We start from the raw sequence: 54,945 nt of genomic DNA on the forward strand, positions 1-54,945 counted from the left end.
ATTGCCAGTCCAATAGCAGTTTGAGATCGGACATCCTAGCGCTGCGAAACGTGAATTGGTTCGCGTTTTCCATTTTGGAAAATTAGCACATCTGATTTCGGATGAAATGAGCTCCAAGCGGTCGTCTGACGGTTCGGGTCGCTCGGCCTAAGCGACTGCTAGTACAGGGCCGTCCAAGAGCCGAACTAGGTCACCGAAGTAGCCACCTGATCGAGCGGGCAACGCGGGATCTGAAGTTATTGCGACGGCGAGGTTTCGTTCGAAGTGTGCCGCGATGACTTGGCCGCCATAGCCTCTCGCCAGGGCATAGCCTGAAGACGACAGGAACCATCCATATCCATATGCGAGACCTGACCAAGGGGATCGAGCGTGGGGATTTGTTGAAGCCTCAATCCAGTTTGTTGGAATGATCTGAGTCCCCCCGAATGACCCACGATCACGTAGTAGGGTTGCTATCTCCAACATCGCCGTGGGTTTTAGTACCATCTCGTTTCCGCCGAGATAGTAGCCTTGTGGGTCGCGCGTCCAGGAGGGAATCTCAATTCCCAGCGGGTCACCGAGCCGTTCCCGAGCCTGCCGAAGAAGGCTCTTCCCCGTAGCTTCCGCAAGAGCGGCCCCGAGGATGTGTGTGGAACCTGTGGAGTACAGCATGCGCGTCCCGGGTACTGCCACCATCGGACGGGTCAGAGCGTCTGCAATCCAGTTTTTTGAACTCACCCAATCACCGTAATTGGTGCCGGAAGTCCTTTCGAGACCGGCTCGCAGTGTCACCAAATCCTCCATAGTAATCTCGGCTGCTCCGGGAGTGGCATCTGGTGGAAGAATGCCGGGTGCGACCTCGCCAATAGTCGAAGTGATCGATGGGATTTCGCTGTTTTCGATCGCCGCCCCGAGAAGCAAGGAGACGATGCTCTTTGAGCAGGATTTGATGTTTGCCGGTCGGTTGAGACCGGGGCCGCGAGGCGCCTTGGCAAAGACCGTGTCGTCGCCTTTTCTTACCTGGATGGAATGTAGCTGCGGGAGCTGACCAATCGCTTCGCTTAGTGCACCAGACTGTGCCGTCGCGATGTGCGGAGCAGCAAGTGCAGCAGTCGCGACTGCAACAAATTGTCGGCGGCTGATCATACCAACACATGTGGTCACGTTTGCCGGATTTTCCAGTTGCGCTGGTCTCTAATGTTGTGAACGTCAACTGCCTTAGTCTCAGCGCAACTTCCGAGCTGATAAACGTACGCTCCGGGCTTGGTGCGGTCATTCACCGCACTCGATTTCGACGACTGCCAAGCGGACGCAAGCTGCCTTTGACCTCGACACAACGAATGGCCGCTTCGCTTTTCAACCGGACATTTCAGGTTCTTTCATCGGATGGTTTCTGCAAAGATGACTTCGCTGACTGCTTCGACGTCTGGCCCCCGTAGAACTGGAATAAAATGGACCGCAGAACCTTCACTAGTTTGTCGGCCGCATCGCTTCTCTGCGCTCCCCGCCAGATTTCCGCTCGGCGGCCACAACATGTCACGATTATTGGGGCAGGCAGTGCAGGATTGACAGCGGCTTATCACTTAACGAACGCAGGCATCCAGGTTCAAGTTCTGGAAGCAGCGAACAACTGGGGAGGTCGCATCAAACGCCTGTCCGACTTTGCAGATATACCTCTCGATCTTGGGGCGGAGTGGATACACGACGATCCAAGTGTTTTGGGGCGCATCGTAGGAAAGGGCAAAACTGATCTGGGCGTTAGAACAATCGACTACAGACCCCAGACTTTTCAATTCTGGCACAACGATCAACTGAACGATTTTAATGCGCTTCGGAATTTCTATCATGAGGTCAAGTTCTACGACACAACTTGGTACGGATTTTTTGAGAGATTCATTTTACCAACTGTCAAAGATAACATCGCATTGGGCGCTAGGGTCACGCAAGTCGCGGTGCATGGCATGCGCCTATCCGTTAGGCTCAGCGATGGTCGAAACCTTGAGACAGACAAGTTACTGGTCACGGTTCCGTTGTCAGTTCTTCAACGTGGACTAATCACATTTTCGGACCAGCTCACGCCTCCAGACATGGCTGCACTTCAGGACATCGTATACGGCTCTGGTTTCAAAGCACTCCTGAGGTTCAATCAACGGTTCTACCCTGACATATTGTTTGAAGGGTCTCGCGCTAGCGTACTGGCCGACACATGGGCGGAAAAAATCTACTACGACGCTGCCTTTGGTAAACCAACCCGCCAGAATATCCTGGGTCTATTTTCTGTCTCAGAAGGGCCAACACGTCGGTCAGCTCTTGGTGAGAAAGCATTGGTCAATGACATCCTCGCTGAGTTAACCGAGATGTTCGGAAGCGTTGTCAGGGACACGTATGTTGGAGGCGTGATCCAGAATTGGAGTGCTGAGAGCCATATTCTTGGTAGCTATTCGATGGAGAACAACAGCGACTATGATATTGATGAAATCCTCAAACCCGTGGCGGGTAAGGTGTTCTTTGCCGGAGAAGCATTGGGAGGAGACGAGCAATCTACAGTTCAAGGTGCAGCGTTTTCCGCAATCTCGGCTGCGAGCAAATTGCTTGAATAGTCGGGGCGTCGATTGGCCAGCATAATCGACTTTCAAGTACTGCGTAGCATCCGGTACTTTGGGCTCGAAATCGGACTTTTGGGTAGTTCTCCGAGCGTTGATCGGATACATCGATCAGGCTAGCGTCTAGTCACTCAGGGGAGGAGTAGTTTATGTCAGGCAAAACTCAAAATGTTGAGCGTATGCATGAGGCATGGGCGAAGTGGAACGACACGAAGGGAGCCGAGCCGTCAATGTGGAAGGACTATATGTCCGACGACGTAAAACTATTCTCTCTTTCAGACGGTGATCAACAGACCCCGTTTACTGCCGCACGGCAGGGCTTCAGCGAAGTTGAAGTCTATCTCGAAGGCCTTGTCGGGACATTCTCCATGGATCACTGGCGGATAGATGAAACGGTTGCCGAAGGCGACCGCGTCGTCGGTATCGGTTCGACAGGCTGGACGCACAAGCAGACAGGGAAATCATTTGTGACACCAATTGTCATCGTTACGCGCTGGCGAGATGGAATGATCTGCGAGTACAGCGAGTACTATGATACGGCGAGCATTGCTGCCACAACGGTTTAGGCCCACGCCAAGCCGCCCAGAACATCTTTATCTAAAGGAGCCAACTTAAACGGCCGAGGAGCGGACCGAAGCGAGCTTTCGCTGCGCTTGCACCAATATCCGCTATGACCTTGCCCACATGCTGATGCCTCAGCTTGGATGGATCAAACGCGCCCCGTCATTGTAGACCTGTTTCCATTTGATGATCGAATACGATTTTCTGAGGCCAGTCGGCCAAAACGGGTCTTCATGCACTAATTGCTCCACGTCGTCCTCTGAGTCAGCTTCCACAATCCATAGGCCGTCGCGGCCTTGACCTTCGGCGTCGGACAAAGGGCCAGCTACCTCTATTTTGTCCGCGTTCCTCTCTAAGAAATCGAGGTGCTTGGCCATTTGCGTTTTGCGGATATCTGGATCGGCGTCTGGTGCGTCTTCGAACAGGATGATGAACTTCATTTGTTTTCTCTCCTCCAGTTTTGTGAGACCAAAACTGCCACAGTAAAACTGAAGATTGAGTCAGCAATATCGGCAAGTTACTTTGCAAAAATGCAGAGACACGATTGGAACGATCTCAAGTACCTCTTGGCGCTTCACCGCGAAGGAAAGCTGACCGAAGCAGGGCGGACGGTTGGCGTTAGTGATACAACCGTAGCCCGTAGGATAAAGACGCTCGAAGAGGCACTGGCGACAACACTGTTTTTGCGTAGCGCAAATGGACGGTACGAACCAACGGACGCGGCGCTGCAGATTCTGTCACACGCCGAGAGCATCGAGGCAAGTCATGCTGCGATAAGTGCAATTTCAGGCGACAGCACCAACACGGTTTCGGGTTCCGTGCGCTTGAGCGCCGTTCCTGTTATCGTAAACCGTTTTCTTGTTCCTCAGCTCCCACTTTTGACCCGTCTGCATCCAGACCTCAGCGTCGAGCTTGTTCCGAGTTCGGACAATCTGGACTTGTCCAAGCGTGAAGCCGATCTTTCCGTGCGCTTTGCACGTCCATCTGATGGGGGTCTGCGCACCAAAGCCCAAAAGCTGGGCGAAGTGTCATTTGTTGCTTGCGCCGCAAGCTGTATCTCGCCCAAGCAATATGGGACATTGAGCTGGATCACCTATGACGAGGCACATTCTCGCCTGCCGCAGGCGCGTTGGCTTGAAAGTACGGCGAAGTCTGAAGACCTGCGTGCCGGTTTGCGGGTAACGGATGTTGAGACGGCGCTGCAGGCCGTTGTGGCGGGCATTGGAAAGACGCTACTGCCAAGAGCAGTCGTGTTGTCCGATCTACGATTGCGAGCGATCGAGCCAGAAGATTGCGCCAAGTTTCCAAGCAGGGAGGTTTGGATGTTGTCGCATGTGGATCAGACATCAAGGGTGTCAATTACGGCAGCCAAAGAGTGGCTAATGAGTTTGAGCTGGCACTGACGCGCGACCTAGTAGCGGCTATTCATACGAGGTACAGCATAGCTCAAGACGAACTTTCAGACTACCTTATCTGCGAGGCGTTCGGATGCCAGTTTCATGCGGCGTGATCTGCTATTAAACCGTCGAGTTTGACTGACTGCTCATCCAAAATCTATTGCAGCCTTAGAGTCCCCCTCAAACACAGGGCGCATAAAATATCGGACGTGGCGTTTGATGCACCCAGTCTCACGAGCAAATCTGAAGACGGCCTGGCACTCTTCGTCTGTCTCAATTTTTTGCCGGTAGCTTTCGTATTCAGCTAGGCTTTGGAAAGAAAAGGATGCTGTCGCAAAATCGCTGGGGCCCTCATGGGGCAAAAGGTATCCATGGTGCTTCCCGCCAAAGCGGTCAACAAGTGCAATCCAGGACCGGGCATATGCTTCAAACTCTGTGAGTTTTCCGGGCGTAATCTCATATTGAAGAAAGCATGTAATCATTTTTTGCCCCAGTTAAACAGCATCCGTTCCTGCCTCATGTAACAAAACAAAATAAGTTTCTTGAACCTGTTTGTTCATTGCGACGTGCAAACTATTCAGCGGTTCGGTCCGCTTTTCGACGTAATCCCATGCGTCCAGCGAGGCCTGATGGGAGTGAAGACACATCTCAAGCACGATAGCTACGTTAGGAAAACGTGTATCGTAGCCTTCGTTATGTGCACGTCGCCAGAGCCGATGCGAAATCAAGTGCCCAGCTTCGTTAAGATGGCCGCAAAAGGCATCGAATGCAGTCTTGAAGGTTGTGAGATTGTATCCCGACCTCAGGTTGAAGGCTCCAAACATCGAGCAAGTTTTTGGCGTCTGTTCCGTCATTCTTCGGTTTCCGGCTTTTTAGCTAGACCATCTTTGATCCACGAAATCAGGCATTGCTTTGGCGTTCACGGCATAGCGCTGTTGAAAACCGGTCATTCGCCGCGCCGCCAAACTTTGCACTTATGGGCTCGATGCAGTCGTTCGCCTTGCTCGGCGTGAACGACTGCTATGCGGGCTGCATATGCAGTATCCCGACCATGTGCTCAAGGTCGGGAATGGGCCGTCCGCTCAACTTTGCAAAGTCCGTCCTCTGCGATTGTCGGACATTGTCGTTGCCCTCGATGAGCGCAATTATTCAGTCAATGTGCAGGTCATGTTCCAACCCAATACAGAACTTAAGAATCGCTCTGGCCCTTCACTACACCAAACCCATCCGTCTCGGGCCTGCCAGCTGCCGCCGGCGCAATCCTCGTTCGAATGCATTCAACCGCGTCCATTGATTACAAGTTTCACAGCGGTGCTGACCCCGTCTGCGACGGCGGTGGGTTGTGGTTCATAGCGAGCCTCGTCACCAGGTTGATACTTTCCGGTTCGAACCAGCATAGCCGTGCCCAAGCCCGCCTTCAAAGCACCGGCGATATCGCTTTCGGCATCATCGCCAATCATTGCTACCTCAGCGGGCGCCAGCCTCATGCTTTGCGCTGCAGAGTGGAAAAACGCTGGCGCAGGCTTTCCGAACAAAAGAGCATTTGTTCCACTTGAATACTCGAGTGCCCGGACGAAAGCGCCAGCATCCAGGCTCAATTCGCTGTCTGTATCGCGAAATACCCTGTTCGACGCCAATGCAAGAAAGGGAGCCCCGTCTTTGATCAGGCGAAAGGCCGCGTTCAATCGTTCATAGGTGAAGAAGCAGCCGGCATCTCCAACGATGACCGCTTTGGGGCCGGACTTCGAGCACACGGCAAAATCCTCTTCCAGATCCGGATGGATCAGCAGATGTGGCGCAAGACCGTTTTCCTCTAACCAGGCACAGGCGGCCGCCGCTGGTGTGAGGATTTCGGTGGCATCTGCCTCTATTCCGAAGCCATGTAGCTTGTCCAGAATAACGCGCTTAGGTCGTCGGGTTGAATTTGTCAGAAAGCGAACCGGAAGTCCTGTGCCGCGAATGGTTGAGACCGCCTCCGCAGCACCCGCCAGTGGCTTGTCGCCCTGATACAGAACACCTGCGATATCAAACAGAACGCCTTTGCTCACACCGTCCTCGCAAACTACAGAAACCCCCTTCATTCGGGGTCAATTTGCCCAAGTGATGGTTCGCTCTTGACGCCCACTTAGCCATCACATAGGAAGGCGAAACATTGAGCGGGTATAGCTTAATGGTAAAGCCCCTGCCTTCCAAGCAGGCTATGTCGGTTCGATTCCGTCTACCCGCTCCAAAAATAATACACCGACACATTACCTGCAAAGCAATTTTCTGTGCCGCATTAATCTGTTGATAATATTAAGTAAATAGCACTTTTAGCGCTTGCCTTCCAAGCAGGCTATGTCGGTTCGATTCCGTCTACCCGCTCCACCTCAGCCCCCGAAAATCCTGCGTCAAATGGCCCTTGTCGGCCCTTGATTTGTGTCGTTCAGCTTGACCCGGCGAGTTGCTAAAGCCAAGAAGCATGCACCCGGATAGAAACTCAGCGCAAAGGCCAGACATGGCTAGAAATACAGCCGCCAGCCCAGCTACCGCACCAGCCCCCGGAGCCAGCGAAGAACGCGCGGGCTCGAAAAAGCTGGGCGTTCTGGCGTCGCTCTGGCCTTTCATGAAGCCGTACAAGCTGCTTATGGCGGGCGCGACGCTTGCGCTGATCCTGACGGCCAGCATGACACTGACCCTGCCGCTGGCTGTCCGCCGCGTGGTGGACAATTTCCGCATTCAGGACGGCGAACTGCTGGACTGGTACTTTCTGGCCGCGCTGGGCATTGCCGGGATTCTGGCGGTGGGCACTGGCATCCGCTACGCGCTTGTGACCCGGCTGGGCGAGCGTGTGGTGGCCGATATCCGCAAGGCGGTGTTCGACCGTGTCATCGGCATGAGCCCGGAATTTTACGAACGCATCATGACGGGCGAGGTGCTGAGCCGGATCACCACCGACACCACGCTGATCCAGTCGGTGATCGGGTCTTCGGTGTCCATCGCCCTGCGCAACATGCTGATGTTCATCGGTGGGCTGGTTCTGATGCTGCTGACCTCGGCCAAGCTGACGGCGATGGTGTTGCTGCTGATTCCGTTGGTCGTCGTGCCGATTCTGGTGCTGGGCAAGCGCCTGCGCGCAATCAGCCGTGAAAATCAGGACTGGATCGCGGCCTCATCCGGCAACGCGGGCGAGGCGTTGGGCGCGGTACAGACCGTGCAGGCCTTTACCCACGAACAGGCCAGCCGCAGACAGTTCGGTGAGATGACGGAAACTTCGTACAAAGTTTCTCTGCGCCGCATCCAGACCCGGGCGGTGCTGACGGTCATCGTGATCTTTCTGGTCTTTTCCGGCATTGTCGGCGTTCTGTGGATGGGCGCGAACGATGTGCGCAACGGTGTCATGACCGAGGGCGTTCTGATCCAGTTCGTGATCTATTCCATCATCATGGCCGGATCGGTCGCTGCTCTGTCTGAAATATGGAGCGAACTTCAACGTGCCGCCGGGGCCACCGAACGTCTGGTCGAACTGCTGAATGCGCAGGACACCGTGACAGACCCGGCGCGTGCCGGGGTCTTGCCCGCCCCGGTGCGCGGCGAGATCCGGTTCGAGGATGTGACCTTCCGCTACCCCTCGCGCCCCGATGTCGTGGCGCTGGATCACATGTCGCTGCATGTCAGCCCCGGTGAAACTGTGGCCTTTGTCGGCCCCTCGGGCGCCGGTAAGACAACCGTGATCCAGATGATCCAACGGTTCTACGATCCCAATACGGGCCGTGTCACGCTGGACGGTCAGGACCTGCGCGATCTGGACCGTGCCGATTTCCGCACTCATATGGCGCTGGTGCCGCAGGACCCGGTGATCTTTGCCGCCTCGGCACGGGAAAACATCCGCTTTGGCCGTCTGGACGCCACAGATGCCGAGGTCGAGGCCGCCGCCCGCGCCGCCGCCGCGCATGAATTCATGGCGAAACTGCCCGAAGGCTATGACAGCTTTGTCGGCGAACGCGGCGTGATGCTGTCGGGTGGGCAGAAACAGCGCATCGCCATCGCGCGCGCGATCCTGCGCGACGCGCCGGTGCTGCTGCTGGACGAGGCGACCTCGGCGCTGGATGCGGAAAGCGAACGTGCGGTGCAGGGCGCGGTGGATCAGATGCGCGCCGGACGTACCACGCTGATCGTGGCGCATCGGCTGGCGACGGTCAAAAAGGCCGACCGGATCGTGGTGATGGAGGCCGGGCGGATCGTGGCCCAGGGCACCCATGCCGATCTGGTGGCGCAGGATGGTCTCTATGCGCGTCTGGCCCGCCTGCAATTCACCGACGGTGTCGCGGCGGAATAAGCTGACGTAGGGACAGCGCGCGTTTCGTCGCAGCGTCATTCTACTTTTTCCGCCAAACCCTCGCTAAACCCTTGCTTGCGCAACTTCAGATGTGGTCCCATCCCATTGGACAACAGGACCACGCCTTGCGCGTGGGAGAATAATAACGGGGAGGAGCCACATGGCCTTTGTGGGTCTTGAAGACAAAACACGGATCGAGCAGGAAATGCCCTGGGAGGATCGCGACCTGCCGGTCACGTTCCATCAATTGCTGTCCCGGACGGCTGGGAAATTTCCGAACCACGAGGCGATCAGTTTTCAGCTGCTGTCAGGGCCAAATGACAAGGCCGAGACGCTGACATGGTCCGATCTGCTGGGCAAGGTCAATCAGGCGGCGAACCTGTTCCGCTCGCTGGGTGTTGGGGAAAAGGACGTGGTGGCCTATGTGCTGCCCAATTGTAACGAGACGCTGGTGACGATGATGGGCGGGGCTGTGGCGGGGATCGTGAACCCGATCAACCCGCTGCTTGAACCCGAACAGATTGCCGCCATCCTGCGGGAAACCGGCGCCAAGGTGGTGGTGACGCTGAAATCCTTCCCAAAAACGGATGTTGCGCAAAAGGTGGAAGAGGCGGTGCGCCACGCGCCCAAGGTCAACACCATTCTCGAGATCGACCTGAACCGGTATCTGACCCCTCCGAAATCCTGGCTGGTGCCGTTCCTGCGCCCAAAAATGGGTGACAAGGAAAAACTGGCCCACGCGGATTACAAGGATTTCAGTCAGGAGCTTGCCAAACAGCCGACCACGCTCAGTTTTGAGGACAGCACCGAAGATCGCGTCGCCTGTTACTTCCACACAGGCGGCACGACCGGCATGCCCAAGGTGGCGCAGCACAAATACTCGGGCCTGATCTACAATGGCTGGCTGGGCAACACACTGCTGTTTGACGAGAACGACGTGATCATGTGCCCGCTGCCCATGTTCCACGTCTTTGCCGTGCATGTGATCGTGATGGCCGCCGTATCCTCGGGCGCGCATGTGATCTTCCCGACACCTGCCGGGTATCGCGGTGATGGGGTGTTCGACAATTTCTGGAAGCTGATCGAACGCTGGAAGGTCAGCTTTATCATCACCGTGCCCACTGCGATTGCCGCCAAGATGCAACGCCCGGTCGATGCGGATATCTCCTCGGTGAAAACCGCGTTTTCGGGGTCCGCCCCGCTGCCGGTCGAGCTGTTCCGGCGGTTCGAGGAAGCCACCGGCGTGACCATCGTCGAAGGTTACGGCCTGACCGAGGCCACCTGTCTGGTATCCTGCAACCCGGTGGATGGCGAGAAAAAGATCGGCTCGATCGGGATTCCGTTCCCCTATACGGATGTCAAAATCCTTCAGGACGGGCCGGATGGGCCGGTGGAAGCGGCGGCGAATGAGATCGGCGAGATCTGTATCTCGAACCCCGGTGTCTATGCAGGCCAAACCTATACCGAGACGGATAAGAACACCAACCTCTACCACTACGACAAATACCTGCGCACCGGCGATCTGGGCCGGTTTGACGAAGACGGCTATCTGTGGATCACGGGCCGCGCCAAGGACCTGATCATCCGGGGCGGTCACAACATCGACCCCGCCGAGATCGAAGAGGCGCTGCTGGGTCACGACGCGGTTGCTTTTGCCGGCGCGATCGGTCAGCCCGACGCCTATTCGGGCGAGGTGCCCTGTGCCTTTGTCGAACTGGTCGACGGCGCATCGGTGACCGAAAAGGAACTGATGGACTACTGCCATGTCCACGTCCATGAACGCGCGGCGCAGCCCAAGCATATGACCATTCTGGACGAATTGCCCAAAACCGCTGTCGGCAAGGTGTTCAAGCCAGACCTGCGCAAACAGGCGATCACGCGCGTCTACAATGGCGCACTGGAAACGGCGGGGGTGGATGCGCGCGTTGTCTCGGTCATCGACGACAAGAAACGTGGCCTTGTCGCGCAGCTTGACGCGAACGGTTCCTCCGAGGACGATGTCAGCAAAGTGCTGGGCACATTTACCCGGCCGTGGGAGTGGGCTGCCTGACCGGGAGGGGCTATGGATTATGAACGTCTGATCGATGAAGACACCTGGGCGTTCATAAGGAGAACGGCTGAAAGCTATCCCGACGACGTGGTCGATCTGCCCATGGCGGAACAGCGCCGGGTCTACGAAAAGCTGTGTCAGGACTTTCGCCAGCCCCGCCCCAAAGGCGTGGAAACACAGGACCGGTCCGCCGATGGCGTGCCGGTCCGGGTCTATACCGCCGGAGACCCCACAAGAACCGTCGTCTATTTCCATGGCGGCGGTTTTGTTTTGGGCGGGTTGGACAGTCATGACGACATCTGCGCCGAAATCTGCGCCCAGACCGGGTATCGCGTTGTCTCGGTGGACTATCGCCTGTGTCCGGAACACATCCATCCCGCGCAGTTCGATGACAGTCTGGTGGCGGTAAACTGGGTGGCCAGCGAGTTCAGGGACCCTCTGGTTCTGGCCGGTGACAGCGCCGGGGGAAACCTTGCCGCCGCAGTCGCTCATGCGACCCGAGGCGACCTGAACCATGTTCTGGGTCAGGTCCTGATCTACCCGCTCCTAGGGGGCGATACCGACAAGGGCTCGTATCTGGATCACGCCCATGCGCCATCGCTGAGCCGCGAGGATGTTCTGTATTACGAAAAAATCCGATGCGGGGGAGAGGTGCCGGTGAACGATCCGACCTTCGCGCCGCTGCAGGATACCGATTTCACAGGCCTGCCGCCGACGGTCGCCGTAACCGCCGATTGCGACCCGCTGCGGGATGACGGCGCGAACTATTGCGCGAAGATCGTCGCCGCGGGCGGGCAGGCGCATTGGATCAACGAGCCGGGGCTCGTGCATGGCTACCTGCGCGCGCGAATGACGGTTGCACGTGCTGCTGCCAGCTTCGAAAGAATCTCGGTCGCCATTGAGGCGCTAGGGCAGGGCATCTGGTCCTACGACTAGACGCCCCGGGCGGGTTATTTCAGGAAAGGTTCGGCCTTCATCGTATCGGCAATAGGCGCGCCCATCCGCGTCAGGATCGTGGGCGCCAGTTGCAACTGGTCGATCACCGCGTCCGCGTCAGGCCCGGTCGCGTCACCGAAGTAGTACAGGGCGGTTTCCTGCTGCAACGGGCTGCGCCCGCCGTGATGGCCGCGTTCATCCTGACCGTGATCGGCGGTGACGATGACCTCGTACCCCAACTGTCGCCAGCGGGGGATGAACGGGGCCAGCATCTCATCGGCGACAAAGCAAGCGTGATCCATTTCTTCGCATTCGTGGAAGAAGCGATGGCCCATGCTGTCCAGCGTGCAGGCATGCACGATGCCGTAATCCAGCCCGAAGCGCAGGCACAGGTTGGTGAGTTGGGCGAACAGGTCCAGATCGCAAGGCGTCATCTGGTTGGCCTTGCTATAGCCGGTCATGGTGTGAAACCGGCCATGGTTGATGGTCTTGCTGTCCGGCTCGTCATATTCAATGTCGCGCACATAGTCGAAAGGGTGGCGGTTGAAGAATTGAGACCAGTAGCTGTGGGTAACGGCCCCGGTCACGCCTCCGCCCGCGCGCACCTGACTGAACACATCCTTGTGGCTTAGCCGAAAGACGTTGCCATTGCCGGTGCATCCATGTTCCTGCGGCGCGACGCCTGTGTGGATCGAGGCATAGCAACTGGCCGAGGTCGACGGCAGGACCGAGCGCAGTTTCCACACCCGCGCCTCGCCCGTATCGACCCACCCTTCAAGGTTGCCGAACAGGCGGCGGAAATTGCGCCACGGGACGCCGTCGAGGATAATCAGAAGCAGCTTGCGGTCCATGTCACGGCCCTTTGGTCAGAGGTCTTTGGGCCGACCATAGGCGGGGTCAATCCCGCGCGGTCGCCAGTTCGCGTCTGCATTTGTCCGTTTCCGACGCGATCCGATGCTTGGAAAACAGACAGTTTATTGACGTATCGCCACAACCAGATCCATGACGTTTGTACCGGTCGGACCGGTGACCAAAAGCGCGTTGGCCGTGTCCAGAAAACTGCCGCTGTCTGCCGCCTCCAACGCCCTTTCCGCACCGTCGCCCCAGGTCGATCCGTTGATGATCCCGCCGGCTGCGTTGGTCGGGCCATCGGTGCCATCAGTGCCGCCGACGATGACCGTAAGCCCCTCGGTCCCAGAGATTTCGCGGGCCAGCGCAAGGGCCAGCGCCTGATTGCGCCCGCCATTGCCGGGATTTTCCGGCAGAACTACGGTGGGTTCACCGCCAAACACCATCACACCTGCCTGCATTTCACGCACCTTAGGGCCAAGGCGCGCGGAGACCGCAAGATAGTCGTCATGCATCGCCTCTTCATCGGCCAGCACGGCCAACCCGTCCTCTTGCGCCGCTTCAGCGGCAGCCGCACGGGCATGGGCGTTCGACGCGATGATTTGCGTGGAGGCCTGAAAACCGTACGTTCCGGGCAAAGCGCCAATCCCCGATCCGATCACGCCAAGGTCATCGCCGGGCACGTCTGAAATGGCCAGAACGGTCGCCCGCGCACCTTTGAAATGCGACAGCAGCCCGCCGCCCTTGATCCGCGACAGCTTGCGGCGTTCGGCGTTCATGGCTTCGATATCCAGACCCTGCGATAGCAGCTGTTGGTTCAAAGCCTCCAGATCAGCCAGAGATTTGCCGTCGATCAGGTCCTCGGCCAGAGACGACGCGCCGCCCGAGACCAGCAGCAGCAGATGCGTGCCGGGGGCCATGTCCTCGACGGCGCGGCGCAGGGCGCGCCCACCGGCAAGGCTGCGGTCGTCCGGGACGGGGTGCGAGGCTTCGATGACCTCGATACCCTCGGGCAGATCGCGCCCGTGATCGTCCTTGGTCACAACCAGCGCAGGGACATCGCCAAAATGGTCCAGCGCGGCGCGCGCCATTGCGGCGGCAGGTTTGCCAACCGCCAGAATCCGGTCCGGTTCGGGCACGCCCGGCAAGGCCGCCTTGGTCGCCGTGTATCCGTCAACGGCAGCCACCCCGGCCCGCCAGAATTTGAGTGCTTGGTCCGCAAGTTTCATCACATTTCCATCCAGATCGTTACCGGCCCGTCATTGACCAATTCGACGGCCATATCGGCCCCGAATTGCCCCGTTTCGACCGCAATACCATGCGCGCCCAGATGTTGGGCAAAAACTTCATACAGATGCTGGCCCTGATCGGGCGGTGCAGCCTCGGAAAACCCGGGCCGGTTGCCGCGGGATGTGTCCGCCGCCAGAGTGAACTGGCTGACCACAAGGGCCGAGCCGCCGATATCCAGAATCGACCGGTTCATCTTGCCCGCCTCATCCTTGAAGATGCGCAGTTTGGCAATCTTGGCGGCAAGTTTCGCAGCCTGTTCTTCCCCGTCGCCGCGCATGGCGCAGACGAGGATCATCAGGCCCGGACCCGATTGCCCGATCACCGCCCCATCGACCGAGACTTTGGCCCGTGAAATGCGTTGTAAGAGTGCGCGCAACGTGATCCTCCGAAAGTGCGTGTTGGTTCGGCGGCGGCTTATTCGCGCCAGTCCACGATCTCGGCAAGGGTGGCCCGATCCGTGCGAAAACTGTTGGCGGGGTGTTCCTTATCCGAATAGCCGAAGGAGATGGCGCACAACACCAGCCGGTCTTCGGGGATACGGAAATAGCGCCGCAAGAACGGGCTGTAGCTGGCAATAGCCGCCTGCGGAATGGTCGCAACGCCAAGGGCCTGCGCCGCCAGCGTGAAGGCGGTGATAAACCCGCCGCAATCCATCGCGCCGTAAGCGCCCAGTTCCGCCGGGCTTGAGACAATTGCGCAATGCAGCGCACCGAACAGCGAAAAGTTCTGCATCATCTGCCGGGCCGAGCCTTCGCGGTCGCCCCGTTCAACACCCACGGCTTCGTACAATGCCCACCCGCAGGCGCGGCGGCGGTCCTGATAGACGCCGGAATAAGAGGTCGGAAAAGGCAGGTCCGGTGCCGGAGCGCCCGTTTGCGCCTCATCCCGCATCGCCTGACGGAACCTGTCGGTTTCCTCGCCGCTGGTGACCACTACATGCCAGGGCTGCGCATTGCACCAGCTTGGAACGCGCGCGGCGCTGGTCAGGATTTGTTCGATCTGCGCCCGTGGCACGGGGTCGGACCTGAACGCGCGGCAGGAATGCCGGTCTTCAAGCAGCCCATTCAAAACGGAAATCGTCACGACGGTTTCGCCCCCAATCCTTCGCGGCGGAGGATGGCGGCTGGCCCGGGGATGTGCAAGGGGCCGATTGGCCCTATTGCTGTCCGGTCGCCATCAGATACCCGGCACCGGCGGCAACCAGAAGGCCCAGAACCACCGCGATGGTGATCTTGATCGCCGACCACGGCCGCTCTCCCTGCACGCGGCCGGTGCGGCCGTTTACCACGAACCGGAACGTTTTTCCGCGATATTTGTACGCGGCCATCCAGACCGGCAGCAGGATATGTTTGAACGTGACATTCCGGATATCGGTTTCGAGCATATGGATACGCTGCCGGTCCCCACCGATGTCGAACCGCACATCGCGCTCGATCACGCGGGCCATGTGATGCCGTGCCTCGGTGTAGCCGTCCTTCAGTTCGACCGTATAGGCCTCGGCCCGGAACCCGGCCAGGTATTCCGGCTGATACGGCTCGAGCGCGGGCAGGTCCCAGGGCTCCAAAGCATCGGTATAGGATTTGGGCAATGCGCGCGAGGCCAGTACCAGCACATCGTCAAACATCCGTGCGACCCGGCCCGACTTGGGCGTCCAGCGGACTTTGGGCACCATCTGCTGCACCTGTTTGCCATCGCGCATGATCGTGCGGGTTTCATGGTAAACGACGCCGCGCTCGCCGTGATAGCGCGATTTCGTGTCGGCGTCGAAGGTCCAGTAGGGGACATAGATCCCCTGCATCCTGCGCCCCTTTCGGGCGTAATCCTTCAATCTGTTGGGGGCAAACCACAGCCCGCCCAGCCAGTCGCTCATGGCGTTGTGGGCCTCGCGTTCGTCCAGAGCAAAAGGCAGCACGCCTTTGGGTTTGATATGCCGGTTCACGCCGGTATCCGTCACAACGGGCGTGGCGCAGAACGGGCATTCGGCGGCATGGGTGTTGGGATCGAACTCGACCTGAGCGGCACAGTTCGGGCAACTCAGAACGCGGGTTTCCTCGATCTCGCTATCAGGCAGGCGGTCGGCAATGGCGGCGTCGAAATCCAACTCGCGCAGGCTGGCACCGCCCCAGGGGCCCGCGTCAATCGGTTCGGAATGCCCGCAATGGTCGCAGGTCAGCGTGCCGTTCACAGGGTTGAACCGGTAGTCAGCGCCACATTGCTCGCAGGGGAAGCGGTGTTCTTCGGTCATATGCCCAACTTACGATTACCCATTCTTCACAGGCTTCTGCATCACGCCCCCGGCGGAGGCGGCGGCAGGATCGTGAACAACTGCGCCAGTTCCTGCACGTCGCCTGCCTTTTTCCAACCGTCCTGCCCGGCGGTCCAGACAAAGGTGTCGCGCGTCAACTGCCCCTCGGTGGCCATCCGTCCCATGCGGGCCTTGGAAAACGGGCCGCTGGTCTGACCATCCACCGCGATATGCCAGACATGCTCAACCGGCGGAGGGGGCGGCGGTGCCGCATGCGCTGCGGGTTGCGGGGCAGCGGGGGCGGGCGATCCCCAGGGGCCGCTCGGCTGACCTGCTGCCATGTTCGACATCTGTTGTGCCATCGCCATGCCCATTCCCATGCCAAGACCCGCGCCCATGCCGCCGCCCTGACCGGGGTTGTTGGCAGCTGCGGTCATCGCCTCGGCTGCGGAATACTGGGTGAACTTGCCCAGATCGCCCGCCAACCCCATCGAGGTCCGCTTGTCCAGCGCCGCCTCGACGGCGGGGGGGAGTGAGATGTTTTCGATGTAAAACTCAGGCATCTCCAGCCCATAGCTGTCAACGACCGGGGACACCTCGGCAGCAATCAGTTTGCCCAGATCGGCGGTATTAGCTGCCATGTCCAGCACCGGGATGCCAGAGCCCGCAATCACGCGGCTGAACTCCTGCACGATGATGTTGCGGATCTGAAAGCTGATCTCATCCATGGTGAATTCGCCATCGGTGCCGACGATCTCGATCAGGAACTTGGCCGGGTCTTTCACCCGCACGGTGTAGGTCCCATAGGCACGGATGCGGGTCGGGCCGAATTCCGGGTCACGCAGCATGATGGGGTTCTTGGTGCCCCATTTCAGGTCGTTGAACCGGGTCGTGTTGACGAAGTAGATCTCTGACTTGAAGGGTGACTGAAAACCGTGATCCCAATGCTGCAGGGTCGTCAGGATCGGCATGTTGTTGGTCTCGAGCATATAAAGACCCGGCGTGAACACATCCGCCAACTGCCCTTCGTGCACAAACACGGCGGCTTGCCCTTCGCGCACGGTCAGCTTGGCGCCATACTTGATCTCATGCCCTTCACGCTCGAACCGCCAGACCATCGTGTCGCGGGTGTCGTCGACCCAATGAATGACATCAATGAATTCTCCGGTCAGAAAATCGAAAATTCCCATAAGGACTCTCCTTGTCTTGGGGTCAGAGCTGCTGCCCCATCAATTCACGGGCAATGATCCGCACAACGGGCCGGGCCTGATCGACGGTCACGCCGGGCTCAAGCCGCTGATCATAGAGCATTGTCAGAAGTTTCTCGTCATGACTTGTCAGCAGGGCAAACTCGTCATCGTCGTTGAAGATCGAAGGCCTTGCCGCCGGGCTGTCATTTGGCAGGCCCAGACCTTGGGCGATTTCCTCGTGAATACAGCTGCGGCGCACCAGATCGGGCAGTTCCGAGCGGATCAGCGTCACCGCGCGCACGTAGCGATAGGGCGAGGCACTGGTGGCCGAGGCAAATACAAAACAGTCGAAATTGGCGCGCGGGTTGGCCACCAGTTCCAGCGAGGCCTGGCTGATATTCGGGATCAACTGTTTCAGCCGCGACACCACATAAGCACTGTCGTCCTTGCCCGCAAAAAAGACGTGGAAATTGGCCTTGCGGCTGACGACTGAAACGGGATGGCCGGTCAGCCGGGCCAGACGGTCGGCATAAGATTGCACCTGCGCCGCGTCCTGATCCCGTGTGGCAGGCAGGACCGAGGGCCCGAATTCGGTCTGGATGCGCACCGGTCCCGACCAGCGGCTGAGCTGCCCGTCGGTCTGGCGCGACCCGACCGAAACGGCGTGGTCGGGGTATTCGCTGTAAAAGGCGATGACCTCGAAATTGCGCGCCAGATCGTCGGCATCGTAAGGCGTGTCCGGCCCACCACCATCGGTGCGCAGCAGGCCGCGGGTCAGCAGATCGCGTTCGACGCGCTGATAGAAGCGCGCCAGATCCTGACTGGCGGCAGAGGGCGGAACATAGGCATTGGCGGCCGCTGGGGGCGGGGCCACGGGGCGCGGTTCCGGTACCAGCGACGCCGTGAGGGTTTCGTCGCAATTGGCCAGCGCCAAAAACGCGAGACACCCAAAAGTCAGTCTAAGGTACCCAAACGGCCGCACGCTTTGCCCGCCTTAGCCCGGCACAGCCGTACCGGAATTGTCACCGATACCATCCTTGCGGGCCTTGGCCGCGGCCAGCGTGTCGCGCAGTTCGGTTTCCATCTTCTGCAGTTCGACCTCGGCGGCCGCGCGTTTGGCCTTGCCTTCATCGGCGATGGCGAGGCTTTCGTTGATGGTGCCGATCAGATCGGCATTGGCCTGTTTGACGGCTTCGATGTCGAACACGCCGCGCTCCATCTCTTCGCGGATCATCTTGTTCGACTCGCGCAGATTGGCCGCGTTCGAGGTCAAAAGCTCGTTGGTCAGATCGTTGGCCTCACGCACGGCAGCGGCGGCTTCGGCGCTGCGCTGGATGGTGACCGCCTGCGCCAGTTGCGTCTCCCACAGCGGCACGGTGTTCACCAGCGTCGAGTTGATCTTTGTCACCAGCGACTTGTCGTTTTCCTGCACCAACCGGATCGAGGGCAGCGATTGCATCGTCACCTGACGCGTCAGCTTCAAGTCGTGCACACGGCGTTCCAGATCGTCGCGCGCAGCCCGCATGTCGCGCAATTCCTGCGCCTTCATCACCTGTTCTTCTTCCGGTGCGGCCTGAACCTCGGCTTCTTTTTCCGGAATGTCGTGGCTGTCCAGTTCGGTCAGCTTTTCTTCGCCCGCCGCGATATACAGCGCCAGTTCATCGTAGAAGCCAAGCGTCTTTTCGTAGAGCAAATCCAGCGATTTGATATCTTTCAGCAGGGTATGTTCATGGCCCAGAAGGTCGTCGGTAATCCGGTCGATCTGGCCCTGCACCTGTTCGTACTGGGCGGTGAACTTGGCAAAGGGTGCGGCTTTGCCCATCAACCTTTCCCACCAGCTTTGCTTGCGCCGCACGTCCAGTTCGCTGACTGAAAAGCCCCGGATCGTGGTCACGATGTTGCGCAGGCTGTCCCCGGCCGGGCCCACATCCTTGTTGCGCACATCCGCCAGCATGGCCTGGCTGATTTCCTGCAACTCGGCCTGTGCCGATGACCCGAACGCAACGATCGAGTTGGTGTTGCCCATGTCGATCTCGTCCATCCGCTTGCGGATTTCGGCGCTGACGGGCTCGTCGGCCTCTTCCAGCGAGATAACCTCGGCCTGCGGTTCGGGCAGGGCAACAGCCGTGACTTCCTGCACAAGTGTTTCGGCCTCAACGGCTTTGTTCTTGATCTCATCGGACATGGGGATAATCCTCGCTCAAATTTTGGCCGGTCAGTCCAACCGGACGCCTTCGCGTTGCAGCCTTTCGCGCAACACGTCAATTTCAACCGTCAGATCGCTGCGGTCATCCAAAAGCATCTTGCGTGTGCGCGCGGCGAAATTCTGTTCCAGATCGTCCAGCAGCGCCGTGTAATCCGCCAGCGCCTGCGTATCCCGCGTGCGGGCATAGACATCGGCGAACTTGACCGTCGCGTCCCGTGCACCCTGCAGATAGACGGTCAGGTATTTTCGTGCCCCGGCCAGATCGCGGGGGTCTTCTTCGACCGTGCGGAACAGATCGCGGGCGGTGTCCTGAAACCGTTCCACGCGCGCCTCGACCCGGCGGTCGCCTGCGCGTTTGATGGCATCTGTCATCTCGGACAGGTGCTTTTCCGCATCTTCGACCACGCGCGCAACGCGGTCTTGCTGAAAGGTGTCGATGCCCTCCATGCCCTTATCCTTCATCGGGTCGAGGCCAAAGGACACCGAATGCAGAACCGTTGCCGCCGCACCAAACAGGACCGGGGCCAGCAGGCTGACCTGCGCCACGGTTTCGGCATTCAGGTATTCGGTCCGGTACGAGGCCAGCGCCGCACCCAGACCGGTCAGCACGCTTGCGAAGATCTTTCTTGGAAAAGCGGGGCGTCGCGCGGTGCGGCGCGCGTTATACTCTGCCTCGGCCCGCAACCCTTCGCGCAGCAAAAACGCCGCAGCCGTCAGCAGGCCCGCCGCGATCAGTCCGATGGTCATTCCTATCGCACCGTCATTCAGCGACAGGAACACCAGAGGGATCGCAGGCAGGAACAGGATATTGGCCCGCGCGCCAGCAGGTTCCACCCGCGCGCCATCAAACTGCCCGCATTGTGGCGGATCGTCCGGCGCAGCATCCCCTTGGGGGCTGTATTTTCCGCCATACCGCTTGGCCATGCCTTACAAGCCCCCCAAGATGCCAGTACAGACGCCCAGCAACAGCACCAGCAGGGCCACGTAGGCCAGTTTTTGCACTCCGGTCCCGGACATGACGCCCCCCAATAGCAGCACTCACGGAAAATTTAGGGGATGCGAGGGCTTGGCGCTAGGGGGAAGGTTGCGTAAGCCGCGTCACTTGCGAGGTTTCTTGCCGGATGATGCCCGTTTTCGTTGCGGTCGGGCGGGACGTTTGGACGGGTTGTCGGGTTTGACCTCGGCATCCAGCCCAAGCTGATCGCGCATGACGCGGCGGCGAATCTCTTCCACCTCGCCGGGTTTCAGGTTGCCAAGCTGGAACGGGCCGTAGGACACGCGCAGCAGGCGGTTCACGTTGAAACCGATATCCTCCATGGCGCGGCGAATTTCACGGTTCTTGCCTTCGCGCAGGCCGATTGTCAGCCAGGCATTGGCCCCCTGTTGGCGGTCCAGCGAGACCTCCATCGGCAGAAACCGCTCTCCTTCGATCACCAGCCCTTTGCGCAGGGGGGCAAAATCTTCGTCCTTGGGGCGTCCGTTGACCCGCACGCGGTATTTGCGCAGCCAGCCGGTCGAGGGCAATTCCAGCTTGCGCTTGATGCCGCCATCATTGGTCAACAGCAGCAGACCTTCGGAATTCAGGTCCAGCCGCCCGACGCTCATGACGCGGGGCATATCCTCGGGCAGATTGTCGAAGATCGTCGCACGGCCTTTTTCGTCGCGCGTTGTCGTTACCAGCCCCGACGGCTTGTGATACAGCCACAGGCGCGACGGTTCCGGCTCGGACACCGGTTTGCCATCAACGGCGATCTTGTCCTTGGCGGTGACATTCAGGGCCGGGCTGTCGATGATCTTGCCGTTCACCGCCACGCGGCCCGCTTCGATCATACGTTCAGCTTCTCGGCGTGAGGCGACACCGGCGCGCGCCAGCACTTTGGCGATCCGGTCGCCGGGAGGAGGGGTTTTGCTCATCCGCAGCCCATAGCGCATCCCGTCGCCTTGCGAAAGACAGGTTTCTGATGCAGTCAGGGGCATGGTGTTCAGATCGCATATGGACAAGGCGCTGGAACAGGCGCGCGCGGCAGCGGATCGTGGTGAAGTCCCGGTAGGGGCCGTGATCGTGCTGGGCGACCGGGTGGTCGCTGCGGCGGGCAACCGGACGCGCGAGTTGAACGACCCCACGGCGCATGCCGAGATACTCGCGTTGCGCGCCGCCTGCGCCGAGGCCGGGTCGGAGCGGCTGCCGGATCATGACCTGTACGTCACGCTTGAACCTTGCGCGATGTGCGCCGCCGCCCTTGCCGCCGCACGCATCCGGCGGGTGTATTATGGCGCTGCCGACCCGAAATCGGGCGGCGTGGCCCATGGGGCGCGGGTGTTCACGCACCCGCAGACCCATCACAAGCCCGAGGTTTATGACGGAATTGCCGCCGAAGACTGTCAGGCATTGCTGCTTGAGTTTTTCGCCGAAAAGCGAGCGGCGAAGTGATCTGCGGCTAAGTCCAGTCCAGACGGTAAATCGTCTGCTGGCCTCCGAAGCCCTTCAACTGCACTGATTTCGGCGGGCTGAAATTCAGGTCGGGTACGGTTCCCAGCAGCAACCGAGTGACATCTGTTACGTGGATTTCGTTCGGCCCGCTTGCACCTGTCACCCTTGCAGCTTTGTTGACGACCGAGCCAAAGAAATCCTCGTCCCGTTGAATAACATCGCCGGTGTGAATTCCGATGCGAAGCCCCAAAGGCGCGTCCGGCCCCGAGGCCCGGTTTTCCCGTTGAAAATCCACGGCTGCATGAACCGCATCCTGAACCGACCGGAAAATCGACATGGTGCCATCGCCGAGCGATTTGACCAGTCGCCCGTGATGCCGGTCGATCACTCTCTCGGCCCTGTCGAAATGGTCCGAGATGACCTCGGTCCATTTCTGATCCCCCAGTTGCCGCGTCATCGCTGACGAATCCGCAATATCGGTGAACATGACCGAGGCGGTGCCTTCGCTTTGATCCTGCGTGAACCCGTCACGCGCGGCCTCGATCAGAGCGTTCAGGGCATCGTGGTCTACCCCCATCTTTTCAAAGTTTGAGGTCGGGTTCGAAACATGTAGTTGAACCAGTTTCCAGATGCCGTTTTCGAGATGCAGAACAAAGGTAAACCGGTGCCGCGACGAGTTGCCGTTGGACAGAAATGTCAGCGTGGCCTCGCAATGGGCCCAGCCCACGTCACCGCATTCAAAGGCTTCCGTGGCATGCTCTTGCCAGTCGAACTCGGGTATCTCTTTGGTGTGATCGGCAAAGCCTTGACGGATCACTTGCCCGGACCAGGATTCGTTGTCGTCAGACCCTTGATACCGCAGGTGCTCGGATGTTGAGAGCATGTTCACCAAAACAGCACGGTCCCTGTCACGAACCGCCTGATTCCACCGCCGAACAACAGCAACCAGTTCCGGGGACGGGGTGATTTTGCCGGACATCCCCGCGCTACAATGTGATCGGCTGCATGATTTCCGGCTCGATCACATCGACGCCCGGCAACCCGTCAATTAATTCTTGCGCCGATTGTTCCAGAATGGAGAAGGTCTTGTAGTGGCACGGAATGACGGTCCTGAAGTTGAAATACCGCTGCGCCGCATAGGCCGTCGCTTTCATGTCCATCGTGAAATGGCCGCCCGCAGACAGGATGCCGATATCGGGTTTGTAATAGTCCCCCATCCACTCCATATCCGCCATGATGTCGGTGTCGCCCGAGACGTACAGCATGTGCCCTTCGGCGGCGATCATGAACCCGACCTCGCTGCCGCCGGTGCGCAAACCGTCGGGGGTCGAGAAGGTCGAACTGTGCGATGCAGGCACCATCGTCACCTTGATGCCGTTCAGATCGACCGTGCCGCCCTTGTTGAAACCGACAGTCTCGACGTTTTCGGTTTCGCTCCAGAACCCCATCAGGTCGTACTGGCCTACAATCGGAACGTTCAGGGTTTTGGCCAGCGACAGCACATCGGCCACGTGGTCGAAATGCGTGTGGGTCAGCAGGATATGGGTCGCGCCCTGCAATGCGGCGTCATGCTGCGTGTCTGACAGAACCGGGTTGCCCGTCAGCCACGGATCGATCAGCAGCACCTGACCTTCGGATTCGATGCGAAAGCTGCCATGGCCCAACCAAATGATGTTCATCAAAAATTCCTCCCGAACAGACTGTTGGCACCAGCCTAGCATCCGCTATGTAAATTTCCATGGACTGGATGCAGCAAATCGACGGCTATTGCGAACGTTTGTCGCCCGCCTATTGGGCCGAGCCGGTAAACGCGGTGACAAATGCGGCGTTTTTGATCTCGGCCTTTATCATGTGGCGGCGCGTGCGGGGGCAGGGCATGCCTTTGGCAATGGCGCTGGTGATTGTTCTGGCCTGTATCGGGATCGGCAGCTACCTGTTCCACACCCACGCGCAGGTTTGGGCGGCGCTGGCCGATACCACGCCCATTCTGCTGTACATTCTGATCTACATCTTCGCCGTGAACCGGGACATTCTGCGGATGTCCACCGGGCGGGCGTTGCTTGTGACAGCGCTGTTCTTTCCCTACGCCGCCGCGACGTTGCCTTTGTTCCGTCTGGTTCCGGGGCTAGGCGGCTCGGCAGCCTATGCGCCTGTACCTTTGCTGATCCTGATCTATGCGGCGTTTCTGCGCAACTCACAGCCGGAATTTGCGCGGGGGATGACGATCGGGGCGGGGATTCTGATCGCTTCTATCACGTTTCGCGCGCTGGACCTTCCGACCTGCGAACAGATTCCGCTGGGGACGCATTTCTTGTGGCATATCCTGAATGCAGTGATGCTGGGCTGGATGATCGAAGTTTACCGGGTCGCGATGGTGAAATCCCGCTTTGGCGCTAATCCGGCAGCTTACGCGCAACATAGAAGCCATAACTGAAATAGTTCGCGTAGGACTTGTACAAGGCAATCTCGGCCTCTTCCGCTGCGACGATGGCCTTGGCCTGATCCGAATAGTTGTTCCTTTGCAGAAACCCCTCGAACCTGTTTTGCATTGGGTCGTAGTAGTTCTGCAGCCAACAGGGTTTCGGCAGGGCAAAAAAGCCTAACGGAGCGAATCCGCAGGCCTCCAGTTGCGCGATTTTGGTCGAAGCGGTCGCCACCCCGGCATATTGCTGTTCCCAATGTCGGGTCAGATCCTTTGGGCGCTTGGCGGTCAGCCATGTCAGCTCTGACACCGCCAGAATGCCGCCGGGTTTCAGAAACCGCCGCCAGCTTTGGATGCCGGTCTCAAACCCGATATTGTAGATCGCCCCTTCCGACCAGATGGCGTCCAGAGAGCCATCGGAAAAAGGCAGCGCATCCATCGATGCCGCGACCGTGTGGATGCGATCTGACAGACCGGCATCTTCGGCGCGGGTGGTCAGCTTGTCCAGAAACGGCTTCAGCAAGTCCACTGCGGTGATCGTAGCGTCAAGGTCCTGCGCCAGAACCAAAGCGGCGGCGCCGGTCCCGCAGCCAATATCGGCGATCTGCAGGTCGCGGCCCGCACCGAGGCCGGACAGGCCGATTGCGATGCGCGTCTGTTGATCTCCGCCCGGTCCTTGCCGGTCGCCACCCTGATGCAGGTCCACCAGCAGTTGGATTTCGTCGCTCATCCCGCGTCAGTTTTCAAACGCGGCGGCGAGGTCCTGCGGCAAATCGAACTCCGCCAGCACCCGCGCCCGCCCGTCCGCCGACATCTTTCGGGCGGTTTTTTCAACGATGCTCTGGATCTTTTCGGCCGAGTGTTTCTCGGCAAAGGGTGCAAAGTACCATTTCAGATACACAAAGCAGATCACGTCTTCCAAAGCCTGCACATCGGGGTCCCGTTTGATCCCCTCCTTGCGCAGCATCCGGCCTGTCGCCTGAACATCGTCGTCGGAATACCCGGCATTGCCCATCATCCCCATCACCACCTCGGCATGATGCACGCCCTGCGCCCGCCGCCATGCCAGATAACCGGCGCGTCCTTCGGGGTATTCGCTGCGCGCCAGTTTCCAGCGTTCCACATGCTGTCCGCGCGCGGCGATCTGCAGCGTGTCCGACGCCTCGGGGAACAGGCGGTCCAACTCGGCACTCATGCGCTGACCGTAGAGCAGGTTGGCAGGCTGGCCGTCTTCGACCGAGGGGTCTTTTTGGTTGGCCGCATCAATCGCGTCCAGAACTGCTTGCTTTTGCGCGCTCATTGCTTAACTCCGTTGGCTTGCCGGACCTGCGGTGCGGTCCGGTTGAAATTCAAGAGCATCGTAGCGGGTGGCGGCGGCAAGTGCAGCACCGAATTGCCAGAAACCCCGGGGGCTGAACCCGGCAAAAGGGCTGCGGAACCAATCCGAATTCAACGCAGCGGCGGGGCCCATAGCATAGCGGTCTTGCGACCGGTGCGGCAGACGGGTAAACGCCCCCGTAAGCGTATATGAGGTTTTCCGATGTCGATTGACCAAAGCACCGCCGCCAAGGTGGCCAAACTGGCCCGGATCAAGGTCGAGGATGACGCGCTGCCCGCGCTGGCGTCCGAGTTCAACAATATCCTTGGGTTCATTGAGCAACTCAATGAGGTGGATGTGGATGGTGTCGAACCGATGGTCTCGGTCGAGCCGATGCGCCTGAAACGGCGTCAGGATGTGGTCACCGACGGCAACCAGCAGGACAAGGTTCTGGCCAACGCCCCCGACGCGCGCGAAGGGTTCTTCGCTGTTCCCAAAGTGGTGGAGTAAGACATGAGCGATCTTAACAAACTGGGCTTGGCCGAGGCCCGCGACGCGCTGCGCAAGGGTGATGTGACCTCGGTCGAGCTGACCGAATCCTGCCTGAAAGCGATTGATGAGGCCGACGCGCTGAACGCCTTTGTCCACAAAACACCCGAGATCGCGCTGGAACGCGCCAAGGCTGCGGACGAACGGATCAAGGCGGGCGACGCGCCGTCGATGTGCGGCCTGCCGATCGGCATCAAGGATCTGTTCTGCACCAAGGGCGTGCCCTCGCAGGCAGCATCAAAAATTCTGGAAGGCTTCAAGCCCGAATACGAGTCCACCGTGTCGCAGCAACTGGCCGATGCCGGTGCGGTGATGCTGGGCAAGCTGAACATGGACGAATTCGCCATGGGGAGCAGCAACGAAACCTCGACTTACGGCAATGCCGTCAGCCCGTGGCGGCGCGGCAATGACGATGCGCAACTGACACCGGGCGGCTCGTCCGGCGGTTCGGCTTCGGCTGTATCTGCCGATCTGTGTCTGGCCGCAACCGGCACCGATACCGGCGGCTCGATCCGTCAGCCTGCCGCCTTTGTCGGCATCACCGGCATCAAGCCCACCTATGGCCGCTGCTCACGCTGGGGCATCGTCGCCTTCGCCTCGTCGCTGGATCAGGCCGGCCCGATGACCAAGAACGTCCGCGACGCGGCGATCATGCTGGAAACCATGTGCGGTCACGACCCCAAGGATTCTACCAGTGCCGAACTGGCCGTCCCGAATTTCGAAGCGATGCTGACCGGTGACATCAGGGGAAAGAAGATCGGTATCCCCAAGGAATACCGCATGGACGGCATGCCCGCCGAGATCGAAAAGCTGTGGGCCGACGGGGCCGAAATGCTGAAAGCGGCGGGCGCCGAGATCGTCGACATCTCGTTGCCGCACACCAAATACGCGCTGCCTGCGTACTACGTGATCGCACCGGCCGAGGCGTCCTCGAACCTCGCCCGCTATGACGGTGTCCGCTATGGCCGCCGCGCGCAGCTGGCGCAGGGCGACGGCATCACCGAGATGTACGAGAAAACCCGTGCCGAAGGCTTCGGACACGAAGTCCAGCGCCGCGTGATGATCGGCACCTATGTGCTTTCGGCGGGCTTCTACGACGCCTACTATAACCGCGCCCGTAAGGTCCGCACCCTGATCAAGAAAGACTTCGAAGATGTCTTCGCCGCAGGCGTCGACGCCATCCTGACCCCGGCCACGCCCTCGGCGTCCTTCGGACTGGGTGAAATGACCGAGGCCGATCCGGTGCAGATGTACCTGAACGACGTCTTCACAGTGACTGTCAACCTGGCGGGTCTGCCCGGTATTTCGGTACCCGCAGGGCTGGACAAGCAGGGCCTGCCGCTGGGCCTGCAACTGATCGGACGGCCCTGGGACGAAGGCGATCTGCTCAACACCGCCTATGCGCTGGAAAGCGCGGCCGGGTTTGTGGCCAAGCCCGGGAAATGGTGGTAAGCCTCGGGCAACGCACAGAACTGAAACGGAGCCGATGAATGCGGTTTAAGCATCTGGTCCCAGCCGTCGCCCTTGTCGCTGCCTGCAATACGGTCGCGCCGGTCAGCAATCCCGGGTTCAACACGCCGGAATACCGGGCTCAGCGCGAGGCACAATTGGCCGGGCAGGGGGTCGGAGGCAATCCTCTGCTGTCGCCCGTGGCCGTGTCGCAGGAACCTCTGGGCGCACCGGGCTCAGTCTCGACCCTGCCGCCCGCAACGGGTGAGAATGCGGATCTGGCAAACCAGACCGCCGCCGCTCTGGCCAGCACATCCGGGCAGGCGACGGTGCCGGTGGCTGCCCCCACCAACACCGCAATTTCCGACGAACAGGACTTTGCAGCCGTATCCGAACGCCGCAGCATCGAATCCGATGCCGCCCGGATCGAGCAGAACCGCCAGACCTACGAGGTTGTTGCGCCCACCGCCGTGCCGGAACGCGGGTCCGACGGGCAACCCAACATCGTGCAATACGCGCTGAACACGTCAAACCCGGTGGGCACCCAGCTTTACAGCCGCGCCGGTTTCAATCTGCAGGCCAAGGCCCAACGGAACTGCGCCCGCTTCCCCTCGCCGGACCAAGCCCAGATCGAGTTCCTGTCGAGTGGCGGCCCGCAGCGCGACCGCAAAGGTCTTGATCCGGATGGCGATGGTTATGCCTGCGGCTGGGATCCGAGCCCGTTCCGCAGTGCCATCAGCAACTGACCCGCATTCGCCGATCTGGCACCCGTCACCCAATTTCGGTCCGCGTCGGGATGGGCTGAGGCCCTCACTTGTGGTAATCCACTACACCGCGATGAACAGCGCGCAGGCCGCGCTGGACCGTTTGTGTGATCCGAGGGCCGAGGTTTCGGCCCACTACCTGATCGGCGCAGACGGCACCCTGTGGCAGATGGTGCGCGAAAAAGACCGGGCCTGGCACGCCGGGGCCGGGGAATGGCACGGCCAGACCGACATCAATTCCCGCTCCATCGGGATCGAGTTGGATAACCGCGGCGATCACCCGTTTTCACAGCCGCAGATGGCACGGTTGGAACACCTGCTGTTCTCCATCATGACACGCTGGTCCATCGCGCCCTCAGGCGTGATCGGCCATTCCGATATGGCTCCGGGCCGCAAATTCGACCCCGGCCCCCGGTTCGACTGGCAGCGGCTGGAACATCAGGGCCTCGCCGCCCCGCGCGGAGACAGCGAAACCTCGCAGGCCCCGTCGATGGACCAATTCCGCGCACTGGCCCGCGACGCAGGTTTCACTGCCGACACCGACGATGACACTCTGCTCGCGACGGTCCGGCTTAGGTATCGCCCTTGGGGCAAAGGCCCGCTGGACCCCTCTGATTTCGCCCCGCTCACTGCCAAAACCTGATCCGCTCTTCATCTGTCCGAAAATATCCCGGGGTTGAATTGGCCGCAGGCCAAGAAGGGGCTGGCCCCTTCTGCGTGCTATCCACCCTTGACGCCGCCGGGCCCAAAGCCTACCCAACGCCTGCGCGGAGGGCCGGATGGCCGCTTGGGCCTTGGCCCGAGAGGAAAGTCCGGACTCCACAAGACAACGGTGCCGGGTAACGCCCGGGCGGGGCAACCCGACGGAAAGCGCCACAGAAATCAGACCGCCACACGTGTGTGGTAAGGGTGAAACGGTGGGGTAAGAGCCCACCGCGCCGCTGGCAACAGCGGCGGCACGGCAAGCCCCACCGGGAGCAATGCCAAATAGGGTCCCCGCGCGGGCCGGTCGGTGCAAGCCGATACCGCCGCTAAGCCTGTCTTGGCCCAGAGGGACCGGGTTGGCAGCTTGAGCCGCGCAGCAATGCACGGCCCAGAGGAATGGTCATCGAAGGGGCAAGCCCCCGGAACAGGATCCGGCTTACAGGCTCTCCGCGCGTATCAGCAGTTCACTGGCCCGGCGGTGTATATGCGCCGGTCAGTTTCGCGGCCTTCTTGGTGATGGCAACAAAGTCCTTCGCCTTCCACGCACGCACCGTCTGCACATTCGATACAGCCCCCGAGGCCGCAACGGCCATGCCAATCGCCACTGCATCGGTCCCGTCCGGTGCCTCGCTAATGACAACAACGTCGTTGTCTCCGGTGGTCATGTAAAACGCCAAAAGCTTGCCGCCGACCTTCTTTAGCAACGCCCTGACGGGTCCGGTCCGGTCCTTGGGCTTTTTCAGCATGCCCCGGACACCTTCCTGAGAATAGGACGCATAAGTGATGAAAATGGGCATAGATACCTCCTGTTACGCAATTTGACAGAGGACCTGTAATTCGGCCGGTCCCTTGGCCTTTACGGGTGCCGAAACGCGCCGTATCTCAATCGTCCGCGACCTGAACCATGCCACAGATCAGCAATTCCCAATCCCCACGGTATGGGCAAACAACATTACGATCTTGCCGGTTTTTTCGTTGACCAAAACGCCCCCCTTTAAAACGCCATGCGCAAAAACTCTGCCGACAGAGGGTGATGCCTGTTTCCGGTGCCTCGAAGATCGAGCCCGTCTGGCCCAATGGAATAACGCGCAGACATATCACGAAACCGTGATCTGTTCAATTGAACCCACCAATTTGCAAGCCAAGGGTGATCTGGGGCCTGGGCAGCAAATCCCTCTGGTGGTGTGGTTCCCAGCCCGGATCAGCGCGTGGTTTCTCAGAATTCATTCAGGTGTTACCTTTTCAGGCAACTGACACAGAATTCATTGGGAGGACAAAATGAGTTTCATGAAAGCACTGGCCTCGGTCGCCGTAGGATTTGCCGCCGCAAAGGGGCTGGAAAAATACAAGCAGATGGGCGGTATGGCCGGCCTGCAGGACATGATGCAGGGGGGCGGTGGCGGCTTTGGCATGGATCAGCTTGGCAAGATGGCCGAGCAGTTCGGCATGCCCGGCGGTGCCGCTGGCCTGCAAGAGATGATGGGAAAGTTCGGCATGGCCAACCCGGCCGGGGCCGCCGGGCTGGGCGGGCTGATGAATGCCATGCAGGGCGCGGCCAAGACCGGCAGCCGGCAGACACTGGACATGATGGAGACGGTATTCGGCGGAACCCCCGGCGGTGCCGTGATGGAGGAACAGGCCAAACTGATGCTGCGCGCCATGATTCAGGCGGCCAAGGCCGATGGGGAACTGGACCAGCATGAAAAGGAAACCATCCTCGGTGAGCTGGGCGACGATATCAGCGATGAAAAACGCGCCTTCGTTCAGGAACAGCTGGATGCGCCGATTGATGTGATGGGTTTGGCGGCGGATGCCGGGTCCCCTCTGAAAACCCAGATCTACGCAACCTCGTTGGCAGCGATTCGTCTGGATAACGCGCGTGAGGCCGCTTATCTGAAGCAACTGGCCACCGCTTTGGGCCTGTCAGATGCCGAGCGGGACAAAATCCATACCTATATGGGGGCTCCAACCCTGTCTGGCTGAGGCCAGTTTCGCGCCCGCCGGTTTCGCGGGCACGATTGCCCTTGACATGGGCGGTGCAGCGCGTAAAAGCGCACGCTCATAGGAATTCAACCGAAAGGCCCCTGCCTTTTCGGACGCAGGAGATAACCATGGCGAAGCCGACGACAATCAAGATCCGTCTGAACTCGACCGCGGGCACGGGCCACTTCTACGTGACCAAGAAAAACGCACGCACCATGACCGAGAAAATGACCGTTCGTAAATACGATCCGGTTGCTCGGAAGCATGTCGAGTACAAAGAAGGCAAGATCAAGTAATCTGCCTTATCCATCGAATATTGAAAAAGGGTTCTGCCTTGGCAGAGCCCTTTTTCGTTGCGCCATTGCCGGTCGCGCTACGGCTGTCCACCGGCTCAGGCGTGCATCTGTCCGTTGCATGGGCGCATCAGCGCCGGGCGCAATCGGTCCGCGGGTGGCTTGCTTTTTGCAACTCGCTGCCAGTACGGTTCAGCAACCCGCCACAAAATGTTGACCGCCATGAAAAAAATCTTGTTATCCACAGTTGTCGTTCTGAGCCTTGCAGCCTGTGAGGACCCGTTCAACCGGGAAGGCGTCGGATTTACCGGAATTGATGGCGAACCGCGCACCATTTCCGATGTGCAAGGCGCTGTGGCCTTTGTCCCGCCCGAGGTGAACATCCCCGCGGAACTGGCCTTGCTGCCCACCATCAACGTTCTGTCGGACGAGGTTGATCCGGCGAAACTGGCAAGCGTGGCCATCGACAATGGCGGACGCACGGATTCCAGCGCGGTTCCGCTGTCCGGCAGCGACACCACCCTGTTTCTGAGCACGGTCAGCGTCAACGGCTCGCTGTACGGGGTGCTGCGCACGCTGAACAACAGCACCCGGGTCGACAATTCCATCGGCGCGATTTTTGGCGAAGAGACCGAGCGATTCACCGGCTGTCTGGCTGCAGGCGACGTGTTCCGCAAAGGCGGTTCCGATCGCAGCTCGGGCTTTGCGGTGCCGCTGAATTGTAGCTGACACGAACTGAAGTTTTCTGAAAACGCCCTCGCCGATATCGGCGGGGGCTTTTTCTTTTTGATAGTTCCTTGGTCCACGATGCCCAAAAGAAAAGGGCGGGTCACGCCTGACCCGCCCTTTGGCAGCTTTATGAATGTCCCGCGTTACTCGCGGTTGCCCAGCAGTTGCAGCAGGAACATGAACATGTTGATGAAGTCCAGGTACAGGTTCAGCGCGCCCATGATGGCGGCTTTGCCCAGCCATTCCTGATCGCCGGCATGTGCCATCTGCAGATAGGTGGTCTTGATCTTCTGCGTGTCATAGGCGGTCAAACCGGCAAAGATCAGCACGCCCAGAATGGACACGGCGAACATGATCGCAGGCGACTGCAGGAACAGGTTGATGATCATCGCCACAATCAGACCGATCACGCCCATCATCAGGAACGTGCCCATGCCCGACAGGTCTTTCTTGGTCACGTAACCGTAAAGCGACAGACCCGCAAAAGCGATCGAGGTCACCAGAAAGACCTGAGCGATCGAGATGCCGGTGAAGGCCACGAAAATCCAGCTCAGCGACAGGCCCATGACCGCAGCGAAGACGTAGAAGAACAGCTGCGCGCCAGCCGCGCTCAGGCGGTTGATCGCGGCACCGAAGCCAAACACCATGGCCAGCGGGGCAAACATGATGATCCAGCCAAGAATGTTCGGGCTTAGCGTGACCGGGTCACGGAATACCGACAGCAATTGCGGGCTGGAGCCAACGGCCCAGGCCACGGCAAATGTGATCAGCATGCCCACGGACATTGTACCGTAGACTTTGTTCATATGGGCGCGCAGGCCCTCATCAATCTCGGCGGCGCGCGCGCCGGATGCCGTCCGGATCGTGTCGAATTGTGCCATCAAAGGGTCTCCCTTCACATATTTTTAGTACGCCTCGGCGACGCCGGGCGCTTTCCCTGCAAATATCGGCAACTGCAGGCGGTGTTTCAAGAGTTTCCGGGCCAAAACCGACTAAAATACGCAACAAAAATGGCGACCTGTGTCCACAGGCCGCCATTTCTGCGCTACGGGTCTGATTTTCCGCTATTTCTGCCAGAATTGAGGGGCATCCCAAACCGGCCGCCGAAGCTCGGCCTCGACCTCTGCGCGGGTTACGCCGATGTCTTTCAGCGCGCGGTCGTCCAGCCGGGCCAGGTGGCGGCGCTGCCGCAGAACCGAAAACGCGTGCTTGATCAGGTTCAGACCGGACCGTTTCGCCGGTTTGCCGGGGCGATGGATTGCAATTTGTGTCATAGCAATTGTCCTTTCTGCGTTTGAGATGGTTTTTCTGAATGCCATCAAGTTCCTTGATATATATGAGGCGCTATGACATATTTTAAAAACGAATATTTTTGACGACATGCATAAGGAATCGTGAAGATGCGAAATCTGGACATCACCACCTTGCGCTCTTTCGTGGCTGTGGCGGATCAGGGCGGCGTCACGCGGGCGGCGGGTTTTTTGCACCTGACGCAGTCGGCGGTTTCGATGCAGCTCAAACGGCTCGAGGAACTGCTGGATCTGGAATTGCTGGATCGCAGTGGCCGGACCATCGCGCTGACCGCCTCGGGCGAGCAGTTGCTGGCCTACGCGCGGCGCATGATTGCGCTGAATGATGAGGTGATTTCGAAACTTACCGATCAGGCCTTCGAGGGCGAGGTGGTGCTGGGCGTGCCGCATGACATCGTGTACCCGGCGGTTCCGCGGGTGTTGCAGCGCTTCAACGCGGATTTCCCGCGGGTGCGGGTGCATCTTATTTCGTCCTACTCGCTGCAACTGAAGGACATGTACAAGCGCGGCGAATGCGACTTGATCCTGACCACCGAAGCCACGGCGAATGATGAAGCAGAGACGATAGCGAAACTGCCCCTGCGCTGGATCGGCGCTCCGGGCGGGTCGGCATGGCGCAAACGGCCGATACCGATTGCCTTGGGGCGGCGTTGCATGTTCCGCCCGCAGGTGATCGCGGCGCTGGATGAGGCCGGGGTTCCGTGGGAGTTGTCGGTCGAAACAGAAAACGACCGGACCATCGAAGCCACGGTCAGCGCCGATCTGGCCGTCTATGCGGCGCTCGACGGCACCGAGGCCGCGCATCTGGAACAGATCGACTCGGGCGGCGTTCTGCCCGAATTGCCGGGGCATGTGATCAATCTTTACGGTGGAAAACCCGGCCGCGACGCGGTGGTCGAGGCTTTGGCCGCGCTGGTGCGGCAGAACTTCCGTTTGTTGGGTGGCGGGCAGCTTCGGGCCGTCGGGTGATCGTCGTCAGGGCGTAATCACGATTTTTCCGGTCGATTTCCGCTCTTTCAACAGCTGCATGCCCTGTTCGACTTCGCGCAGGGGCAGCACGTGGCTGATATGGGGGGTGATTCTGCCCTCGGCGTGCCAGCGAAACAGGGTCTGGAAACTCTCCTGCACGATCTGGGGACGGAAATTCAGATAGCCGCCGATGTAAAAGCCGATCACTGTCAGGTTTTTGACCAGCAGGTGATTGGCGGGTATCTGCGGCACGTCCCCGCCCGCGAACCCGATGGGCAGCAGACGCCCTTCGGGGTTGGTGGCGCGAAAGGCGGCCTTGAACACGTCGCCGCCGATGGCGTCATAGACGACATCCGCGCCGCCCAAGGCTTTGACCCGCGCGCGCAGGTCATCCGAGTTGTCGATCAGGTGATCCGCACCGGCGGTCTTGGCAACCGCCAGCTTGTCTTCACCGCGCGCCTGCGCAATCACGGTGGCCCCCATCAGCTTGCCGATCTCAACCGCCGTCAATCCCACGCCGCCCGCCGCGCCGGTGACCAGAAGCGTTTCACCCGGTTGCAGCCGGGCCCGGTGATCCAGCGCGATATGGCTGGTGCCATAGGCAATCTGAATGGCGGCGGCGTCTTCGAAACTGGTCGAATCGGGCAGGGGGATCACCCGGCTGGCGTCGAAGACACCATATTCCGCCAGCCCGCCCTGTCCGCAATAGACCGCAACCCGGTCGCCTTGGGTCAGATGGGTGACATCGGGGCCAACCGCGTCGACGATACCCGCGACCTCCATGCCTTGGGTAAAGGGGGCGGGCGGGGCGTCCTGATACGTGCCTTTCTGCATCAGCAGGTCTGCGAAGTTCAGCCCGCAGGCCCGAATTGCAATCCGCACCTGCCCCCGATCAGGCATGGGGACCCCAATGTCACATAGCTCTGGACCCGCTTCCGGGGAGTTTATGCGATAAGCCAGCATCTGGGCGCTCCGTTCTTTTTTGGGGCATGGGGACGTGGCGGGGCAACATTGTCAACACATAAGCCGCGGCCCGTTCCGGACAGAGGCTCTGTCAGCGCCAACTCCCACGCGCGTGCACGCAAACGGGATGGTGTTTCAATGCGACACAACCCTAAACCTCAGTTCATTGGAAGCGATTCAACCAGCTTGAAAAAAAATCAAAAAGAGGCATTATACGTCCTTAGTGCTGTTTCGGGGGGCGGTACGGTCCGGATTAGTGAGTGGTTAACGGCATCTCGCTAAGGTTGCGATCACGGACGTCGCGCATTCCCGTACAGATGTTTAGGTAGTAAAGGAGAATACCAATGACCCATCACGTCGATGTCCATGTGGGCAAGCGCGTCCGGCATCGCCGCTGGCTGATTGGCATGACCCAGCAGCAGTTGGCGCAGCAAGTTGGTATCAAGTTTCAACAAATCCAGAAATACGAAACAGGTGCCAACCGGATCAGCGCATCGCGCCTGTGGGACATTGCCGAGGCATTGGACGTTCCGGTCAGCTTTTTCTTCGAGGGGCTGGAAGAATCGTCAAAAAGCGATTCGGACAAAAAGTCGGTGCCAGCCGACCTGATGGGGGATAAAGAGGCGCTGGATCTGGTTCGGTCGTACTACGCGATCCCGGAAAATCAGCGCCGCCGCCTGTTTGAGCTGGCGCGGGTTCTCAGCGACGTCGCGTGACAGTAACTCCTTGACACTGCAGGGCGCAGGCCGCACGGGTGGCGTATGCAACAGAGCCCATTAAGTGATCTGGAAATAGCCGAGGAAATGGCCGACGCAGCGCGCGCGGCCATTCTTCCGTATTTCCGGCAGAGCAATCTTGAAACCTCCAACAAACTGGCCGACGGGTTCGATCCCGTCACCGTGGCTGATCGCAGCGCGGAACAGGCCATGCGCGCGGTCTTGGCCCGCCATCGCCCGGATGACGGCATCTTTGGCGAAGAGTTTGGCCATAGTCAGGGCAGCAGCGGGCGTACCTGGGTACTGGACCCGATTGACGGAACCCGCGCCTTTATCAGCGGGACTGCCAGTTGGGGCGTACTGATTGCGCTTTCCGAACAGGATGGCCCGGTCATGGGGGTGATCGATCAGCCCTATATCGGTGAGCGGTTTGTGGGCACGCCGGATGTGGCACAGGTCACCGGCCCGCTAGGCACGAGCCAACTGAAAACGCGCGCCACAAGGACGCTGGATCAGGCCATCCTGTTCACCACTTTCCCCGAGGTCGGCACGCCCGAAGAAGGCGCAGGCTTCCGGGCTGTTTCCGAACAGGTGAAACTGACGCGTTATGGCTTGGATTGTTACGCCTATGCACTGCTGGCCGCGGGCCAGATCGATCTGGTGATCGAGGCCGGGCTGAACGCCTATGACATTCAGGCCCCCATCGCTGTCATTCAGGCGGCAGGCGGTGTTGTTACCGATTGGCAGGGCGGTCCCGCCCATAACGGCGGACGCGCCCTGGCCGCAGCCAACCCGGAGATCCACGCCGCCGCGCTGGAGATTCTGCGCCGCTTCTGAAATCTGTTGCCGAAACGGGGCCGGGCGGGTAGAAATTACCCGGTCGGTTCTTGAGCCCGTTTTCCGCCGGCCTGCGCACTCCTTGCATGAGACGGGCAGATGCAGGAGGGCACACATGTCTGAAATTCTGATCAAAAACGCCGATTACGTCCTGACGATGGATGACGCGCGGCGCGAACTGTCCGGTGCGGATGTCCTGATCCGCGATGAGCAGATCGCGCAGATCGGCGCTGGTTTGACGACCACGGGGGAAACCCATGATGCGTCGGGCTGCGTGGTGACACCGGGGCTGGTGAACACCCATCATCACCTCTACCAAACGCTGACGCGCGCGGTTCCGGGCGGGCAGGACGCGCTGCTGTTCGGCTGGTTGCAGACGCTCTATCCGATCTGGGCGCGGTTCGGGCCGGATGAGATGTTCACCTCAGCCCAGATCGGATTGGCGGAATTGGCCCTGTCCGGCTGTAGCCTGAGTTCCGACCACCTCTACCTCTATCCCAACGGTGCGCGGCTCGAGGATACGATCAACGCTGCGGGGGAACTGGGGCTGCGGTTTCATCCCACCCGTGGCGCGATGAGCATCGGTGAAAGCGCCGGAGGCCTGCCGCCGGACAGTCTGGTCGAGGCGGAAGAGGATATTCTGAACGATATGATCCGCGTGGTGGATGCCTTTCACGATCCCGCCGAAGGGTCGATGTGCCGGGTGGGTCTGGCCCCCTGTTCCCCATTTTCGGTCAGCCGCGAGCTGATGCGGGACGCGGCGCTGCTGGCGCGCGACAAGGGGGTGATGCTGCACACGCATCTGGCCGAAAACGATGAGGATATTGCCTATTCCGAGGCGCAGTTCGGCTGCCGCCCCGGCCAGTATGCCGAGGATCTGGGCTGGACCGGCCCCGATGTTTGGCACGCCCATTGCGTCAAGCTGGACGGGGTCGAGATCGACCTGTTCGCCGACACCAGAACTGGCGTGGCGCATTGCCCCTGTTCGAACTGCCGTCTGGGGTCCGGCATTGCGCCGGTGCGGGCCATGCGGGACAGCGGCGTGAAGGTTGGGTTGGGGGCCGATGGGTCGGCCAGCAACGACAACGGCAACCTGATGCTGGAGGCGCGGCAGGCGATGCTGCTGCAGCGGGTCTCAAACGGGGCCGACGCAATGTCAGCCCGCGAAGCGTTGGAGATTGCGACCCGTGGCGGTGCCGATGTGCTGGGCCGGCCGGATTGCGGACGGCTGGCGCCGGGAAAACGCGCCGACATCGCGGTCTGGGATACGCGCAGCATCGAAAGTGCGGGCAGTTGGGATCCTGCCGCGCTGCTTCTGGCGGGGCCGATGAAGGTGAAACACCTGTTTGTCGAAGGGCGGCAGATCGTGCGGGACGGTCAGATCACGACGATCGACCTGCCCCGAGCGGTAGAGCGGCAAAACGCGCTGGCGCGGGCCTTGCAGGCTTAAGCCGCCTGCTGGCCGTTGATCCAGACCTGCGAGATTGCGCGATCATCGCCCATCATGATGGTCGGGAACACCGCCTCCCACAGGGTCTCGGCATGGGCTTCGCGCTGGGCGATGTCGGGGGTCGAGGCAAGGTCGAGGACCACCAGATCAGCCTCCATCCCCGGGGCGATATTGCCGATGCTATCCTCCATCCGCAGGGTGCGGGCAGAACCGACAGTGCCCAGCCACAGCAATTGCGCCGGGTGCAGCGGACGGCCGCGTAGCTGCCCGATCTCATAGGCGGCGGCCATCGTGCGCAGCATCGAAAAGCTGGACCCGCCGCCGGTATCGGTGGCCAGACCGACGCGGTGGCCGTCATGGATCAGGCCGTTCATGTCGAACAGGCCTGAGCCGATGAAGGTGTTCGACGTGGGGCAATGGATCAGCGCCGCATCCACCTCGCGCAGACGATCCCGCTCACGGTCTTCCAGATGGATCACGTGGCCATAAAGGCCGTTTTGACCCAACAGGCCGAATTTCTCATAGGTGTCCAGATAGTCGCGGGCGTCCGGGAACAGGGACCGGACCCATTCGATCTCATCCGTTTGCTCGCTCAGGTGCGTTTGCATCAGGCAATGGGGATGCTCGGCCCAAAGTGCGCCCATCGCCTCAAGCTGTTCCGGCGTGGAGGTGGGCGAAAACCTAGGCGTGATGGCGTAGGACAGCCGGTCGACGCGGTGCCATTTTTCCAGCAGGGTCCCGGATTGGTCATAGGCGGTCTGGGCGGTGTCGCGCAGGCCCTCGGGCGCGTTGCGGTCCATGCAGGTTTTGCCCGCCACAACACGCTGGCCGCGCTGTTGCGCCACCGTAAAAAACGCATCGACGCTTTCGGGATGGATCGTGCAGAAGCTGCACATGGTCGTGGTGCCATGTGACGCGGTCAGATCCAGATACCGGTTGGCGATTTCCGTGGCGTAGTCGATATTGCCGAACTTCATCTCTTCGGGGAAGGTGTAGCTGTTCAGCCAGTCGATCAGGCGCTTGCCCCAGCTGGCGATCATGGCGGTCTGGGGGTAGTGCACATGCGGATCGACAAACCCGGCCATGATCAGCCGGTTGCCGCAATCCTGCACCTGCGCCCCGGGATGCGCGCGGGTCAGAGCGTCGGCAGAGCCCACATCCGCGATGCGTCCGCCGTCGATCAGGACTGCCTCGTTTGTCCGGGCGGCATCGGTGGGTTCGCCGTCGAACGGCGATCCGTCAAAACTCAGTACGCGCCCTTTCAAAAGCGTCTTTTGCGCCATGTGCCCTGTTCTCCGACTGTTTGGAACCGCTTGGCAGCATAGGCGGGCGAAAGATGTGGGTAAATCGGCGCATTGTCATTGTTTTTCGGTAGCTGCTTCTTCTAATTAGGGGCCAATGGCAAGGAAAACGGGAGCAGCACATGACAACCGGCATTGATGATCCCGTAACTGACCCGGCCAGTGAAGAAGACGTCTATGCGCTGGACCGGCGGACCGTGGCGGCGATCCTGTACGCGGTAGATGTCGAGGACCGCGACAAGCTTATAGAGCTGATGGAGCCGCTGCACGCGGCCGACATCGCCGACCTTCTGGAACAGATCAACCCCTATGACCGGGGCCGTCTGATCCGCCTGTATGACAAGGAATTCGACGGCGATATCCTGTCGGAACTGGACGAGGCCGTCCGGGAAGAGGTCATCGGTATTCTGAAACCGGACGTTCTGGCCGAAGCCGTGCGTGACATGGAAAGCGACGACGTCGTTGACCTGCTGGAAGATCTGGAAGAGCCGCAGCAGGAAACCATTCTGGACGCGCTCGAGGATTCCGAGCGGATCGCGGCGGAACAGGCGCTGTCTTACCCCGAAAACTCTGCCGGGCGTCTCATGCAGCGCGAGGTCGTCATGTCGCCCGAGCACTGGACCGTCGGGCAGGCCATTGATTTCATGCGCGCCAATGACGATCTGCCCGAGCAGTTCTATCATGTCGTTCTGGTCGACCCGCGCCTGAAACCCGTCGCGCAGATCCCGCTGGGCAAGCTGATGGCAACCCGGCGCGACGTGCCGCTGCACGAAATCGCGGAAGAGGAATTCCATGTCATTCCCGTTGATCAGGACGAAGAGGATGTGGCCTATGCCTTCAACCAGTACCACCTGATTTCGGCCCCGGTGGTCGATGCGGATGGCCGTCTGGTCGGTGTGATCACTATCGATGACGCGATGGTCGTGCTGGATGAAGAGCACGAGGAAGACATCCTGCGTCTGGCGGGGGTCAGCGACGAAAGCTCGATCTCGGACAGTGTGGCTGCAACCAGTCGGCGGCGTTTGCCGTGGCTGGCGGTGAACCTGTGCACGGCGATTTGCGCCTCGTTGGTGATTTCGCAGTTCGAGGCGTCGATTGATCAGCTGGTGGCGCTGGCCATCCTGATGCCGATCGTGGCGTCGATGGGGGGTAATGCCGGCACGCAATCGCTGACCGTGGCGGTGCGGGCTTTGGCAACGCGCGACCTGACGCCTGCCAACGTGATGCGTGTGATCCGGCGGGAATTGCTGGTCGGGCTGCTGAATGGCCTGTGTTTTGCCATCGTGCTGGGAACGGTGGGGATGCTCTGGTTTGATTCACCGCTGCTTGGGGTCGTGATCGGGGCGGCACTGGTCGTAAACATGATCATCGCGGGCTTCGTAGGAACGGTAGTACCTGTGGTACTGGATCGTCTGGGCGCTGACCCGGCGCTTGCGTCCGGTACCTTTGTGACGACGACGACCGACGTCATGGGGTTCTTCCTGTTTCTGGGGCTTGCAACTGTGGTGCTTCTTTGACCGATCTCACCGAAATCAAGGCCGCTGCGCGCAAAACTGCCTTCGCCCGCCGCAAAGCCGCGTTCGATGCACGCCTGCCCGGTGGGGCCGGGCGTTTGTCCGAAGTGCTGGCGGGCTATCGCGGCGTACCCCTGTCCGGCTACATGCCGATCCGGACCGAGATAGACCCGCTGCCCGCAATGGCCGAGGCCTCGGCCTATGGTCCGGTCGGGGTTCCCGTGATTCAGGCAGCCGGTCAGCCGCTGCGGTTTTCCCGCTGGACCCCGGACGGTGCGCTGAAAGACGGCCCCTTCGGCGCCCGCGTGCCACAGGTCGATGACTATTTCGATCCGGAAATCCTGATCGTGCCGCTGGTGGCTTTTGACCCGCGCGGCGGCAGGCTGGGCTATGGCGGCGGGTTCTATGACCGCACGCTCGAGGGGCTGCGCGCCAAACGCTCGACGCTGGCCATCGGTTTCGCCTTTGACGCGCAAGAGGCAGACGATCTGCCGCTGGAGCCGACAGATCAGCCGTTGGACATGGTCATCACGGAAAGCCGGGTGCTGACGTTCTAGTTCTCAAAATGGCTGCGCAGATAGTTCCAGGCGTCGACCTCGGACCCGTCCTGCAGGATGCAGACGCCGTATTCGCTGCCATCGTCGTTCTTACGGATCTGGTATTCTCCGCCGTTTTCAAGGCAGAAGGTGGCCGCCGGATTTGCCATCGTGGTTTTGGTCGCTTTCTCTGCCGAAACGGCTGAGCCTGCCAGAATGGCGATTGCGGTTGCTGCGATGGTTTTCATGCAAATACTCCTGACCGGAATGCTCTTGTTCAGATTGGCATTTCTGCATGTGATTGCAAGCGACTTACGCGGCGTAGAAATTGCACGGTTCCGCCTTGTTATTGCCGTGCGCACCCCATAGGACCGCGATTATGAGGATTTTGTTTCTTGGCGACGTCATGGGCCGGGCAGGGCGCGCGGCTGTGCAGCAACATTTGCCGCGTCTGCGCGACGAATGGCGGCTGGATTTTGTTGTGGTCAATGGCGAAAACGCCTCGAACGGCATGGGGCTGACGGGGGACCACGCCAAGCTGCTGCTGGAGTCCGGGGCCGATTGTCTGACGCTGGGCGATCACGCGTTCGACCAGAAGGACATGCTGCAATTCATCGAGAAAGAACCGCGCATCGTGCGCCCGGTGAATTTCGCCAAGGGCGCGCCGGGGCGGGGGCACCGCCTGTACACCGCGCCGGGCGGACGCAAGGTTCTGGTGGTTCAGGTGCTGGGTCAGGTGTTCATGAAACGGCCCTTTGACGACCCGTTCTCCTCCATCGAGCCGATCCTGAAATCCCACCCGCGCAGCGGGCAGGCCGATGCGATCATTGTGGATATGCATTGCGAGGCGACGTCCGAGAAGATGGCGATGGGCCATTATTGCGACAAGCGCGCCAGCCTTGTGGTCGGCACGCATACCCATGTGCCAACGGCGGATGCTCAGATTTTGCCGGGCGGTACGGCCTATCTGACCGATGCGGGGATGTGCGGCGACTATGACTCGGTCATCGGCATGGACAAGGTCGAGCCGATGCGCCGTTTCATCACCGGCATGCCCAAGGCGCGGTTTACCCCGGCAAATGGCGAGGCAACGCTGAGCGGCGTGTTCGTCGAGACCAACGATCAGGACGGCAGCGCAAAATCCGTGCACATGGTGCGCGTTGGCGGGCGGTTGGAACAGGCGGGGCCGTAAAGGCTTGCTCTGCCCCGCGCAATGCGGGAAACTGTCCGTCAGGCGCTTGGGCCCGGGTTCGGACAGAATACCACGAATGCAACTCCTTCCACTGACAGACACAGGCGGCGCAATTCTCGCGCTTATGATCGTCGCGGGCATGTTCATCATGTTCCTGCGCGAGGTCTACCCGACCGAGGTGGTGGCCATTGGTGGCGTGTCCCTGATGCTGGTCACGGGTATCCTGCCCTATCAAAGCGCCCTTGCGGTGCTGTCCAACCCCGCGCCCTGGACCATCGCCGCGATGTTCATCATCATGGGGGCGCTTGTGCGCACCGGGGCTTTGGATGCCTTTACGTCCACGGCACAGAAACAGGCGCAGGTGAACCCGCGCATCGCCATCGGCTTACTGATGGCTTTTGTCGTGGTTGCGTCGGCGGTGGTGTCGAACACGCCGGTTGTGGTGGTCATGATCCCGGTCTTTGTGCAGATCGCGCGGACGCTGAATGTCCCGGCCTCGAAACTGCTGATCCCGCTGAGCTACGCAGCCATTCTTGGTGGGACCCTGACCCTGATCGGAACCTCCACGAACCTGCTTGTGGACGGTGTGGCCCGCGCGCAGGGGATGCAAGCCTTTACGATCTTCGAGGTCACGCCGTTGGGCATCGCTCTGGTCATCTACGGGATGGTCTACCTGCGCTTCATCGCGCCGCGTTTGCTGCCGGACCGGGACAGCATGGCCTCGCTGCTCAGCGACCGGTCCAGGATGAAATTCTTTACCGAGGCCGTGATCCCGCCCGAAAGCAACCTGATCGGGCGCGAAGTGACCGGCGTGCAACTGTTCAAACGCCCCGGCGTGCGTTTGATCGACGTGATCCGGGGCGATGAGTCGTTGCGGCGGAACCTGAAGGGCGTGACGTTGAAACTCGGCGACCGTGTGGTTCTGCGCACCGAAATGACCGAGCTGCTGAGCCTCCAGACCAACAAGGAACTGAAACGCGTCGATCAGGTCTCGGCCGTTGAGACCAAGACGGTCGAGGTGCTGATCACCCCCGGTTGCCGTATGGTCGGGCGCACGCTGGGCGCGCTGCGTCTGCGCAGGCGGTACGGTGTTTATGTTCTGGCGGTTCACCGGCGGAACCAGAATATCGGTCGTCAGCTGGACGCTCTGGTGGTCCGGGTGGGCGACACGCTGCTGTTGGAGGGCGCGCCGGCAGATATCCAGAAACTGGCCGCCGACATGGATATGGTCGATGTGACCCAACCCTCGGCCCGTGCATTCCGCCGCAGCCATGCGCCGATTGCGATTGGCGCGCTTGTGGGCATTGTCGCCCTCGCGGCGCTGGGCGTGGCACCCATCCTGTTGCTGTCGATTCTGGCCGTGGCTGTGGTTCTGCTGACCCGCTGCATCGACGCGGATGAGGCGTTTTCCTTTGTCGAAGGGCGTCTGCTGGCGCTGATCTTCGCGATGCTGGCAATTGGCGCGGCGCTGGACAGTTCCGGCGCGGTGATGCTGATTGTCGAGGCGGTTGCACCCGGTCTGAGCATGCTGCCGCCGTTCCTGATTATCTGGGCGGTCTATCTGCTGACATCGGTGCTGACCGAGCTGGTTTCGAACAATGCGGTTGCCGTTGTGGTGACGCCGATTGCCATCGGGCTGGCGCAGGCGGTGGGGATTGATCCGCGCCCGCTGGTCGTTGCGGTGATGGTTGCGGCCTCGGCCTCGTTCGCGACGCCCATCGGCTATCAGACCAACATGATGGTGTACGGTCCGGGCGGGTACAGGTTCACCGATTTCATGAAGGTCGGTATCCCGCTGAACCTGACCGTCGGGCTGCTGGCCTCGTTGCTGATCCCGTTCATCTGGCCGCTGTAACATCGGCGCGGATTTGCCGGTTGTCCGGCGTCAGCCTTGTAAATGGCGATTCTGCCCCAATCTTTTCTTCAAATGTCTGAAGTGAAAGGACAGGATCATGCCTTTTCCAAAGATCGGTCAGGCCATTGTTGCAGGGGCCGTTGTGTTGGCCCTGTTGGGCAGTCACAGCATGGCGCAGAGCGACAGCGACCCGGCACAGACGCCGGATGCCGCTGTGTTGGAGAACACCAAATGGTCCGCCATCGGCATTGATGGCGGTGTGGTGAGTGGCGAAAAACTCCCGCAGCTTGCCTTTGAAACCGGCGGTGCCTTTGGCGGCAGTGGAGGGTGCAACCGCTTTACCGGCCAGGTCGAGATGTCGGGTCACCAGATCAGCTTCCCCGAGAACATCGCCGCGACCCTGATGGCCTGCCCGCCCGAGATCGAGCAGGTGGAACGGCAATTCTTTGATGCATTGCAGCGGGCGCAGACCTATGCCGTTGCAGGCGACAGTCTGGTCATGCTGGATCAGGGCGGAGAGCCGATCCTGAAGTTCGTCCGGCTGCCATAAAACGGGGCGGTTACGCCACAGCCCGCGACCGCCCCGCATTGCGACCCGAAAAGATGCAACCGCCCAGAAACGTGCCTTCGAGCGCGTTGTAGCCGTGATAGCCGCCGCCGCCGAAGCCTGCGACCTCGCCAGCGGCGAACAGGCCGGGGACGACCTTGCCGTCTTCGCCGATCATCTGGCTGTCGAGGTTGGTCTGCAACCCGCCCAGCGTCTTGCGCGTCAGCACATGCAGTTTGACCGCGATCAGAGGGCCGTTGGACGGATCGAGGAACCGATGCGGTTTGGCGGTCCGTATCAGCTTGTCGCCCCGGTAGTTGCGCGCGGCCAGAATCGCCATCATCTGCGCGTCTTTCGAGAACGGATTGTCGACCTGCGAATCCCGCGCCTCGATCTGGGCGCGCAGATGCGCCTCGTCAATCAGGCCGCCGCCCAGATGGTTCATGCCGTTCACAAGCTCGGTCAGCGTGTTGGCGACGACGAAATCCTCACCCTTTTCCTTGAACGCCTCGACCGGGCCCGTCGCTTTGGACCCTGAAAGGACGCGTTGGCGGATCACCTCTGTCCAGCTGCCGGATGTGAAATCTGGGTTCTGTTCGGACCCCGACAGGGCGAATTCCTTTTTGATCACCTTCTGGGTCAGCACGAACCAGCTGTATTCATAGCCGGTTTTCAAAATCTCGCGCAGTGTGCCCAGCGTGTCGAACCCCGGCAGGCAGGGCGGGGTAAGACGGTTGCCGCGCGCATCGAACCACATCGAACTGGGGCCGGGCAGGATGCGAATGCCATGCGCGGGCCAGATCGGATTCCAGTTCCGCACGCCCTCGGTATAGTGCCACATGCGGTCGCCGTTGATCACATGCCCGCCGGCCTTTTCACTGATGGGGATCATGCGGCCATCGACGTGGAACGGCACCCCGGCCACCATGTCCTTTGGCGGCTCACCCAGCCGTTCGCGTGGCCAGTTTTTCCGCACCATCTCGAAATTGCCGCCGATCCCACCGGAAGTGACGATGACCGAAGGCGCATAGACTTCGAATTCGCCGACCTCGTCCCGGTTGGTCTTGCCGCCGCGCTGGGCGGTGTCGTCGGCCAGAACCTCGCCCGACACGCCCTTGGCTGCGCCGTTCTGCATGATGATATGGCTGACCTGATGGCGGAACTTCAGCTGGATCAGTCCGGCGCTGACATGTTCCTGCACGCGGCGGATGAAATGTTCCAGCACGCCCGGCCCGGTGCCCCAGGTGATGTGAAACCGCGGGACCGAGTTGCCATGCCCGTCGGCAAATGACCCGCCGCGCTCGGCCCAGCCCACGACCGGGAACCAGCGCAAACCCATCTCATGCAGCCACGGACGCATCTCGCCAGCTGCGAATTCGACATAGGCCTGCGCCCATTTGCGGGGCCAGGTGTCTTCGTCCCGGTCGAACTGTGCGCTGCCCATCCAGTCGCGCAGGGCCAGATCATGGCTGTCGCGGATGCCCATGCGGCGCTGTTCAGGGGTGTCGACCATGAACAATCCGCCGAGGCTCCAAAAGGCCTGCCCGCCCAGAAAATGCTCGGGTTCCTGATCCACGACGATCACGCGCTTGCCGCGATCCCCCAGTTCCGCTGCGGCCGCCAGACCGGCAAGGCCGCCGCCGACCACAATTGCGTCTGCTGTGTTATCGGTCATCGGATTTCCTTTCAGCGGCTGCGGAACCAGAGGATGAAGGGGGTTACGACCACATACATGGTGATGCCGTAGACGGCGGCAGGCACGGCCAGAGGGCTGAAGCCGGTCGTGGTGCCGGTGATCAGTGCTGCAAGTGTGATGCCGAGGGCCGAGTTCTGGATGCCGGTTTCAATCGACACCGTCTTGGCCTCATCCCATGACAGATTGGCGATGCGCGCCAGCCCTAGTCCGATCAGCAGAAGGGCGACGTTCAGGGTGATCAGGGCCGCGCCGATGGAACTCAGGTTTTCGATGAAGAACTGCCAGTTCCCGGCCAGGGCGACGGCAACGATCAATACGAACAAAAGCGCCGCAAGCCGGGACAAGGGGGCGTCGATCCGCAACGCAAGGGTGCGCGCAAAGTGGCGCAGGCTGACGCCGATGGCGACGGGCAGGGTGGTGATCAGGAACAACGCCGTGGCCAGCGACCCGATCGAGACCTCGGGCGCGGCTTCACCCATGAAATGCCCGATGGACCAAGCGGCCAGCACCGGAACCGTCACCATCGACAACAGGCTGATCACCGCGGTCAAGCTGACCGACAAAGCCACGTCGCCTTTGGCGAATTTCGACAGGATGTTGCTGGTCACGCCGCCGGGGCAAAAGCTCAGCAGCATGACGCCGACTGCGATTTCGGGCGGCAGGCCGAACAGCTTGGCGGTGGCAAACGCGGCCAGAGGCAGCAGCAGAACCTGACTGATTGCGCCGATGGCGAAGGGATAGCCACGTGTCAGCACCCGGCGGAAATCGGCGGCCTCAAGCCCGATACCCAGCGAGAACATGATAATCGCCAGCGACAGCGGCAGGCCGACATTGATAAGAAGATCCAAGAACAACCCCTCCCAAAGTTGTTTGGGATCAACCTATGCGAGGGGCAAAGCGACAGGCAACCGCGCCGTTAGGTCATTTGTACCGTTCGGCAAACCGCCGCAGGATTTCGCCCGGTTGGGTGACGTCTGCGGCATGGCACATCTGGATCAAACCTTGCGCGTCTTCGGGCGGGAAATAGCCGTGGTCCTTGTAGATATGGATGCGCTGTTCAAAGTCTTTCGCATCGGCTTCGGGGTGGAACTGGGTGGCATAGACGTTCCGGCCCCAGCGGATCATCTGAAACGGGCAGGGGTCCGAGGCGATCAGGTGCACGCAGCCTTCGGGCAGGGCCTGCACAGCCTCTTTATGGCCAACGAACGCTTCGAATTCCGGGTGCAGGCCAGCAGTCAGAGGGTCCCGCGCGCCGTCTTCGGTCAGCCAGCAGTCTGACGGTCCGACGGGCTCGCCGTATTGCCGTTTGCTGACATCGCCGCCCAGATGCGCGGCGAGAATGCCCAAGCCATAGCAGCAGCCCATGAACGGGTGATCCTGCGCGGTGATCTGCGGCATCAGCCCCATGATCGCGCCTTCGATCTTTGCGTCCAGCGCGGATTTCGTCGCCGGATCGTCGCTGACGCAACCCGGCCCGCCGCCGACAATGACGCCTGCATAGTCGGTCACGTCCAGACCATCGGGCAGGTCTTCGCAATCCAATCGGATACGATGGGTCTGCGCAGGGATTAGCCCGGTCTTGTCGAGAATCGAGGCATATTCGGCATCCGAGGCATCGGTCTCGGGGCGCAATTGCAGGATCAGAAAGCGTGTCATGCGCTGCCTTTACCCGTCAAAGCGGCCAGAACACAAGGATGGCCGGAACCGATACCGCGACGATCAGAATCTCCAGCGGCAGGCCCATGCGCCAGTAGTCACCGAACCGATAGCCTCCGGGGCCCAGAACAAGCGTGTTGTTCTTGTGTCCGATGGGTGTAAGGAAAGCGGCCGAGGCCGCCACGGCGACGGTCATCAGGAACGGATCGGGCGACACGCCCAGCGTCTGCGCCATCTGTATCCCGACCGGGGCCGCGACAATGGCCGTGGCGGTGTTGTTCAGAACATCCGACAGCGTCATGGTGACAACCATCAGCACGGTCAGAATGGCCCAGGCGGGCAGCCCGTCCGTCAGCTGCACCAGCGCGTTGGCAATCAACTCGGTCCCGCCCGAGGTTTCCAGCGCGCTGCCCAAGGGGATCATCGAGCCCAGCAACACAACCACCGGCCATTCGATGTGATTGTAGATGTCGGCGATGGGCAGGATCTTGGTCAGCACATAGGCAATCACCACAAGGCCCAGCGCAACGGGCAGGTAAATCAACCCGACACTGGCCGCCAGAACAGCCGCCGCGAACAGTCCGATGGCCAGCCATGCCTTATCGTTCGCCGTCACATTCAACCCGCGCTGCGCTAGCGGCAGGCAGCCCAGCCACTCGGTCACATCCGCGCCCCGGTCGCGGGGGCAGAGGAGCAGCAGGATATCGCCCGGTTCGACCTCGGTCTTGCGGACTTGTTCAGTGATCCGGCGGCCTTGCCGGGAAATGCCCATCAGAACGGTGCTTTGCCGCCACGCAAGCCCCAGCCCCTGCGCGGTGCGGCCCGTGATGCGGGCGCTTTCGGGCGCCACAACCTCGATCACTTCCAGCCCCTCGCCCTCAGCCGTCAGCAATTCCTGCCGGCGCGTGTCCGAGAAATCGAGGTTCAGGGCGGCGCGGAATTCATCCAGCGCCTCGGGCCGGGCTTCCAGAACCAGCGCGTCGCCCTCTTTCAACGTGGCGTGGGCGGACCGCCCATAGCGGCGCTTGCCATCGCGGATCAGGCCGATGATTGCGACATCTGACTTTTCGGCGGCCTCGTAAAGTTCACTGACGCGCTTGCCGATATGGGGGGACTCCGGCGGCAGGGTCAGTTCCGCGATGTATTCCGCCAGCGCCTCGGAGGTTTCGTCCTGCGGCCCCCGGTTGGGGATCAGGCGCCAGCCGATCAGCGAGACAAAGGCCAGCCCTGCGATGGCGGCCAGACCGCCAACCGGCGCAAAGTCGAACATGCGGAACGGCTCGCCCAGGGTTTCGGCCCGGATCGAGGCAATGATGATATTGGGCGGTGTGCCGATCAGCGTCGCCATGCCGCCCAGAATAGTGGCAAAGCTCAGCGGCATCAGGGTCAGGCCCACCGACCGACCCGCCTTGCGTGCGGTCTGAATGTCGACCGGCATCAGCAACGCCAGCGCAGCGACGTTGTTCATAAAGGCCGACAGCACCGCGCCGATCCCGCCCATCAGCGCGATATGCGCGCCCAAACCGCGCGAGGCATCGACCAGCGTTCGGGTGATCAGAAACACCGCGCCGGATCGCACCAGACCGGCTGAGACCACCAGCACAAGTGCCACAATGATCGTCGCGGGATGGCCGAACCCGGCAAAGGCGTTATCGACATGCACGACTCCGGTGACCACGCCCACCATCAGCGCCGCAAAAGCCACAAGATCATAGCGGAACCGGCCCCAAAGGAGCAGCCCAAACACGGTGATGAAAAGCGCAAAAAGAATGATCTGATCTGTCGTCATGCGGTCACCATACCTTCCGGGGGAGTCTGAGCAAGCCGCTCTCTTGATCCCGCACCCCGCAAACGTCTATATGAGCGCCGAATACGCAATCACTATCACGAGGACGCACCATGGCAGGCCATTCCAAATGGGCCAACATCCAGCACCGCAAGGGACGTCAGGACGCCGCGCGGTCCAAGCTGTTTTCCAAACTGTCGAAAGAGATCACCGTCGCCGCCAAGATGGGCGATCCCGATCCCGACAAGAACCCGCGCCTGCGTCTGGCCGTCAAGGAAGCCAAGTCGAACTCGGTTCCCAAGGACGTGATCGACCGCGCGATCAAGAAATCGGTTGCGGGCGAAGGCGACGATTACGAAGAAATCCGGTACGAAGGCTACGGCCCGAACGGCGTGGCCGTGATCGTCGAGACGATGACCGACAACCGCAACCGCACCGCCTCCACCGTGCGCTCGACCTTTTCCAAGAACGGCGGCAATCTGGGCGAAACCGGCTCGGTCGGGTTCATGTTCGAGCGCAAGGGCGAAGTGGTCTATCCGGCGGAGGCAGGCGATGCGGACACGATTTTCGAAGCCGCCATCGAAGCCGGTGCCGAGGATGTCGAAAGCTCGGAAGACGGTCACATCATCTGGTGCGCCGATACCGATCTGAATGAGGTGTCGAACGTGCTGGAGGGTGCGCTGGGCGAATCCGAATCTACCAAGCTGGTCTGGAAGCCCACCACCACGACCGAACTGGGTCTGGACGATATGCAAAAGCTGATGAAACTGGTCGATGCGCTGGAAGACGATGACGACGTGCAGCGCGTCACAACCAATTTCGAAGCCACGGATGAGGTCATGGCGCAGCTTTAACGCACCATGTCCACCCTTTCCGAAAGCCCGGCCCAAACGGCCGGGCTTTTGCGTTTGGCCGGATATGTCTTGGCCGCCTGCGCCGAACTCATTAAGTTTGAAACCGAAGACGCGGCGACACACAAACACCGGAAATTGCGCGCAGATTGCAGGCTGATGGCGACGAATACACCTGATACGGCGAAACGGAACGTCCCGGTTCTGACCGGGCAGAGCATCCTGTCCCAGGTTGCCTGGACGCTGGGCAGCCCATCCGTGGTGTTGCCGTTTCTGGCGGTGTCGTTTGAGCTGCCGATCTTCATCGCCGGGGCGCTGGTCTCGGTGCGGATGGTGGGCAGCATGATCGCCGATGTGTTTCTGGCCCAGCCCATCGCGGCGCAGCCGCAAAAAAAGCGCGGTATCGCCGTGACCGAGGTGGCAATCGGGGCCTGTCTGGTTCTGGCCATCCTGATTGCGGCAACGGGTGTGGTGCCCCTGATCGCAGTGGCCTTTATTGCCGTGTTCTTCCTGATCGGCCTGATCGACGAGATTCAGAACCTGATGTTCATGGATCTGCTTGGCGATCACGTGCAGTCGAAATCAAGAATGGTGATGCATTATATGCAGCTAGGGGCCGGAGGGCTGGGGGCCATTGGCCTTGCGCTGCTGCTCCACAAACTCACGGCGGAACACCCGCCTTTTGCGCGCCACTCCACCGTGATCGCCGTGTCTGTCGCGTTCTTTGTCCTGTCCGGCCTGACGATCATGGCGATGTCCGAACCAACCGGGCGGGCAGAGAAGGCAGAGGGCAAAAAGGCACAGAAGCTTTCAGTTTCCGCCAGTTTCAAAGCGATCAGGAACATGTTCGAACACGCGTGGTTCCGGCGCTACTTGCTCATGCGCATGCCGCTGGTCGTTGTGGCCCTGTCGGTGCCCTTCTTCGCGCTGATCGCGGCAGAGTCGCATCACAGTTCGGCCAAAGGCCTGACCGCCGTGATCGTGTCTTCGGCGTCGGGCTATCTGGTGTCGGCGCCTCTTTGGCATCTGGTCAACATGAAATCCCACCGCGCGGTTATGGTTACCGGAACCCTGATGGTGGCGGTCACCGGGATCGTGCTGCTGACATACCACTATCTGGGCTTTGATCACGACGTCCACCTGCACGCGATTGCCCTGTTTGTGGTCACGGTCGCGGTGACGGGGATCAGCGGAGCGCGGAAACTCTATTTCCTTGACGTCGCGCCCAAGGATCAGCGCATACAGGCCGCAGCGGCGATCAAAAGCCTGGCGCGGATAAGCGCGGTGATCGTCTCGGCGGCTCTGGCGGGGGGCGCCCATTTGAACGAGGTCGCTTTGGCCGTTGCATTTATTGTCGTGGCAAGTCTGGTGGCCAGTTTCGCCTGCTACCGTATCGTCCTGCCGAGGGCCGGAAAGACGGTTCAGCCGTAATTGGCTTGCAGTTTCGGCGGAACCAGCGCGCGCGCGGCGGCGTCGCGCACCGCCAGCGTCAACGGAGCCAGCGCCGGAGCCAGAACGCGACCGACCTGCCATGTAAGGTCGATATCCATCTGACCATCGGGTACGATGGGGCGCAATTGGTCCTCTTCAATCGCTTCACGGGCCAGTTCCTGGGGGTTCATCCCCCATCCCATCCCGGCAATTGCGGCCTCGACGAAGCCACGTGACGAGGGCAGGTAGTGCGAAGGAGGCGAGATGCGACTGCCCGTCCACGACTCCATCCAAGCCTTTTGCAGGCTGTCTTTGCGGCTGAAGACAAGACAGGGCGCGCGCGCAAGGGTCTTGGCGGTCACGCCTTCGCTGAACCAGCGGTCGATGAAATCGGGGCTGGCGGTCGGAAGGTAGCGCAGCGCGCCCAAAGGAATGGCGTCACATCCGGTCACGGACTGGCCGCCAACGGTCACGGCGGCGCTGACCTCTCCACGCCGCAGCCATTCCGCCGAATGGTCCTGATCGTCGATCACCAGATCGAACAGCATGTCCGACACCTGCGCCATCGCCTTGATGAACCATGTGGCCAGACCGTCTGCGGGCACCGCAATCCGTACGCGCGTTGGTCCCAGCCCCCGCTGTAGCGTCAGTTCGCGGGCCAGCTGAGCCTCGAGCAGGCCGATGTCTTCGGCGTGCTGCGCGATGCGCAAACCGGCTTGGGTTCCGGTGCAGGGTGGGCCACGGTGGATCAGCGAAGTGCCAACCCGATCCTCCAGCGCCTTGATCCGCTGAGAAATGGCAGAGGGTGTGACAGACAGTTCAGCCGCTGCCGCATCAAAGCTGCCATGCCTCAGAATGGCTGACAGCGCTCCTAAATGATGCGGGTCCAATAGCATTAGTACAACTTAATTCAGATTAACAACTTTAATTTGATAGAACGACTTCAGGGCTTTAGTCAATCTTTCTGAACGCAGGAGGTTGCATGTCCACGTCCCTAATTGCCGGTTTCGTACTGAGTTTTAGCCTGATTCTGGCCATCGGCGCGCAGAATGCCTTTGTCCTGCGGCAGGGTCTGCGGCGCGAGCATGTCTTTGTCCTTTGCCTGACCTGTGCCGTGTCCGACGCCATCCTGATCGCCGCCGGCGTTGCCGGGTTCGGAACGCTGGCGCAGGCCGCGCCATGGTTCGAAACGGCGATGCGTTACGGCGGTGCCCTGTTTCTGACGTGGTACGGCCTGCGCAGCCTCTGGTCGGCCTGGCGGGGTGGCGCGGCGATGGAGATCGGCGAAGGCCGCCGCACCAGCCTGCGCGCGGCCTTGCTGACGGTGCTGGCCTTTACCTGGCTGAACCCGCATGTCTATCTGGATACGGTTGTTCTGATCGGCTCGATCTCGGCGCAATATGACGACCGGCTGAGTTTTGCGATTGGCGCGATGCTGTCCAGCTTTGTCTTTTTCTTCTCGCTCGGATACGGGGCCAGAATTCTGTCGCCCGTCTTCACGCGCCCGCGCGCGTGGCAGGGTCTGGATGTGGGCATCGGGGTTGTCATGCTGAGTATTGCCGTCAAACTTGTTATCATGTGACGGGTTGTCCCTGCCGGGATTTCGGTGTTGAACCAATGCCATGACAACCTTTGCCGCCTCAGCCCGCCCGATTGCCGGTATGTTCTGGATGTTCACCGCCGGGCTGTCCTTTGTCGGGATGACGGCGATGGTCAAGTCGCTGGGCAATTCGATGGATCCGACTCAGGCGGCGTTCATCAGATATGCGCTGGGGCTGGTCTTTCTGCTTCCCATTCTGCGGACGATCATGAATACCCATCTGACACGCCGACACCTTGCCCTGTTCGGGATGCGCGGGATCGTCCATGCGCTGGCGGTGATGCTGTGGTTCTTCTCGATGACCCAAATCCCCTTGGCCGAGGTCACAGCGATGAACTACATGACCCCGGTTTACGTGACCCTGGGTGCGGCGCTGTTCTTGGGTGAAAAGCTGGCCTTCCGCAGAATAGCGGCGATTCTGGCAGCGTTGATCGGCGTGTTGATCATCCTCAGGCCCGGATTTCGCGA

The 54,945-nt window shown here is 60.6% G+C and carries 59 protein-coding genes, 1 tRNA gene and 1 other RNA gene (1 of these 61 only partly in view); 31 read left to right on the top strand and 30 right to left on the bottom strand.

What is annotated here, in order from left to right:
• Positions 1–147: 147 nt before the first annotated feature.
• Positions 148–1,125, bottom strand: coding sequence for a serine hydrolase domain-containing protein (locus ACR0EZ_RS10500; protein WP_480612771.1), 978 nt, complete (start codon positions 1,123–1,125; stop codon positions 148–150).
• Positions 1,126–1,430: 305 nt separating this feature from the next.
• Here ACR0EZ_RS10500 and ACR0EZ_RS10505 point away from each other — a divergent pair, with 305 nt between their 5' ends.
• Positions 1,431–2,579: a flavin monoamine oxidase family protein gene (locus tag ACR0EZ_RS10505; protein ID WP_480612773.1), complete on the top strand. Its 1,149-nt coding sequence runs from the start codon at positions 1,431–1,433 to the stop codon at positions 2,577–2,579.
• Positions 2,580–2,731: 152 nt separating this feature from the next.
• Positions 2,732–3,148 carry a nuclear transport factor 2 family protein gene (locus ACR0EZ_RS10510; protein WP_480612775.1) on the top strand — a complete coding sequence of 139 codons (417 nt, stop codon included), beginning with the start codon at positions 2,732–2,734 and terminating at the stop codon, positions 3,146–3,148.
• A 129-nt stretch (positions 3,149–3,277) separates the two neighbouring features.
• On the opposite strand, the gene ACR0EZ_RS10515 is transcribed toward ACR0EZ_RS10510, so the two are convergent.
• Positions 3,278–3,583: a YciI family protein gene (locus ACR0EZ_RS10515; protein WP_480612777.1), complete on the bottom strand. Its 306-nt coding sequence runs from the start codon at positions 3,581–3,583 to the stop codon at positions 3,278–3,280.
• A gap of 90 nt (positions 3,584–3,673) precedes the next feature.
• Between ACR0EZ_RS10515 and ACR0EZ_RS10520 the strand changes: the two genes are divergently transcribed.
• Positions 3,674–4,546 carry a LysR family transcriptional regulator gene (locus tag ACR0EZ_RS10520; protein ID WP_480612779.1) on the top strand — a complete coding sequence of 291 codons (873 nt, stop codon included), beginning with the start codon at positions 3,674–3,676 and terminating at the stop codon, positions 4,544–4,546.
• A 140-nt stretch (positions 4,547–4,686) separates the two neighbouring features.
• On the opposite strand, the gene ACR0EZ_RS10525 is transcribed toward ACR0EZ_RS10520, so the two are convergent.
• From ACR0EZ_RS10525 to ACR0EZ_RS10535, 3 genes are all read right to left on the bottom strand, one after another.
• Positions 4,687–5,022 (bottom strand): NIPSNAP family protein, encoded by a 336-nt coding sequence (locus ACR0EZ_RS10525; protein ID WP_480612781.1) that lies wholly within the window; start codon positions 5,020–5,022, stop codon positions 4,687–4,689.
• Positions 5,023–5,034: 12 nt separating this feature from the next.
• On the bottom strand, positions 5,035–5,394 hold the full coding sequence (locus ACR0EZ_RS10530) for a DUF6614 family protein (protein ID WP_480612783.1): 360 nt from the start codon (positions 5,392–5,394) through the stop codon (positions 5,035–5,037).
• Between the two features lie 423 nt (positions 5,395–5,817).
• Positions 5,818–6,621, bottom strand: a complete 804-nt coding sequence (locus ACR0EZ_RS10535) for a TIGR01458 family HAD-type hydrolase (protein WP_480612784.1) — start codon at positions 6,619–6,621, stop codon at positions 5,818–5,820.
• 75 nt (positions 6,622–6,696) lie between these two features.
• Between ACR0EZ_RS10535 and ACR0EZ_RS10540 the strand changes: the two genes are divergently transcribed.
• From ACR0EZ_RS10540 to ACR0EZ_RS10555, 4 genes are all read left to right on the top strand, one after another.
• Positions 6,697–6,770: transfer RNA gene (locus ACR0EZ_RS10540), tRNA-Gly, on the top strand.
• Between the two features lie 267 nt (positions 6,771–7,037).
• Complete coding sequence (locus ACR0EZ_RS10545; protein ID WP_480612786.1) at positions 7,038–8,858, top strand: ABC transporter transmembrane domain-containing protein; 1,821 nt, start codon at positions 7,038–7,040, stop codon at positions 8,856–8,858.
• Positions 8,859–9,018: 160 nt separating this feature from the next.
• On the top strand, positions 9,019–10,908 hold the full coding sequence (locus ACR0EZ_RS10550) for an acyl-CoA synthetase (RefSeq protein ID WP_480612788.1): 1,890 nt from the start codon (positions 9,019–9,021) through the stop codon (positions 10,906–10,908).
• Between the two features lie 12 nt (positions 10,909–10,920).
• Positions 10,921–11,844, top strand: coding sequence for an alpha/beta hydrolase (locus tag ACR0EZ_RS10555; RefSeq protein WP_480612790.1), 924 nt, complete (start codon positions 10,921–10,923; stop codon positions 11,842–11,844).
• A gap of 14 nt (positions 11,845–11,858) precedes the next feature.
• On the opposite strand, the gene ACR0EZ_RS10560 is transcribed toward ACR0EZ_RS10555, so the two are convergent.
• The 10 genes from ACR0EZ_RS10560 to ACR0EZ_RS10605 form a co-directional block, all read right to left on the bottom strand.
• On the bottom strand, positions 11,859–12,695 hold the full coding sequence (locus ACR0EZ_RS10560; protein WP_480612792.1) for an alkaline phosphatase family protein: 837 nt from the start codon (positions 12,693–12,695) through the stop codon (positions 11,859–11,861).
• Positions 12,696–12,818: 123 nt separating this feature from the next.
• The gene (locus tag ACR0EZ_RS10565) at positions 12,819–13,922 is read right to left on the bottom strand and encodes a glycerate kinase type-2 family protein (RefSeq protein ID WP_480612794.1); all 1,104 of its coding nucleotides are present in this window, start codon (positions 13,920–13,922) and stop codon (positions 12,819–12,821) included.
• Positions 13,922–14,359 carry a D-aminoacyl-tRNA deacylase gene (dtd, locus tag ACR0EZ_RS10570; protein WP_480612796.1) on the bottom strand — a complete coding sequence of 146 codons (438 nt, stop codon included), beginning with the start codon at positions 14,357–14,359 and terminating at the stop codon, positions 13,922–13,924. The genes ACR0EZ_RS10565 and dtd overlap by 1 nt, the downstream gene beginning before the upstream one ends.
• A 38-nt stretch (positions 14,360–14,397) precedes the next feature.
• Complete coding sequence (locus tag ACR0EZ_RS10575; protein WP_480612798.1) at positions 14,398–15,066, bottom strand: nitroreductase; 669 nt, start codon at positions 15,064–15,066, stop codon at positions 14,398–14,400.
• 73 nt (positions 15,067–15,139) lie between these two features.
• Positions 15,140–16,228 (bottom strand): TFIIB-type zinc finger domain-containing protein, encoded by a 1,089-nt coding sequence (locus ACR0EZ_RS10580; RefSeq protein ID WP_480612800.1) that lies wholly within the window; start codon positions 16,226–16,228, stop codon positions 15,140–15,142.
• Between the two features lie 41 nt (positions 16,229–16,269).
• Positions 16,270–17,418 carry an SPFH domain-containing protein gene (locus tag ACR0EZ_RS10585; RefSeq protein ID WP_480612802.1) on the bottom strand — a complete coding sequence of 383 codons (1,149 nt, stop codon included), beginning with the start codon at positions 17,416–17,418 and terminating at the stop codon, positions 16,270–16,272.
• A 22-nt stretch (positions 17,419–17,440) separates the two neighbouring features.
• Positions 17,441–18,292, bottom strand: a complete 852-nt coding sequence (locus tag ACR0EZ_RS10590; RefSeq protein WP_480612804.1) for a DUF2927 domain-containing protein — start codon at positions 18,290–18,292, stop codon at positions 17,441–17,443.
• A gap of 120 nt (positions 18,293–18,412) precedes the next feature.
• Entirely contained in the window at positions 18,413–19,603 is a 1,191-nt protein-coding gene (locus ACR0EZ_RS10595) for a toxic anion resistance protein (protein WP_480612806.1), read from the bottom strand.
• 30 nt (positions 19,604–19,633) lie between these two features.
• Positions 19,634–20,548: a 5-bromo-4-chloroindolyl phosphate hydrolysis family protein gene (locus ACR0EZ_RS10600; RefSeq protein ID WP_480612808.1), complete on the bottom strand. Its 915-nt coding sequence runs from the start codon at positions 20,546–20,548 to the stop codon at positions 19,634–19,636.
• A gap of 174 nt (positions 20,549–20,722) precedes the next feature.
• Positions 20,723–21,601, bottom strand: a complete 879-nt coding sequence (locus ACR0EZ_RS10605; RefSeq protein WP_480612810.1) for a pseudouridine synthase — start codon at positions 21,599–21,601, stop codon at positions 20,723–20,725.
• Between ACR0EZ_RS10605 and ACR0EZ_RS10610 the strand changes: the two genes are divergently transcribed.
• Complete coding sequence (locus ACR0EZ_RS10610; protein WP_480612812.1) at positions 21,600–22,055, top strand: nucleoside deaminase; 456 nt, start codon at positions 21,600–21,602, stop codon at positions 22,053–22,055. The genes ACR0EZ_RS10605 and ACR0EZ_RS10610 overlap by 2 nt on opposite strands.
• Before the next feature lie 7 nt (positions 22,056–22,062).
• Here the strand turns inward: ACR0EZ_RS10610 and ACR0EZ_RS10615 are convergent, their stop codons facing one another.
• Together ACR0EZ_RS10615 and ACR0EZ_RS10620 are read right to left on the bottom strand one after the other, a co-directional pair.
• Positions 22,063–23,034: an adenylate/guanylate cyclase domain-containing protein gene (locus ACR0EZ_RS10615; protein WP_480612814.1), complete on the bottom strand. Its 972-nt coding sequence runs from the start codon at positions 23,032–23,034 to the stop codon at positions 22,063–22,065.
• Between the two features lie 7 nt (positions 23,035–23,041).
• Entirely contained in the window at positions 23,042–23,734 is a 693-nt protein-coding gene (locus ACR0EZ_RS10620) for a metal-dependent hydrolase (protein ID WP_480612816.1), read from the bottom strand.
• A 59-nt stretch (positions 23,735–23,793) separates the two neighbouring features.
• On the opposite strand from ACR0EZ_RS10620, the gene ACR0EZ_RS10625 reads away from it, so the two are divergent.
• A complete protein-coding gene (locus ACR0EZ_RS10625; RefSeq protein WP_480612818.1) occupies positions 23,794–24,489 on the top strand; it encodes a ceramidase domain-containing protein in 696 nt (231 codons plus the stop codon).
• Here ACR0EZ_RS10625 and ACR0EZ_RS10630 read toward each other — a convergent pair.
• The gene (locus ACR0EZ_RS10630; protein WP_480612820.1) at positions 24,449–25,207 is read right to left on the bottom strand and encodes a class I SAM-dependent methyltransferase; all 759 of its coding nucleotides are present in this window, start codon (positions 25,205–25,207) and stop codon (positions 24,449–24,451) included. The two genes, ACR0EZ_RS10625 and ACR0EZ_RS10630, sit on opposite strands and share 41 nt — an antisense overlap.
• A 6-nt stretch (positions 25,208–25,213) precedes the next feature.
• Complete coding sequence (locus ACR0EZ_RS10635) at positions 25,214–25,777, bottom strand: DUF4202 domain-containing protein (protein ID WP_480612822.1); 564 nt, start codon at positions 25,775–25,777, stop codon at positions 25,214–25,216.
• Positions 25,778–26,017: 240 nt separating this feature from the next.
• On the opposite strand from ACR0EZ_RS10635, the gene gatC reads away from it, so the two are divergent.
• The 5 genes from gatC (at position 26,018) to rnpB (ending at position 29,717) form a co-directional block, all read left to right on the top strand.
• The gene (gene gatC / locus ACR0EZ_RS10640; protein WP_480612824.1) at positions 26,018–26,305 is read left to right on the top strand and encodes an Asp-tRNA(Asn)/Glu-tRNA(Gln) amidotransferase subunit GatC; all 288 of its coding nucleotides are present in this window, start codon (positions 26,018–26,020) and stop codon (positions 26,303–26,305) included.
• A gap of 3 nt (positions 26,306–26,308) precedes the next feature.
• Positions 26,309–27,796, top strand: a complete 1,488-nt coding sequence (gatA, locus tag ACR0EZ_RS10645) for an Asp-tRNA(Asn)/Glu-tRNA(Gln) amidotransferase subunit GatA (RefSeq protein WP_480612826.1) — start codon at positions 26,309–26,311, stop codon at positions 27,794–27,796.
• A 38-nt stretch (positions 27,797–27,834) separates the two neighbouring features.
• Positions 27,835–28,539, top strand: coding sequence for a hypothetical protein (locus ACR0EZ_RS10650; RefSeq protein WP_480612828.1), 705 nt, complete (start codon positions 27,835–27,837; stop codon positions 28,537–28,539).
• Entirely contained in the window at positions 28,523–29,200 is a 678-nt protein-coding gene (locus tag ACR0EZ_RS10655; protein ID WP_480612830.1) for an N-acetylmuramoyl-L-alanine amidase, read from the top strand. Before ACR0EZ_RS10650 ends, ACR0EZ_RS10655 begins: the two co-directional genes overlap by 17 nt.
• A gap of 124 nt (positions 29,201–29,324) precedes the next feature.
• Positions 29,325–29,717: RNase P RNA component class A (rnpB, locus tag ACR0EZ_RS10660), an RNA gene on the top strand.
• Positions 29,718–29,726: 9 nt separating this feature from the next.
• Here the strand turns inward: rnpB and ACR0EZ_RS10665 are convergent.
• Positions 29,727–30,059, bottom strand: coding sequence for a GYD domain-containing protein (locus tag ACR0EZ_RS10665; protein WP_480612832.1), 333 nt, complete (start codon positions 30,057–30,059; stop codon positions 29,727–29,729).
• A 52-nt stretch (positions 30,060–30,111) separates the two neighbouring features.
• On the opposite strand from ACR0EZ_RS10665, the gene ACR0EZ_RS10670 reads away from it, so the two are divergent.
• The 4 genes from ACR0EZ_RS10670 (at position 30,112) to ACR0EZ_RS10685 (ending at position 32,267) form a co-directional block, all read left to right on the top strand.
• Complete coding sequence (locus tag ACR0EZ_RS10670) at positions 30,112–30,516, top strand: hypothetical protein (protein ID WP_480612834.1); 405 nt, start codon at positions 30,112–30,114, stop codon at positions 30,514–30,516.
• A 24-nt stretch (positions 30,517–30,540) separates the two neighbouring features.
• Positions 30,541–31,245 (top strand): DUF533 domain-containing protein, encoded by a 705-nt coding sequence (locus tag ACR0EZ_RS10675; protein ID WP_480612836.1) that lies wholly within the window; start codon positions 30,541–30,543, stop codon positions 31,243–31,245.
• Positions 31,246–31,373: 128 nt separating this feature from the next.
• Positions 31,374–31,541: a 50S ribosomal protein L33 gene (gene rpmG / locus ACR0EZ_RS10680; protein WP_005630270.1), complete on the top strand. Its 168-nt coding sequence runs from the start codon at positions 31,374–31,376 to the stop codon at positions 31,539–31,541.
• A gap of 219 nt (positions 31,542–31,760) precedes the next feature.
• A complete protein-coding gene (locus ACR0EZ_RS10685) occupies positions 31,761–32,267 on the top strand; it encodes a hypothetical protein (protein ID WP_480612838.1) in 507 nt (168 codons plus the stop codon).
• Between the two features lie 143 nt (positions 32,268–32,410).
• On the opposite strand, the gene ACR0EZ_RS10690 is transcribed toward ACR0EZ_RS10685, so the two are convergent.
• Positions 32,411–33,148, bottom strand: coding sequence for a Bax inhibitor-1/YccA family protein (locus ACR0EZ_RS10690; RefSeq protein ID WP_480612839.1), 738 nt, complete (start codon positions 33,146–33,148; stop codon positions 32,411–32,413).
• 183 nt (positions 33,149–33,331) lie between these two features.
• On the bottom strand, positions 33,332–33,541 hold the full coding sequence (locus tag ACR0EZ_RS10695; RefSeq protein ID WP_480612841.1) for a DUF1127 domain-containing protein: 210 nt from the start codon (positions 33,539–33,541) through the stop codon (positions 33,332–33,334).
• 126 nt (positions 33,542–33,667) lie between these two features.
• On the opposite strand from ACR0EZ_RS10695, the gene ACR0EZ_RS10700 reads away from it, so the two are divergent.
• Entirely contained in the window at positions 33,668–34,546 is an 879-nt protein-coding gene (locus tag ACR0EZ_RS10700; protein WP_480612843.1) for a LysR family transcriptional regulator, read from the top strand.
• A gap of 6 nt (positions 34,547–34,552) precedes the next feature.
• Here the strand turns inward: ACR0EZ_RS10700 and ACR0EZ_RS10705 are convergent, their stop codons facing one another.
• Positions 34,553–35,509, bottom strand: a complete 957-nt coding sequence (locus ACR0EZ_RS10705) for an NADPH:quinone oxidoreductase family protein (RefSeq protein WP_480612845.1) — start codon at positions 35,507–35,509, stop codon at positions 34,553–34,555.
• 344 nt (positions 35,510–35,853) lie between these two features.
• Here ACR0EZ_RS10705 and ACR0EZ_RS10710 point away from each other — a divergent pair, with 344 nt between their 5' ends.
• The 3 genes from ACR0EZ_RS10710 to ACR0EZ_RS10720 all read left to right on the top strand — a co-directional run bounded on the left by ACR0EZ_RS10710 (position 35,854) and on the right by ACR0EZ_RS10720 (position 38,512).
• Complete coding sequence (locus tag ACR0EZ_RS10710) at positions 35,854–36,225, top strand: helix-turn-helix domain-containing protein (protein WP_480612847.1); 372 nt, start codon at positions 35,854–35,856, stop codon at positions 36,223–36,225.
• A gap of 45 nt (positions 36,226–36,270) precedes the next feature.
• Positions 36,271–37,062: a histidinol-phosphatase gene (hisN, locus tag ACR0EZ_RS10715; protein WP_480612849.1), complete on the top strand. Its 792-nt coding sequence runs from the start codon at positions 36,271–36,273 to the stop codon at positions 37,060–37,062.
• Positions 37,063–37,177: 115 nt separating this feature from the next.
• Positions 37,178–38,512, top strand: coding sequence for an 8-oxoguanine deaminase (locus tag ACR0EZ_RS10720; protein ID WP_480612851.1), 1,335 nt, complete (start codon positions 37,178–37,180; stop codon positions 38,510–38,512).
• Here ACR0EZ_RS10720 and guaD read toward each other — a convergent pair.
• Positions 38,509–39,795 (bottom strand): guanine deaminase, encoded by a 1,287-nt coding sequence (gene guaD / locus ACR0EZ_RS10725; RefSeq protein ID WP_480612853.1) that lies wholly within the window; start codon positions 39,793–39,795, stop codon positions 38,509–38,511. The two genes, ACR0EZ_RS10720 and guaD, sit on opposite strands and share 4 nt — an antisense overlap.
• A gap of 140 nt (positions 39,796–39,935) precedes the next feature.
• On the opposite strand from guaD, the gene mgtE reads away from it, so the two are divergent.
• Positions 39,936–41,330 (top strand): magnesium transporter, encoded by a 1,395-nt coding sequence (gene mgtE, locus ACR0EZ_RS10730; protein WP_480612855.1) that lies wholly within the window; start codon positions 39,936–39,938, stop codon positions 41,328–41,330.
• Positions 41,327–41,884 carry a 5-formyltetrahydrofolate cyclo-ligase gene (locus ACR0EZ_RS10735; protein ID WP_480612856.1) on the top strand — a complete coding sequence of 186 codons (558 nt, stop codon included), beginning with the start codon at positions 41,327–41,329 and terminating at the stop codon, positions 41,882–41,884. The genes mgtE and ACR0EZ_RS10735 overlap by 4 nt, the downstream gene beginning before the upstream one ends.
• Here the strand turns inward: ACR0EZ_RS10735 and ACR0EZ_RS10740 are convergent.
• A complete protein-coding gene (locus tag ACR0EZ_RS10740) occupies positions 41,881–42,111 on the bottom strand; it encodes a putative hemolysin (RefSeq protein ID WP_480612858.1) in 231 nt (76 codons plus the stop codon). The genes ACR0EZ_RS10735 and ACR0EZ_RS10740 overlap by 4 nt on opposite strands.
• Before the next feature lie 131 nt (positions 42,112–42,242).
• On the opposite strand from ACR0EZ_RS10740, the gene ACR0EZ_RS10745 reads away from it, so the two are divergent.
• The 3 genes from ACR0EZ_RS10745 (at position 42,243) to ACR0EZ_RS10755 (ending at position 45,460) form a co-directional block, all read left to right on the top strand.
• Positions 42,243–43,055, top strand: coding sequence for a TIGR00282 family metallophosphoesterase (locus ACR0EZ_RS10745; protein ID WP_480612860.1), 813 nt, complete (start codon positions 42,243–42,245; stop codon positions 43,053–43,055).
• Positions 43,056–43,131: 76 nt separating this feature from the next.
• The gene (locus ACR0EZ_RS10750; protein WP_480612862.1) at positions 43,132–44,910 is read left to right on the top strand and encodes an SLC13 family permease; all 1,779 of its coding nucleotides are present in this window, start codon (positions 43,132–43,134) and stop codon (positions 44,908–44,910) included.
• 97 nt (positions 44,911–45,007) lie between these two features.
• Positions 45,008–45,460: an META domain-containing protein gene (locus tag ACR0EZ_RS10755; RefSeq protein ID WP_480612863.1), complete on the top strand. Its 453-nt coding sequence runs from the start codon at positions 45,008–45,010 to the stop codon at positions 45,458–45,460.
• A 10-nt stretch (positions 45,461–45,470) separates the two neighbouring features.
• Here the strand turns inward: ACR0EZ_RS10755 and ACR0EZ_RS10760 are convergent, their stop codons facing one another.
• From ACR0EZ_RS10760 to ACR0EZ_RS10775, 4 genes are all read right to left on the bottom strand, one after another.
• On the bottom strand, positions 45,471–47,132 hold the full coding sequence (locus ACR0EZ_RS10760; protein ID WP_480612865.1) for an FAD-binding dehydrogenase: 1,662 nt from the start codon (positions 47,130–47,132) through the stop codon (positions 45,471–45,473).
• Between the two features lie 11 nt (positions 47,133–47,143).
• Positions 47,144–48,001 carry a bile acid:sodium symporter family protein gene (locus ACR0EZ_RS10765; RefSeq protein WP_480612867.1) on the bottom strand — a complete coding sequence of 286 codons (858 nt, stop codon included), beginning with the start codon at positions 47,999–48,001 and terminating at the stop codon, positions 47,144–47,146.
• 73 nt (positions 48,002–48,074) lie between these two features.
• Positions 48,075–48,809 (bottom strand): glutamine amidotransferase, encoded by a 735-nt coding sequence (locus tag ACR0EZ_RS10770; RefSeq protein ID WP_480612869.1) that lies wholly within the window; start codon positions 48,807–48,809, stop codon positions 48,075–48,077.
• A 16-nt stretch (positions 48,810–48,825) separates the two neighbouring features.
• Positions 48,826–50,598 carry an SLC13 family permease gene (locus ACR0EZ_RS10775; RefSeq protein ID WP_480612871.1) on the bottom strand — a complete coding sequence of 591 codons (1,773 nt, stop codon included), beginning with the start codon at positions 50,596–50,598 and terminating at the stop codon, positions 48,826–48,828.
• 110 nt (positions 50,599–50,708) lie between these two features.
• On the opposite strand from ACR0EZ_RS10775, the gene ACR0EZ_RS10780 reads away from it, so the two are divergent.
• Both ACR0EZ_RS10780 and ACR0EZ_RS10785 read left to right on the top strand, forming a co-directional pair.
• Entirely contained in the window at positions 50,709–51,449 is a 741-nt protein-coding gene (locus ACR0EZ_RS10780) for a YebC/PmpR family DNA-binding transcriptional regulator (protein ID WP_480612872.1), read from the top strand.
• 6 nt (positions 51,450–51,455) lie between these two features.
• Entirely contained in the window at positions 51,456–52,877 is a 1,422-nt protein-coding gene (locus ACR0EZ_RS10785) for an MFS transporter (protein ID WP_480612874.1), read from the top strand.
• Here ACR0EZ_RS10785 and ACR0EZ_RS10790 read toward each other — a convergent pair.
• The gene (locus tag ACR0EZ_RS10790) at positions 52,868–53,773 is read right to left on the bottom strand and encodes a LysR family transcriptional regulator ArgP (protein WP_480612876.1); all 906 of its coding nucleotides are present in this window, start codon (positions 53,771–53,773) and stop codon (positions 52,868–52,870) included. The two genes, ACR0EZ_RS10785 and ACR0EZ_RS10790, sit on opposite strands and share 10 nt — an antisense overlap.
• Positions 53,774–53,859: 86 nt before the next feature.
• Here ACR0EZ_RS10790 and ACR0EZ_RS10795 point away from each other — a divergent pair, with 86 nt between their 5' ends.
• Entirely contained in the window at positions 53,860–54,459 is a 600-nt protein-coding gene (locus ACR0EZ_RS10795; protein ID WP_480612878.1) for a LysE/ArgO family amino acid transporter, read from the top strand.
• 40 nt (positions 54,460–54,499) lie between these two features.
• A protein-coding gene (locus ACR0EZ_RS10800) for a DMT family transporter (RefSeq protein ID WP_480612880.1) crosses the window boundary here: on the top strand, positions 54,500–54,945 show its 5' portion. Its footprint extends 463 nt past the window's final position; the window shows 446 of its 909 coding nt (coding positions 1–446); it begins with the start codon at positions 54,500–54,502; the stop codon falls past the right edge of the window.

This window comes from Ruegeria sp. AK4, from assembly GCF_056541025.1.

Coding starts and splice junctions, on each gene's coding strand:
- ACR0EZ_RS10500 (WP_480612771.1), bottom strand. CDS start 1,125: ATGATCAGCCGCCGACAATTTGTTGCAGTCGCGACTGCTGCACTTGCT.
- ACR0EZ_RS10505 (WP_480612773.1), top strand. CDS start 1,431: ATGGACCGCAGAACCTTCACTAGTTTGTCGGCCGCATCGCTTCTCTGC.
- ACR0EZ_RS10510 (WP_480612775.1), top strand. CDS start 2,732: ATGTCAGGCAAAACTCAAAATGTTGAGCGTATGCATGAGGCATGGGCG.
- ACR0EZ_RS10515 (WP_480612777.1), bottom strand. CDS start 3,583: ATGAAGTTCATCATCCTGTTCGAAGACGCACCAGACGCCGATCCAGAT.
- ACR0EZ_RS10520 (WP_480612779.1), top strand. CDS start 3,674: ATGCAGAGACACGATTGGAACGATCTCAAGTACCTCTTGGCGCTTCAC.
- ACR0EZ_RS10525 (WP_480612781.1), bottom strand. CDS start 5,022: ATGATTACATGCTTTCTTCAATATGAGATTACGCCCGGAAAACTCACA.
- ACR0EZ_RS10530 (WP_480612783.1), bottom strand. CDS start 5,394: ATGACGGAACAGACGCCAAAAACTTGCTCGATGTTTGGAGCCTTCAAC.
- ACR0EZ_RS10535 (WP_480612784.1), bottom strand. CDS start 6,621: ATGAAGGGGGTTTCTGTAGTTTGCGAGGACGGTGTGAGCAAAGGCGTT.
- ACR0EZ_RS10545 (WP_480612786.1), top strand. CDS start 7,038: ATGGCTAGAAATACAGCCGCCAGCCCAGCTACCGCACCAGCCCCCGGA.
- ACR0EZ_RS10550 (WP_480612788.1), top strand. CDS start 9,019: ATGGCCTTTGTGGGTCTTGAAGACAAAACACGGATCGAGCAGGAAATG.
- ACR0EZ_RS10555 (WP_480612790.1), top strand. CDS start 10,921: ATGGATTATGAACGTCTGATCGATGAAGACACCTGGGCGTTCATAAGG.
- ACR0EZ_RS10560 (WP_480612792.1), bottom strand. CDS start 12,695: ATGGACCGCAAGCTGCTTCTGATTATCCTCGACGGCGTCCCGTGGCGC.
- ACR0EZ_RS10565 (WP_480612794.1), bottom strand. CDS start 13,922: ATGAAACTTGCGGACCAAGCACTCAAATTCTGGCGGGCCGGGGTGGCT.
- ACR0EZ_RS10580 (WP_480612800.1), bottom strand. CDS start 16,228: ATGACCGAAGAACACCGCTTCCCCTGCGAGCAATGTGGCGCTGACTAC.
- ACR0EZ_RS10585 (WP_480612802.1), bottom strand. CDS start 17,418: ATGGGAATTTTCGATTTTCTGACCGGAGAATTCATTGATGTCATTCAT.
- ACR0EZ_RS10595 (WP_480612806.1), bottom strand. CDS start 19,603: ATGTCCGATGAGATCAAGAACAAAGCCGTTGAGGCCGAAACACTTGTG.
- ACR0EZ_RS10600 (WP_480612808.1), bottom strand. CDS start 20,548: ATGGCCAAGCGGTATGGCGGAAAATACAGCCCCCAAGGGGATGCTGCG.
- ACR0EZ_RS10610 (WP_480612812.1), top strand. CDS start 21,600: ATGGTGTTCAGATCGCATATGGACAAGGCGCTGGAACAGGCGCGCGCG.
- ACR0EZ_RS10605 (WP_480612810.1), bottom strand. CDS start 21,601: ATGCCCCTGACTGCATCAGAAACCTGTCTTTCGCAAGGCGACGGGATG.
- ACR0EZ_RS10615 (WP_480612814.1), bottom strand. CDS start 23,034: ATGTCCGGCAAAATCACCCCGTCCCCGGAACTGGTTGCTGTTGTTCGG.
- ACR0EZ_RS10620 (WP_480612816.1), bottom strand. CDS start 23,734: ATGAACATCATTTGGTTGGGCCATGGCAGCTTTCGCATCGAATCCGAA.
- ACR0EZ_RS10625 (WP_480612818.1), top strand. CDS start 23,794: ATGGACTGGATGCAGCAAATCGACGGCTATTGCGAACGTTTGTCGCCC.
- ACR0EZ_RS10630 (WP_480612820.1), bottom strand. CDS start 25,207: ATGAGCGACGAAATCCAACTGCTGGTGGACCTGCATCAGGGTGGCGAC.
- ACR0EZ_RS10635 (WP_480612822.1), bottom strand. CDS start 25,777: ATGAGCGCGCAAAAGCAAGCAGTTCTGGACGCGATTGATGCGGCCAAC.
- gatC (WP_480612824.1), top strand. CDS start 26,018: ATGTCGATTGACCAAAGCACCGCCGCCAAGGTGGCCAAACTGGCCCGG.
- gatA (WP_480612826.1), top strand. CDS start 26,309: ATGAGCGATCTTAACAAACTGGGCTTGGCCGAGGCCCGCGACGCGCTG.
- ACR0EZ_RS10650 (WP_480612828.1), top strand. CDS start 27,835: ATGCGGTTTAAGCATCTGGTCCCAGCCGTCGCCCTTGTCGCTGCCTGC.
- ACR0EZ_RS10665 (WP_480612832.1), bottom strand. CDS start 30,059: ATGCCCATTTTCATCACTTATGCGTCCTATTCTCAGGAAGGTGTCCGG.
- ACR0EZ_RS10675 (WP_480612836.1), top strand. CDS start 30,541: ATGAGTTTCATGAAAGCACTGGCCTCGGTCGCCGTAGGATTTGCCGCC.
- rpmG (WP_005630270.1), top strand. CDS start 31,374: ATGGCGAAGCCGACGACAATCAAGATCCGTCTGAACTCGACCGCGGGC.
- ACR0EZ_RS10685 (WP_480612838.1), top strand. CDS start 31,761: ATGAAAAAAATCTTGTTATCCACAGTTGTCGTTCTGAGCCTTGCAGCC.
- ACR0EZ_RS10690 (WP_480612839.1), bottom strand. CDS start 33,148: ATGGCACAATTCGACACGATCCGGACGGCATCCGGCGCGCGCGCCGCC.
- ACR0EZ_RS10695 (WP_480612841.1), bottom strand. CDS start 33,541: ATGACACAAATTGCAATCCATCGCCCCGGCAAACCGGCGAAACGGTCC.
- ACR0EZ_RS10700 (WP_480612843.1), top strand. CDS start 33,668: ATGCGAAATCTGGACATCACCACCTTGCGCTCTTTCGTGGCTGTGGCG.
- ACR0EZ_RS10705 (WP_480612845.1), bottom strand. CDS start 35,509: ATGCTGGCTTATCGCATAAACTCCCCGGAAGCGGGTCCAGAGCTATGT.
- ACR0EZ_RS10710 (WP_480612847.1), top strand. CDS start 35,854: ATGACCCATCACGTCGATGTCCATGTGGGCAAGCGCGTCCGGCATCGC.
- hisN (WP_480612849.1), top strand. CDS start 36,271: ATGCAACAGAGCCCATTAAGTGATCTGGAAATAGCCGAGGAAATGGCC.
- ACR0EZ_RS10720 (WP_480612851.1), top strand. CDS start 37,178: ATGTCTGAAATTCTGATCAAAAACGCCGATTACGTCCTGACGATGGAT.
- guaD (WP_480612853.1), bottom strand. CDS start 39,795: ATGGCGCAAAAGACGCTTTTGAAAGGGCGCGTACTGAGTTTTGACGGA.
- mgtE (WP_480612855.1), top strand. CDS start 39,936: ATGACAACCGGCATTGATGATCCCGTAACTGACCCGGCCAGTGAAGAA.
- ACR0EZ_RS10740 (WP_480612858.1), bottom strand. CDS start 42,111: ATGAAAACCATCGCAGCAACCGCAATCGCCATTCTGGCAGGCTCAGCC.
- ACR0EZ_RS10745 (WP_480612860.1), top strand. CDS start 42,243: ATGAGGATTTTGTTTCTTGGCGACGTCATGGGCCGGGCAGGGCGCGCG.
- ACR0EZ_RS10750 (WP_480612862.1), top strand. CDS start 43,132: ATGCAACTCCTTCCACTGACAGACACAGGCGGCGCAATTCTCGCGCTT.
- ACR0EZ_RS10755 (WP_480612863.1), top strand. CDS start 45,008: ATGCCTTTTCCAAAGATCGGTCAGGCCATTGTTGCAGGGGCCGTTGTG.
- ACR0EZ_RS10760 (WP_480612865.1), bottom strand. CDS start 47,132: ATGACCGATAACACAGCAGACGCAATTGTGGTCGGCGGCGGCCTTGCC.
- ACR0EZ_RS10770 (WP_480612869.1), bottom strand. CDS start 48,809: ATGACACGCTTTCTGATCCTGCAATTGCGCCCCGAGACCGATGCCTCG.
- ACR0EZ_RS10775 (WP_480612871.1), bottom strand. CDS start 50,598: ATGACGACAGATCAGATCATTCTTTTTGCGCTTTTCATCACCGTGTTT.
- ACR0EZ_RS10780 (WP_480612872.1), top strand. CDS start 50,709: ATGGCAGGCCATTCCAAATGGGCCAACATCCAGCACCGCAAGGGACGT.
- ACR0EZ_RS10785 (WP_480612874.1), top strand. CDS start 51,456: ATGTCCACCCTTTCCGAAAGCCCGGCCCAAACGGCCGGGCTTTTGCGT.
- ACR0EZ_RS10790 (WP_480612876.1), bottom strand. CDS start 53,773: ATGCTATTGGACCCGCATCATTTAGGAGCGCTGTCAGCCATTCTGAGG.
- ACR0EZ_RS10795 (WP_480612878.1), top strand. CDS start 53,860: ATGTCCACGTCCCTAATTGCCGGTTTCGTACTGAGTTTTAGCCTGATT.